We start from the raw sequence: 57,671 nt of genomic DNA on the forward strand, positions 1-57,671 counted from the left end.
GCTTCGTTAACCGCTCTATACATCTTTGCTCTCGGCCAGTGATTTCATACTCCAGTAATAAGCTTAATCGCTCTTCGAAGCTTTGCTCCATGTAGAGGTTTGGTTGCTCAATTTGTTTGTTAATGTATTCATGAGAAGTCCTTAGTGGTGATCGCGATGCATGAAAATATGCAATTTAATTGTCAAAAACGAATTAATGCAAATATTTATATCTTGTTGCGCTATAATATCTTGCGTTGAGTGATGGATTTGTTTTGGAAATTACTCAATAAAATATTACTGAAGTATATGTAAAGGGAAGTCATGCCTATATCTGTTTTTGTCCTGATTTGTTTAATAGGCACGTTACACCATTATATTGGTTACAAACTGATTCTAACAAAAAAAGCGCTAGACAAGGTTGAACCGAAATACCTTTTTGGAAAGTACTGTACAAAAAGGGTCTTGAAGAATCTATGGCATTTTTCTACGGCATGCTGGTTTGGGTTCGCGGCATTAATTTTTATGCTTTCAATCGGCACTACGCCCACAAAAGATGCGTTAATAATGATAGTAACCGTTATTTTTTCGGTAAGTGGTTGGCTCTCTTCCACTTTTAGATGCGCAAAGACGATTTACTGCCTTACTTTTATATTTGTTGCGGGTTTTAGTGCTGCGCATATTTAATCTTAGTGGTTTAAAAGTGCAGCCAGAATCGTTGCTGTTCCCGATTCTGGCTGAATATCTGGTTGGAAGTTACACTATTTTGAAAGTTCCTTTCATGATCGCAAAATGGCCTGGGAATGAGCAAAAGAATTGGTAATTTCCATCTTTACTTAGGCCCTTTGTCGAGAAAGTAATGGAAGTTGATTCGCCTCCGCCAATGACTTTGGTAAATGCAAAAACTCTGTCATCATCAGGTTTTACATAGCTATTCTTTACGCCAGCACGCATGCCATCAGATGCAACAGCTTTCACATTTTGCTTCTCTGTTAACACCCAGTTATGGCCCATCGCAGATGATGGGAGTTTTCCTGTATGAATGAGAGTGAGTTTAACTTGTTCGCATTTACTTGGAACTGACATCGTTTTCTTGGAAAACTGCATCATGTCATTAGATTCTATGGATAATTCACACTCATTGGCACTACTATGGAAAGCCGAAAAAGCCAGTGCTGCAACCGCGAATTTAGCCAAGTTGTTCATTGATGTTACTCCTTGAATAGAAATTATTATCATTATCTTGCAAACTGATTCATTAGTAAATTCCTTTATTCGGTATTTTGGGGGGTTCTGGATGACTATTTGTAATGTTTTCAAGGAACGAAGCGAGGTTTGAATGGTGTATGCGCACCGATTAACAAGCTAATATTAGGCCAATAATAAGTCGCACCTAGTTAGGGTCGTGAACTGTTTGACCTAAAGAGTGTTACTCCCTCCAAAAAACTTGCCTTTCAGCTACCACGTAAAAATTTTAAGGAGACTGTTATTTCTCCGAATGTTGTCAGTTTGTAATTGTAAATTTCATTTAGCCAATAGTTTTAACATATCTCGAGTGGTTAGGGTGATTGTTAAACTTTTTGTTATTTTCGATGCTCTTTTTTGCCTGAAATGACATTTTTATTTAATTCTTTCGACAATAAATTTTAATAAAAGGTTGCAAAGTTAAAATTTAACAGATAGTTTGTTTGTGAAAAAGGTACAGGCTAACAGCAAGTAGGAAAATCATCGCAGTGGATGCGACAACAATAAAAACTATCCACTAAGGAATTAACATGAAAAATACATTCAAGCTAACTTCGTTAGCGCTCGCTTTATCTGCACTTACGTCAACAGCCGGGCAAGCTCAAGAAACCAAACAGTATATTTTAAAACAAAGTGATTTAAGTATTTTTGCGCCTGAAACGAGTCGTTTTTCCAGAGCGAATATTGCACTAGACTTTGGTGCAGAGCCAGCTGCGGAAATACTCTCTAATGACGGTTCTGGTACTGTTGTAACAATGGATTTAACATCTGAACAGGTAGCTAAATTGAAAGCATCTGGCCAGTACAAGTATATCGAAGAGGATTATGAATACGTGCCATTCAATGCTACTTCGACAGATGAGGTCTCACCATATGGTTTAGCAGAAGTGCAAGCAACATTATTACAAGATACAAATGCTGACTTATTTAAAGTATGTGTTATTGATTCTGGTTATGACCTAGGACACCCAGACTTACCTCAAAATGCAACTGGTTTTACAGATCTACCAGGCGGTCTTACTTGGTATCAAGATGGCTCAGGCCATGGTACTCATGTAGCAGGAACAATCGTAGCACGCAAAAATTCCGAAGGTGTCGTTGGTGTTTTACCAAATGATAAAGTGGGCATCCACAATGTGCGTGTATTCGACAACGAGGGTAGACAAGGTTTAACATCACGTATTGCCCATGCAGTAGACAACTGTGTCGAAAATGGCGCTAAAGTCATTAACATGAGTTTGGGTGGCGGCAGCCCGAGTCAATATTTCCAAGAGCGATTACAAGCTGCATATGATAAAGGTGTACTACTTATTGCGGCTGCTGGTAATGACGGCAATGCAACAATGAGCTACCCAGCGAGTTATGACACGGTTGTTTCTGTAGCGAATATTGATGAAAACCGTGTTAAGAACCCTTCTTCCCAGTATAACGTACAAGTAGAAATCGCGGCTCCGGGTACTAACATACTATCAACTGTTCCAAGAGGTACAGGTGTATTAGCAGGTGTGACTGCTGGTGGCGTGTTTGCTCAAGGTGCAGGTATGACTAACTCAGTCGAAGGTAAGGTCAGTGCACAGCTTGTTGACTGTGGTCAGGGCCTTACAAACTGTGCAGCAAGACAAAGTATCTGTCTAATTGAACGTGGTGGTGCATCTTTCAAAGATAAAGCGGCGAATTGCCAAGCGAGTGATGGCGTTGCTGCTATTATATATAACAATGCGCCAGGAACATTTGGCGGAACACTGGGTGATGGTGTACACGGTGTGACCATCCCAGTTATCTCTTTGTCTCAGGAGCAAGGCACAGTACTCCAAAGTTCGGTGGGCTCAACGGTTGATTTGCAGCTAGAATCTATTTTAGATTACAGCGAAAAATCAGGTACTTCGATGGCAAGCCCCCATGTAGCCGGTGTAGCTGTTTTGGTGTGGAGTCAACATCCAAGCTGTTCTAACGTCGACATTCGAAATGCACTAAACGCAACTGCCATCGATTTAGGCACGGTTGGTCGCGATGATGAGTATGGATTCGGTTTGGTGCAAGCAAAGGCTGCATCTGACTATATTGCGACAAACGGCTGTGGTGGAGTACAAGATAACACGGCACCTGTTGCGAACTTTACTTTTAGCTGTAATGACCTAGCTTGTACTTTCGACGCAACTTCTAGCCGTGATGCAGATGGCCAAATTATAGGCTATGACTGGAATATCGATGGTTTTGGCGCAACTGGTTCAAAAGTGTCTCATACTTTTGCAAATGCAGGCAGCTATCAAGTTTCAGTGACTGTAACGGATGACTTTGGTGCAACACACAGTGTTGCTAAATCTGTGATTGTTACAGGTGGTGGCAATCAAACCGCTTGTATCGGTTTAGACGCTTGGTCTTCAGCAAAAATCTATATTGCTGGTACGGAGGTCGCGTACAACGGTCGTAAATATCGCAGTAACTGGTGGAACAGAGCAGCAAACCCTGAGCAAAATTCAAATGTCGGTAACGATTGGAAAGCCTGGACAGATTTAGGGCAGTGTAACTAATTCCTTATTGTATGATTGAGAAGTAGAGTTAAAGGCGACACGGGTGTGTCGCCTTTTTTATTCTTAAACTAGGTATGTATCGTGGGTTACCTAAATGTCTATTGCGCCGCTTTCTCAGTTTTAATGTTATTAAGTTTGGAGAAGGCAGGTAACAGTGCTCCGTCAAAGGGCACTGTTTCAATTGCCATAGCTACTATAGTTAGAAGCGATATTTTAAATTCGCAGTCACGGTGCGACGTTGTCCATAGAAGCAGTCGCCGCGCACTAGGCAGCTTGTAATGACGGTTTTATCAGTTAAGTTATCGACGTTTAAGCTTAGCTCATAGTCGCCAAAGTTATAACCGATCATCATATCGTAAAGAGTAAAGCTGTCAGTCGTCAGCGCCTTGTGATAATCAATACCACCAACACTTACAGAACGGCTACCATCAAAAGTCTTTCCTACATAACGAATACCAACACCAAATTTAAGCCCTTCAATGAGATTGTCAGCACGATAAGTTGTCCATATAGAAGCTAAGTGCTCTGGCGTAGCAGAAAGAGGAGCATCATCAGTCGCAATTGTGCCAATTGCACCTTGTGAAGCAGCCGCTCTAAGGGTTGGATCTTGAACAGCAAATGCGCCAGCCAAAATTGTTTCAGGCGATTGCGGTGTTGTGTCATTTTCGGTAGTCGTGTAAGCATATGATGCATACACATCAAATTGTTCCCACTCTAATTGAGCTTCTAACTCAAAACCTTCAACAGAAACTTCTCCATCTTGCAAATGCAAAGTAGGGGATACACGGCGAATATGGTTTTTGTCCGTGATATGGAACACACTTGCGGTAATTAAATGCTCAGTACCCATAGGCTGATATTTAACACCATATTCAAACTGCTCACCTTCTTTTGGCTCATACGCGCCACCTTGGGGTTTTAAGTCATAGAGCGGTTGGAAAGATTCTGAATAGCTTGCATAGGGGGAAAGACCATTGTCGAACAAATACAAAGCGCCAATTCGACCAGTTGTTGCGCTTTGGCTGTCGGATTTGCCCAATGTCTCTGTATCAACATTGTCGTGACGTAATGCGGTATTAACAACAAAGCCATCGTACTCAAATGTTGCTTGAATATATCCACCCAGCTGTGTGTCGACTTTTTCAGGTGTGTCGACAGTGACCGTTGTTGGTAATGCTTTAGCTTGACCATAAACTGGATTGTATAGATCTAGTTGGCTACTCACTGCACCACGTTGGGTATCAGCATCTGTTTTTGCATCTTGGTAGTCGATACCTGCAACTATGTTGATTTCTAGATCTCCAAAATCAACATATTGATGTATCTGAATATCGCTTAACAAGCTGGTCGCGTCACCGTCTGTCATGCTATAGATACGATTTATTGAGCGCTTGTCCTGCTGAAACCCAGGAGGCCAAGAAAAGATAGTTCTGTACTCCGACGCGCTATCACTATAACGAGTTGACCAACTAATATGTGTGTCATCAGAAATGCTGTGTTCTAAAATCGTAGTTAACGCAAATTGCTTTGTGTCGTAACGATCCCAACCTGGTTCACTAACAAACCGCTCACTAGGGATCTGTCCATATTGTGCAGGTTTGATTGTACCTTCGTGTGGGAAGAACTGAGTCGAAGACCCTGACTCATTTTTTTGCATGTTGGCTAACACAGTGAAGCGCGTGTTGTCACTGATACCCCAGACAAAACTGGGCGCAAAAACAAGCGTATTATCATCTACAAAGTCTGTTTGTGTACCACTGTCTCGGTAGACACCAACAACGCGTGTTTGATATTCGTTACTATCGCCAAACGACGTATTGTAATCGCCAGCAACTTGCACTCGGTCGTAATTACCGACCTGAGCCCAAAGCTCGCCTTGGGTTTCTTCATGGGGGCGTTTTGATACAGAGTTAACAATACCACCAGTTGAACCTTGGCCATACAAAACAGAAGACGGGCCTTTCAAAATTTCAACACGTTCCAATGTATAAGGGTTAACTCGGGTATTGTTGTAGTGGCCGAACTGCATTTGCAAGCCATCTACGTATACAAGGGGGTCGACACCGCGGATTTTAGACCAATCTCCTCGCGTATCGACACCATAGGGGCCATTATATACACCAGCCACATAACCAATTGCATCTTGTAGTGTTTCCGCGCCAAGATCTGAAATACGCTGAGCGGTTAAAACTGAAACCGAAACAGGAGTCTTTGTTATTGGTACGTCTGATTTAGAAGCACTGGCACTAACGTAGGAGATTAGGCCTTTAGGGCTAACCTCAATTACTTCGAGTTCTTTATTGTTTACTTTGTCATTTGCGATAGCGGCGCCAGAAAGCGCGATGGCTAGAGCAGAAATAAGCGTTGGATATTTTTTGTTGAATGAGCGCATGTTATTCCCTATTTAGAATTATTGCGCAAATAATATTGAAAATGATAACGGTTATCAATAAAGTTTTATTGTGATTTTGTACATTAAACAGCCTGTTATAGTTTTTGAAATATACACTACATATCTTATATCTAAAGGTTTACATTTGTACCTATAAAGGTCACTACTGTCTTAGTATGCCCATATGTAAACAGGTTGTTTAAAGGATTAAAGCGCTTAAAAACAAAAATTTAAGTGTTTGTATTGAATCATTTTTGATAGCTATTCATTGGTATGTTTTTTGCGGTTAATAGAGGGAAATACAGGACCGTTGGTAGTGATTAAGCAGATCTCATTAGGATATAATCAAGATAAGTTATAAGAGGTAAATGTAAATTTGAACTGGCAAGCTCTCGTCGATAATAGACAAAGATTTTTTTGGGTACTACAAATTTCAGGGTGGATTGGCTACGCTCTGGTAAATTACATAGGTTCCAAAGTATTTGAAATGCGTGATATTTACGTGTTTGTGATAGTACTCAATGCTTATGCCGGTTGTTTAATGACGGTGCCACTAAGGTATTTGTATCGCCGCGTTTGGAATGCAAAACCTTGGCTCTTGATATTTGTTGTGTTTAGCGTGTCTTATGTAACGGGCACATTATGGTCTGTGGTTCAAAAATATAATCTCTGGGAGATATACCGACACGGTTATCGGCCAGATGAGTGGTTTTACTATCTACAGCAAGGTCTAGACTCTGTATATATAGTGCTTTGTTGGAGTGGCTTATATTTTGGAATTAAATACTATCAGTTACTACAAAGCGAGAGACAAAAAGCGCTAAAAGCCAATACCATGGCGCACGAAGCACAATTGAAAATGCTTCGCTATCAATTAAACCCTCACTTTTTGTTTAACACCTTAAATGCTATATCAACGTTGGTACTGGTTGAGGAAAATAAAGATGCCAATCAAATGGTATCCCGATTGAGTGATTTCTTGCGGTATACCCTAAATACAGATCCAATAAAAAAAGTTCCGCTAGAGCAGGAGCTTCATGCTTTAAAGCTCTATCTAGAAATAGAAAAAGTCCGCTTTGATGAGCGTTTGGCCATTGATTTAGATATTACAGAGCAAGCAAAGCAAGCATTGGTACCCAGCTTGATATTGCAGCCACTGATCGAAAACTCAATCAAATATGCCATTGCACATATGGATGAAGGTGGCAAGATAGAAATTAAAGCACAAGTATTTGCTAATGAGCTATTGTTAGAAGTTGGAGACAATGGCCCTGGCGCAGAATTAGACAATGGGCAGTTGAAAAGCGCAGGTGGTGTTGGCATTGCAAACACGCAAGATAGATTAAAAACGCTCTACGAGAATAATTTCTCGTTTGTGCTGTCAAATAATGCGCCTTCAGGATTGAAGGCTAATATACGAGTTCCGTTTGAAAAGGCCGAGAAGTGAAGTAATGAGCAAGATTAAAACGCTAATTGTTGATGACGAGCTGTTAGCCAGAAAAGGGTTGGCCGTCAGACTAAAAGATTTTGAAGAAATAGAAGTAGTTGAGCTTTGTAATGGTGGCCAAAAAGCCATTGAATTGTGCCAGCAGCAAGATATCGATTTGGTCTTTTTAGATATCCAAATGCCGGGCATGAATGGCTTTGAGGTTGCGAGAACCCTTAGCGAGAGTGTTAAACCCTTACCTGCAATAGTTTTTGTTACGGCTTTTGATCACTATGCAGTAAAGGCGTTTGAGATCCACGCTTTGGATTACATACTCAAACCAGTAGATGACAACAGACTAAAACAGGCGATAGAAAAAGTGCAGAGCTATCTAAAAACCCAACAAGATAATGCCCATAAGAAAAAGCTTGCTAGCTTTGTCGCAGGGATCACTGGCAACAACTGTGAAGAAATCCTGAAAAAACTAGCAACAGGCGATGTGATTGAAGATAAGAAATTTCCTGAATCGTTAGCTGTAAAAGAACAGGGGGAGATTATCAGAGTGTCTACTGCGACAATTCAATGGATTGATGCGGCAGGCGATTATATGTGTCTTCACTGCGCAGATGGTCAGACTCATATTTTAAGAAAAACGATGAAAGAGCTTGAACAGGAGCTAGATCCCAAGTTGTTTGTAAGAGTACATCGCTCTGCAATTGTAAATACGGGTCAAATCAGCAAACTTGTTACACAAAGTAGCGGTGAATACTTATTGGTATTAGATAATGGCCAAGAGTTAAAAGTAAGCCGCAGCTATCGTGATAAAGTAAAGTCTGCATTGTCGAGTTAATATCTGTACTTAGCTTATTAGTCTGGCTACAAAAAGCCCAACTTATTAAGTTGGGCTTTAAGAATTTATAGATTGATTAAGCCTCTACACGGTGACTATTTTCATTGTATTGGTTGCACCAATAGTTTCCATTAGATCGCCGTGTGTCAGAATAACTGTGTCGCCTTTTTCTAACGAGCCACCTTCGACTAGCGTATTTAATGCATCGCGAACAATTGTGTCGGCTGTACAGCTTGTTGAATCAAAATACACTGGATAAACACCGCGATAAAGCGCTGTTTGACCTAGTGTTGAGCTGTGTCGCGAAAGAGAGAAAATAGGTAATCCTGAGCTAATTCGAGACATAAGCTTAGACGTGTTACCAGACTCTGTCAGTGCAACGATTGCTTTAACTGAATCGAGGTGGTTAGCAGCGTACATCGCAGACAGTGCTAGCGTTTCTGAAGTATCAGAGAACATGCTGTCAAGTCTATGCTTAGAGATATGCGTCTCAGGCTGTGATTCTGCACCTAAACATACACGTGCCATCGTTGCTACCGTTTCTTCAGGGTAATCACCTGCGGCTGTTTCTGCTGAAAGCATTACTGCATCTGTGCCATCAAGTACTGCGTTAGCGACGTCCATAACCTCTGCGCGTGTAGGCATTGGGTTATCGATCATCGATTCCATCATTTGTGTTGCTGTGATTACAGTTCTGTTCAAAGAGCGTGCACGGTTAATGATTTGCTTTTGTTTACCTACGAGTGCGGCATCACCAATTTCAACACCCAGATCTCCACGAGCCACCATTACAGCGTCCGACGCTAAAACAATGTCGTCAATCGCTTCGATTGTATCGACAGCTTCTGCACGTTCTATTTTTGCCAAAAGCTGAGCGTTCGAACCGGCTTTCTCTGCAAGGCTACGTACATAACGCATATCATCGCCACTACGAGGGAATGACACTGCGATGTAGTCAACACCAATTTCAGTTGCAGTAATTAGGTCTTTCTTATCTTTATCTGTGAAAGCAGGCGCTGTTAGGCCACCACCTAAACGGTTGATCCCTTTATTGTTTGACAGTATGCCGCCAACGGTAACTGTACAATTTACTTTTTGATCAACTACATTATCGACAGTTAACTGGATAAGACCATCGTTCAACAAAAGTAGGTCACCAGTTTGTACATCTTGCGGCAGCTCTTTATAGTCTATACCTACTGACTCGACAGTACCTTCTTCCAAACCTAGTTCAGCATTAAGTGTGAACTTGGCGCCTACTTGCAAGTCGACTTTGCCCTGTGCAAATGTTGATACACGTATTTTTGGACCTTGAAGATCGGCTAGGATTGCAACGTGCTTATTTAATCTTTTAGCTATTTCTCGAACAGCCTCAGCTCTGTTTTTATGATCTTGCGCCACCCCGTGGGAAAAGTTTAGTCGTACTACATTAGCACCGGCGCGTATGATTTTTTCTAAATTATTATCTCTATCTGTAGCTGGTCCCAATGTGGCAACTATTTTTGTGCGTCTAAGCATCAGATTCTCCTGTAGGCTGTACTTGCTAACATCATTCTTGAAAAGTAGGTTGAAAAGTAATCATTTACAGCTTGTTTGACTAAATAATGTCAGATAATCACGCTTTTCTGTAAAGTTTTGCCGTTTAACCCTTTTTCATACACAAATTAAATTATATGATCTGTATGACGTGATTATGACACCGGTGTCAGGTGTCGTCAATCTTAGAGTGAGATAAGATCTCTTTTAACACTCTGACTTATAATGCGATCAGCCAGTGTGTAAGGCAAAAAATTTGCTTGTGTTGAAGCGTGTTATGACTGAATTAGTACTAAACTTTAACAGCTTAGTATATAGAGTGGCCAGAGCAGCACATTACATGCTACTCAGGTATAATGTACTCGACATCGTGAAAACGAATTAAAGTGTGGTTGTTACCGAGGAGGAAACTTAATGCAAGTTGCATTAGTTGGTTTAGGTGTGATGGGCAAAAACCTCGCGCTTAATTTAATTGAGAAAGGTATGACGTTAGTCGCCTATGATAAAAATCCAGACGCTGGTGCAGAGTTAATTAGCTGCGCACAATCGTTAGGTGTAGAAGAGCGTCTCCATATCGTATCGGATCTCGGTGATATGGTGAAAAGGCTTGAGTCTCCTCGTTCGGTTTTATTGTTAGTACCAGCTGGTGAGCTGGTTGATACCGTATGTACTGAATTGATTGAAGCCGGCGTATCAAAGGGTGATATCATTGTTGATTGCGGTAACAGTAACTACAAAGATGGCATAGCTCGTAAACTTAAATATCAAAATAAATTTGAGTTTGCGACAATGGGTATTTCTGGCGGGGCAGAAGGTGCACGTCACGGCCCAGCAATGATGGCCAGTGGATCAGAAGGTGGCTGGGAGCGTTTAGTACCTTGGTTTGAAAAAGTAGCTGCAAGTTACAATGAAGAATCTTGCTTTGCGCGTGTAGGTCAATCGGCAAGCGGACATTTCGTAAAAATGGTGCACAATGGCATCGAATATGCTTTGATGCAACTAATAGCAGAAATTTACCACTTGCTAAGAATTGGCACTGGCAGAACTCCTAATGAAGTGGCTGAAATTTTTGAGTCATGGTCTGAGGGAGAGTTAAATAGTTATTTACTGTCTATTTCTCGCCATATCCTTAGCCTTGAAGACAGTAGCCAAACTCCACTAGTTGACTTAATTGATAATAAAGTTGGCGCAAAAGGCACCGGTCTTTGGACGGCTCAAAACGCATTGGAGTTAGGTATTGCGGTTCCATCTCTTGTTGCAGCGGTACAAGCCCGTCATTTAACAAACACAATTAGTACGTTAGCGGCTAAAGAAATGACGTATCAAGCAAAAGAAACAAATAAGGTTGATATTGACTTGGAAGAGCTTAAGTCAGCATTTTACTTTGCGAGTCTTCTTTGCTACCGACAGGGTCTGGCACTGATTAAAGGCGCATCTCGCTCACATCAGTGGAAAGTGGATCTTGCTAAAACGCTACAAACGTGGAGAGCAGGTTGTATCATTCGTGCTGATTATTTAGATGATATTGCAAAGGGTGTTGATTTTATTGATACGCTAACAAATGAAGCGAATGCACTTAGAAGCATTACGGGACAAGCGATTCAAACAGGTCTTGCGTTTCCTGTACTGGCATCGACTCAGACTTATATTGCAACCCTAAGTACACCGAGTAATGGTCATTTAGTACAAGCACAGCGTGACTATTTTGGTGAACATGGTATTAAGACACACAGTGGTGAAACATCTCACCTTACTGATTTAGTCGACCTGCCTGAAAAGGTGAGATAGACCGCGAAATCAAAAAAGGCCACTTCAGTCTGTCTCTAGATCACAAGTCTGACTCAAGAGACTTTGCTAAATCGTAGCCCTCAAGGATGGCTTGTAATTTGAGCCATCCTTTTAACTGATGCTCGCCCTGTGCGTTTTGTATTTTTCCAGCCTCCCAATTTGGCTAGTTCTTGATAAGCCCATTTCATATCTGGAGCGCTATCTGGCAGCTTTGTTTTTATCCTTTTTAACCATAGTAATTTCCATCCTTTAACAAGATAATACCTCTTCACAACTTCGATTCTCTGGAAAGTCATTTGTGAACTTCAGTTGTCATATTCGTGTCGCTATAAAACCATTAATGGTTACCAGTCGTTCCATGTTGTCTTGGCTTTGTAATCGTAACCCTTCTATGTCTGTACCCTCACTTTTCCAGGCCTTGCGGTACTGTTCAACTCACCAACGATATTCATAGTACCTAATAATATCGAGTACTTCTTCTTTGCTCGTGACAGGGTCGCTAGTGAGTAAATACCAGTTTAAGCCTCTATCGGGATTATTCCGTTCTGCACACCCTACGTAATTTAACGTCACTGGGGCGAAGGTGATATCCAATGTGGCTGTGCGCGATTTTCGGTCTCCTTTTTGCGCTATTTCAATACATTTCGTTCCTGCGCTTTTAAATTCGCTGGCAAATGGATAGAGTTTATCTTCTCCCTCTTCAATATGACGACTTTGCATCGACCGTACGATGAATCGTTGCTGCTCATGTAGCTTGTATTGAAGGTATTTCCATATCAGCGGCGGGTTGTATGATGTTCACAAGGGGTTTTCCAGGTTCGTTAGCGAGTGTCGAAGCTAACTTTACCAAACGTGCTGTTCTTCGTAGATCTCCTAACTCACTTTTTGCAAATTGTTGCTCTGCCCACTTGGTATGTTGGTCAATGATTATCTTCTTCGGTGTATGGTTTGAAGATCTGATCACACTAAGGAAGTTTAGTTCAAAAACATCCCCGCTAATTTCTTAGCGAGGATTTGTGTATAAGAGACAGGCATAATACAGCCTTTTTTAATGCATTATTGCCCGTCATTTTAGGGCATATAAACCTGATAGGGTGCTAGCGTGTAAGTTCACCTCTCAAGTCATCTTGCATTAAGTGACGAATGGTCTCTAATTCAAGTTCTTGACTGAACAAGTAATGCAATTTAGTAAGGCAGGCTTCCAAAGTCATATCGTATCCACTTATTACACCACAATTTAGCAGAGCATTACCTGTGGCATATCCGCCCATATTGACTTGACCTTGAATGCATTGCGTTAAGTTGACAATCACAACTCCACGCTCTGATGCAGACTTCAAAGCATTAAGTATTGTTTCTTGCTGGGGGGCATTCCCAACGCCAAAACTTAATAAAATGAGCGCCTTTACATCGCAAGATAAGATGTTTTCAACCATAGTAGCACTTATCCCTGGATAAAGGTGCAGCACCGCAATGGGTTGTGAATGAATTGACGTTACATCGAGATCTTGGTCAACGTAAGGGCTTAATTTACCTTCTTTTAGTTGAATATTAATGCCAACTTGAGCAAGAGGTGCCAGGTTTGGTGATGCAAATGCATCAAAACCATCCGCATGCGCCTTTAGCGCTCTGTTACCTCGAAACAATTTGTTGTTGAAAAATAAACTCACTTCAGCAATCGGGTAGTTAGCGGCGAGGTACATTGCATTAAGTAAATTAACCTGACCATCCGACCTTAATTGAGATAAGGGTATTTGCGAGCCTGTCACGATCACCGGTTTAGTTAAATTTTCGAACATGAATGACAGAGCAGAGGCTGTATAAGCCATTGTATCTGTACCATGCAGTACAACAAAGCCCTCATAATCGTTGTATTTGGATTTGATATCTTCCGCAATTAATTGCCAATGCTTTGGCGACATGTCGGAAGAATCTATCAGTGGGCAGTATTCGTGAATATCGAATAAAGGCATTTCTTCACGGGTAAACTCAGCGTTATTCTTTACCGTTTCTGTTAGATATCCAGCAACTGGTACGTAGCCTCTGCTGGATTGCTTCATACCAATTGTGCCACCTGTATAGGCAATATAGATTTTTTTTCTTTTCATAAAAAAGCCCAGAAAAATTTCTGGGCTTAGTATATCAACTGCAGCACCACATTGCAGTTTATTCATTAACCTTATGCACCATTGTACTAATGTGAAACGTTACACATAGTACACACACTATAAATACTGTTGGGGTCATTATAAAGTTCAATCATTTTTGCACTTTTTTGGACTTGCTCTAACAGCTGGTTCACGCCTTGTTTTGTGATTACCTGAAGAGGGTCGGCTGATTGCACTTCGTTTTCAATGAAAGGTTGTACCAGCTCTGCACCAAAGATTTGTTGCATTAACAGCTCTTTTTCAGACAGGGTTTGCTCGACAGTGATCACATCATAATGCTCAAGGCTTGCTAAGTTGGCTGCGGCTTCGATAGCTTGCTGCTTGGTACCTAGTTTATCAATAAGGCCAAATTCTAACGCTTGTGGCGCCAACCAAACACGCCCTTGTGCGACTTCGTCAACCGCATCTTTGGTTAAGTTACGCGACTCAGAGATCATAGATAAGAATTTGTCATATGCATCTTCAATGCTCATTTGAATGATGTCTGCGTATTCTGGGTCCAGCCCTCGTGATACGGACGATGACTTAAGCTCTGTTGTTGCGACTCCATCAGAATACACACCCAGCTCTTTTAACGAGTTTTCAAAAGTGAAAATTGTGCCAAAAATACCAATAGAACCCGTAATCGTGCTTGGAGAAGCCCAAATTTCATTTGCTGAAGCCGCAATCCAGTAACCACCCGAGGCGGCAACTGAGCCCATTGAAGCCACAATCGGTTTGCCTGCTGCTTTAATGGCTAGCACCTCATTACGAATTTTTTCAGACGCAAACATACTCCCGCCACCAGAGTCGATACGTAGAACAACGGCTTTTACTTTGTTATCGAGGCGAGCTTTTCGTAATAGAGCTGCGGTAGAATCACCACCAATTACACCGGCTTTGCGTTTGCCATCAACAATATGGCCTTTAGCAACAACAACGGCTACTTTGTCAGAGATTGGGTTAGGGAGGTTATTAAACCCTGATATCGATGTGAGGTAATCACTATATTTGACTTGTCTGTAGGCATTGCTTTTGTCTTGCTTTCCAACAATCTCAACCAATTTACTATTGAACTGTTGATCAGTTTCAAGCTTATCAACCCAACCATACTTAAGTGCAAATTGCCCAGAGTCACCAGAAACCGTAGCCATTTTATCACCAAGCTGAGCAAGCGTTTCATCAAAGTTTTGCATATCAAATGGCCTTTTAGCTGAGACATCTTCTTTGTATTGTGTCCACAAACTATTTAACCACAGTTTATTAGCTTCTTTTGCTGCCTCTGACATGTCATTTCTGATAAATGGTTCTACAGCTGATTTATATGTACCGACACGAAAGATATGCTGTGTAACCTTCAATTTGTCCAAAGCATCCTTAAAATACATTGGGTATGTACCAAAGCCACTTAGGCTGACAGCGCCATACGGGTGCATAGAGACTTCATTTGCTGAAGCAGCCAAATAATATTGGGTTTGAGTAAAGTATGGGCTGTGTGCATAAACAGGTTTACCTGTTTCTTTGAATGCCTCTAGTGCATCAGTAATATCACGAAGTTTATCAAGATGTCCGTGATGGAGATGTCTAAGGTCGAGTGTAATGGCAAGAATGCGTGCGTCTTGTGCCGCAGCATTGATTACTCTCACTACATCATCTACCAAGATTTCGGTGGGCATATCTTTTGAGCCCATAGCATCGTTTAGCGCAGCATCTAGCGGGTCAACATAGGTCAGCTGTTCAACTAAAACACCTGATAAGTTCAACCTAAGTACGCTTTCTTGTGGCACTAGGATCTCTTCGTCAGACGACATTATTGCTGCAACAAAGACGACAATAAGCGCTACAAAGACCAAGTTTACTATCAGCCTGCGCGAAAAGTTCAGCGCGTGCCAGATACCTTTAAATAGTTTTGCGATCAACTTCAATGTGATTCCTCTAAATATAGTACCTAAATACTCTCATTTAATATCATAACTTAGTTGTGAGCTGAGTGTTACACCTAAAACGTAACGAAGTATTAATTTCCGTACATATTTGAATATTTGACTAAAGATTCAAAATTTTCATTATTTTTGAATAAATAATTTGTCCTTTTTACTTGCCAAAATCTTGAAAACGGTTAATGTTCACAGGTAAGACCAGTTACATTGGGGCGAGCAATGTTAGAACAAAAACTACAACTTAAAAATTCTGAGCTACGTAACCGCTTGGTCATGGGATCAATGCATACAGGGTTGGAAGAGGGTTGGCACAACCGAAAAAGACTTCGTGCTTTTTATGAGGAGCGAGCTAAAGGTGGTGTCGGGCTGATTATTACGGGCGGGTATAGCCCTAACTTACGCGGTAAGCTAACCCCGATTTCGTCTTCTTTCAACAGTCGCTACGATGTCATTAAACATCGAGCATACACAGATGTTGTGCACCAACACGATGGAAAAATCTGTTTGCAACTGTTGCATGCTGGCAGATATGCATATCATCCTTTTAATGTTGGACCAAGTCCAATTAAAGCACCGATAAACCCTTACACACCAAAATCTATGTCATTGAGCATGATCAAAAACACCATAAAAGACTTTGCTAAGTCGGCTTACATGGCTGAAAAAGCTGGGTACGATGGGGTAGAGATCATGGGGTCCGAAGGTTATTTAATTAATGAGTTTGTGGCACCACATACTAATCAGCGTGAAGATGAATACGGTGGGTCCCTAGAAAACCGCATGCGCTTGGCTATCAACATTGTTAAGGCCGTTCGGGCAAGAGTTTCAGATAAATTTATTATCGTATTCAGGCTTTCTGTGATGGATCTTGTACCCAATGGTTCCACATCTGATGAAGTCATAATACAAGCCAGAGCACTAGAAGCCGCCGGCGTTGATATATTAAATACGGGCATCGGTTGGCATGAGGCAAGAGTTCCAACCATCGCGAGCATGGTGCCTCCCGGCGCTTTTAGGGAGGCATCAAAGCGCTTAAAAGATGTCGTAGACATACCTGTTGTGGCGGTAAATAGGATCAATACACCAGACCTTGCGAATAATATTTTAGACAAGGGGGAGGCTGACCTTATCTCTATGGCGAGGCCGCTTTTGGCAGATCCAGAGTTTTTTAATAAGTACGCACAAAATAAATCTGAGCAAATCAACGTTTGTATAGGCTGTAACCAAGGGTGTTTGGACCATGTTTTCAAAGGCAAGAGAGCGACATGTTTGGTCAACCCTCAGGCAGGTTTTGAACTAGATTACCCGCTTGAAAAAACCAAAGTATCCAAAAATGTGCTAGTGGTGGGCGCTGGACCTGCTGGTTTATCAGCAAGCTGTTATTTGGCGCAAAAAGGTCACAACGTGACACTAATTGACAAAAATACACACGCGGGTGGTCAGTTCAATCTCGCTATGCGCATACCTGGTAAAGAAGACTTCAAGTTAGCACTGAAGTACTTTTTAAATGAAGTAGAGAGACTGGGTGTGAATATGGAGCTTGGGCGTGAATACAGCGCACAAATTGGACAACAATATGATGAAGTTGTTTTTGCTACAGGTGTAAGCCCCCGTTTATCAAAAATTGAGTGCCGCGATGGAAAGCGCGTATTGACCTATGATGAAGTCATCCGAAAGGAAGCTGAATTAGGTGATAAAATTGCTATTCTAGGTGCTGGTGGTATTGGTTTTGATATGGTGGCGTTTCTCACAGAACCTGCAAATCAAAGTATTGCGGATTTTAAGAGTCAATGGGGTATCGAGCAACAAGTTGCACCGTCGACAGAAAAACGCAAGCTGTATATGTTAAAACGCAGTGCTGGTCGGTTTGGCTCAGGTCTAGGCAAAACGACAGGCTGGATTCATCGAGCCGTTGCAAAGCACCACCAAGTGGAACAAATAGCTGGTTGCGAATATATTTCTTTTTCTAATAAAGGCTTAGTAGTACGTATTGATGGACAAGAGCAAACATTAGACGTTGATACGGTGATTGCATGTATCGGACAAACATCAAACGAAAGCGACTTTAATAGAGAGCAACTACCAGAAAAACATCATGTTATAGGTGGTGCATTGCTGGCCAGTGCAATTGATGCCAAGAGAGCGATATTTGAAGCACTCCAAGTAGCTAGAAAGATCTAAATTAAACTAGATATTAAATCGGCCATTAGTGGCCGATTTTTTTATGCTGCAATAAAACTTAATGTGGTTCGGTCTACACTGTATGAATATCCAAAAAAGTGTAGATGTCCCTATGATTAAAAATATCCAATCTATTTATCAAACTAGCATAGAAAAAACTGAAATAATGAGTGGCCTTGCTCCTTTATTGCTTAGGCTAATCATTGCGCCAGTTATGATTATTGCTGGCTATAACAAACTCAACCTTAGTAAAGAAAACGCCGGCTTTTTCGAAAGCTTTTTGGCAGATGAAAATGTTGTTGCTTGGTTTGGCAATGCAGATTGGGGACTTGGCTTACCCTTTCCTGATTTACTCGCTTTTTTGGCGGGATGGACGGAGTTTTTGGGTGGCTGGTTGATATTGTTAGGCTTGTTAACAAGGTTAGTGTCAATCCCGCTTATGGTCACCATGTTTGTTGCGGCCACTCAGGTGCATTGGCACAACGGCTGGTTTTCAGTTGCCCCAGCAAACCCAGATACCAGCGCCGCACAAGTATTTGCGTGGTTAGGTAGTGATACAGCGCAAAAAAGCCTAGAAAACAGCCTAGAAGTGGCTGAGCGTTTAGAGCGTATAAAGTCCATTGTGAGTACCCATGGCTTTCCTGAGTATCTATATGAAAAGGGCAACATCGTTGTTTTAAATAATGGCATTGAGTTTGCCGCCATCTATTTTGCTATGTTCCTAAGTCTATTTTTTACTGGGGGTGGGCGATTATTCAGCATAGATTACTGGCTATCGCGCAAGTTAGGCAGCAATGACTGAAAAATATAAGGGAAAGGACTAAACTTTCCCTTTTAGATCACGTTAGAATAGCCAGTGTTTGTTTATTAGTAAGGAATTTCAAATGGATGCAATAGAGCTATTGCTGACTCGGCAATCGGATAGCAAATTGTCCTTTCCTGGTCCTAGCGAGTCTCAATTAGAGAACATTAAAAAAGCGGCGCTGAAAGTGCCTGATCATGGCGGGCTTGCGCCTTGGAAGTTTATTGTTGTAAATGAAGACGCCCGAGATAAGCTCGGAGAGATTTACTACAAAGCCGCTGTTGAAGAGAATCAGGATGATCGCACCATTTCGCGAGCCAAAGAACTACCTCATCGAGCTCCTATGATGATCATTGCCGTTTCTCCGTATCAAGAACATCCAAAAGTGCCACGTATCGAGCAAATTGAAAGTGCAGGGTGTGCTTGTTTTGCGATGCAGCAAGCGGCATTCGCTCAGCATCTTTCTGGTGTTTGGAGAACGGGTTTCTTTGCTCAAAGTGCGACGGTTAAAAGAGAATTAGGACTTAACGAGAAAGATGAAATTGTGGGTTACTTGTATCTAGGGACTCCAACTGTGCAGTGCACAAAACCAGTGCGCCACGAACCGTCATCATTTTTCACTGAGCTATAAACGAGAGGCTTCTATGGCACTACATGTTGTTGAACATCCATTATTGCAACACAAGATTGGTCTTTTACGTGAGCATGGCATATCGACTAAAAAGTTTCGTGAGCTAGTTTCTGAAGTTGGCAACCTACTTACCTATGAGGCGACTAGAGAGTTGCCTACAGATACAAAGACGATAAAAAGTTGGACGGGCGAAGATTTAGACGTACAAGAAATTAAGGGTAAAAAGATTACGCTTGTGCCTATTTTACGTGCTGGACTCGGTATGCTTGATGGTGTGATGCAATTGCTTCCCGCTGCTAAAATCAGTGTGGTTGGATTACAGCGCAATGAGAAAACATTAGAGCCTGTGTCGTACTTTGAAAAATTAGTGGGTAATTTGGAATCGAGGCGAGCGTTGGTTATTGATCCGATGCTGGCAACGGGCGGTTCATTGATTGCTACGATTGACTTGCTTAAAAAGTCAGGTTGCAAAAGTATCACTGCTATCGTGTTAGTTGCGGCGCCCGAAGGTGTGGAAGCCGTTGAAAAAGCGCACCCTGACGTTGATGTTTACACCGCTGCACTTGACAGTCACTTGAATGAGCACGGTTACATTGTGCCTGGTTTAGGTGATGCTGGTGACAAAATTTTTGGTACGCAAGTGTAGCCATTTAACACAAATTTTTTAAATAAGTTACGCGCTACTATTGTGGATTCTAATAGGCTGAAATGAATTTTCAGCCTATTTTTTAAATTATTTACTCAGGAAGTTGTTGCACGAGTCGATTTTGAAGTGGTCTTTTTGAACACCCACCAGCTTGCCCAGAAAAAGCCACTTAACCCAATCGCGGTATATATTGCGGGATTTGGATTTTCCAATGTGCTTACAGAGCCTGCATACGCGGCAATTATTGCATAGGGAATAGTACTCATTAGCCAACACGTTAAAAATGTTTTAAACGGCATTTTTGTCATACCAGCCATACACGCTGAGACTTCAGGTAATATAGGGGATGCGCGAGATAGTAAGATAACAACAGGTCCTCTGATGTTAAAGCTTGATACAGCCAACGCTTTTTCTGATTCAGTTTTTATCAATTTGTCTATAAGCACATGACCGTAAATGTGACTTATCCAGTACCCTCCCAATCCAGCTAGCAACATACCTATTATCGCGCTTAGAGCGCCCATAGTGGGGCCAAGAAAATAACCTGCAAGTATGATAATTGTCAGCGTTGGTACTGCGACGAATAGATCCAGTAGCAGTAGCGCAATAACTATAACCGTGACGACATAAGAGTTAAGAGATTGTGCATACGTCAGCCAGCTTTCTATGGCGTCCAGACTGAGTAGGCCACTTGCTTTCAAGGCTACGAAGGTACATGCAAAAAAGAATATGAGAACAAACATTAGCTTTAAAATTGGCTTCATTGTGACCTCTGGCTTATGGATATCGAATGGTGATGTCGATTGAGTTAGTAAGTGTTGCTAGGCTGAGTTTTGCATCTTTAAATTTAGGTGCACCCCGCCAACTAATAGTGACGCCATTAGAGAAACCAAGGCCTTCTGATGGGATTATGCCAGTCCAGTTTTTAGATGTTTTTCCAGAGTTATCTTCATCGTGCAAAACTTTGATAGCAAACTCAGAATTCGGTACAGAAAAACTGACTTTATGTATTGTTAAATCTGGGGGTAAATATAGCGTTTTTATTGCTTTTTCATGGTTAGTGGGAAATCCGTCTTGTCCGAATAACATCACCATTATCTGTCCAGTTCTTGATGCATCTACACCGTTAATATTTACTTCAATAGTTTTTGCGTACGACATTTGTGACACTATTAATAGCGCTCCAAATACAACCGAATGGAGAAATGTACTTTTCATAATTAAGACCTTTTCAAGAGTTTTCTGGCAAGTGGCGGGGTTAAAGTAGTCAAAATCCTCAGTAGCTTAACCTTACCAATGTTATTGATTGGGACTTGTTTTTCTAAGCCTTTTATAATCTCAGCTGCGGCTTGTTCTGAACTGAGTTTGGAAGCACCGCGTTCTTGCGTCATTGGTGTGTCGACTAATGGCAAAAAAGCTTGAAGCACACTGATATTTGTATGCTCTAATTGGTAGTTCAGGCTTTGCGAAAATATATCCATTGCCGCTTTTGAGGCACAGTAAACCGCAGAACTTTTTTTGGGCACTAGTGCCAGTCCCGAGTTAATGTTCAAAATAATGGCTTGTTCATTGGCATTCTTCAGGTTTGGTAGGAGTAGGTAAGGCAGTGAGCAAATAGCATTAAAGTTAACGTTGATTTCTTGTGCTATCGTTTCGTATTTAAAGTTTGTATCTGTGAATGTCTGAGTATTCTGTACTGCGGCGTTATTGATTAATACATCAACGACAGGAAATCTCAGCTGAATTTTTTGAACTAAATCCTTGTATTGAGTTGAGTCTGAAAGGTCGGCAGAAAAAACATGTATGTTTTGGTGAGCGTTGTCTAATTCGGTTAACCTAACTGTGTGGCGGGCAATTACGATTACTGTGTTATTCTCACACATTAAAGCCACTAATTGACGACCAACGCCAGAAGTGCCTCCTGTAATTATGATTACTTTATTTCTAAGGTTCAAAGGTGCGTCTCCGTTTTAAGCTTTGTGCTAATTTAGCGCTTAGTAAAGTGGAGTAGCATTAACCTATGTTAAAAACTCATAATTTTAATCAGTCTGGGTTTGAGAGGTGACACTTTTAAATTTAACCCCAAGTGGGTTGGCCCCAAGAGGGGTTGGTTAGTCTTAATTTTCTGATAGTACGTATTTAACATAAAAAATACAGTAGATAAAAAATGGAATTACAAAATTTAATTACAGAGCAGGGCGTACGGTATCACTTTGAAAAGGGTGCGCGAGTATTTAAGCAAGGTGATGACTGTGAGTATATTTACCTCGTTGAGCATGGCTTGTTAAAAGCCTTTTATGTTACAGCTAACGGCAAAGAAACCATCAAGTCATTTATCAAACAACATTCAATCATTGGTAGTTTAAACGCAGCGCTTTGCCTTGCACCTTGTACGTTTAGCTTGGAGGCATTAGATACAAGTGTTTTAATTCGCTTCCCTTTTAGTCAGCTGCTTGATGAAAGTAAAAGATCAATTACTATTTCACAAGAAGTTGTGCAAATACTGTTGGGCTTAGCACTTAAAAAAGAGCGCAGGGAATTTGAATTGCTGACCTTGTCCGCGACAGAGCGATTTAACAATTTAAGACGCACCGACCCCGAACTAGTTAAAAAGCTAACTCAAAATGACATTGCCAAATATCTGGGCATCACTCCGGTTGCATTAAGCAGGATTAAGCATCAATGATGAACTAAACCGTGCGAAATGGCATATCGCGTAAGTTTGGTGCATTAATTCGTACATTTACCCCATTCATTTTACTGACCTTTTTTTATATTTGACCCATAGCGACGCAGTTTTGAAATCGCGGTTAAACGCAGCTGTTCAAGTCGGTCGCTATTTGCTGTGGTTGACTCGCACACAATTTACCTAAGTAGTGGCGCATCAAACCTCAAGCAATGGTTTTTAGGCATTTACATAATAAAAGGCGTTTGCATGATAGTTTTTCTGGGGGGAACGTGTAACCAGTCTACTTGGCGTAACAAGCTAATTCCTAACTTGGCGGTGGACTATTTTAATCCAGTAGTAGAGCACTGGGACGAGCAGTGTTACGAGAGAGAGCTTATCGCGCGTGAAACCGCTGATTTTTGTCTATTTGTAATTACCCCAAAAATAGAAGGGTTGTTTGCGCTCGCCGAAGTTGTCGACACATCATACAAACGCACTGACCGAACAATTTATTGTTACTTAGAAGAAGATGGTGATGAGAGCTTTACCACCCAACAATTGACGGTGTTGGAGGACATTGGCGATTTAGTTGAAAGAAATGGGGCTGTATGGCTTAAGTCCCTAGACGAAATTGCCGACTTTTTTCGCCAAGCAGCACAAATTAGACCTCCTGAGACGGAAAACGATATTTACGATGTATTTATCTCTTACGGCCGAAGGCACAGTAAAGAGTTCGCAGTCCAGCTCCGACAGTCGCTTATTGATCAGGGTTACAAAGTGTGGCTGGATACTGAAAATATTGCTATCGCAGTTGAATTCCAACAAAAAATAGATGAGGGGATCCGTTACTCCCATAATTTTTGTTTTATTTTGTCGCCACACTCTGTTAATTCCGAGTATTGCCAACGTGAAATTCAAACAGCACTCAAACTTAATAAACGCATCATACCAATCCATCATATGGATATGGGCGCAAGTGAAAGTGATATTCCTGAAAAGTTACAAAAACTAAACTGGATGATGTTTCATTGTCATCGAACTTATACCCAAACACTTTCTATGTTGGTCAATGTACTAAACCAACACACAGAATTACTACATCCTCACTGTGAGTTGCTCTTATATGCAGATAAATGGGTAAGTTCTCTCAAAGGGCATGAAGACTTACTTTATGGTAAAGCGATGCTCAATGCTTGCTGTTGGCTAGCTCAAATTAGGCGTACTAAAGATTTAGAAGTGTATCCACTCGTTGAGCATACCAGCTTTATTAATGCGTCTCGGCTATATCATCAGGATGACATGTCCGATATTTGCTTGGTGCATCACTCTCGAGATCAAGCGCGAGTAAACGAACTATGTCACTACCTAATTCAGCAGGGATACGTGACTGTTACAGAAATCTTAGACGACGTAAAAAGTAGCTCATTAGATCAGCTTTTATACAGGCGGTTAGGCACTGCGACATTTATCGTTGTGCTGGCCAGTGATGGTGCAAATTACACCTCAGCATGGAAATATGTGCGAGAGTATGTGCGTAACAACGACAAAGTGAGCTTCACTTTGCTTGAAAACCTCTCTCCTGAAAAAGGGTCTGATTTAGGCCAGATTGTTCGTTTTGATGACAAATCATGCGCGCAGGCACTATGTGAACTGCTTTTGTATTACCTTGAGCAAGATAAAGAATACCTAACATTACGAAACCGATTATTTTGCAGAGCGGTTCAGTGGGACGAAAGAAAGAGTAACGGTATTTTATTAACTAATAATGAACTTGTCGATTATCAGCAGTTTCTTGCCATTGCTCAGGCCCGGTCTACGTACGGCGCCCCTAAAATCCTTATCGATTTCGTTGAACATAGTGCTCAAGCTCTGGAAAAGCGTGTCGACAACTGCGTAGACCTATTTATTTGTGCAGATACAGAAGACAGCCATTTTGCATTACGGCTCAAACGCCGCCTGACTGAGTTAGAGAAAACTGTTCATTTCACTGAGGATGACTTCTGCGAAGAAGCTGACATCCAATACAAAGAAATGATTGCTTCTTCTTGTAGAGTTATCGTTGTTTTACCACGCCATTTATCTGCATACGTTAATAAGTTATTGAGCATTGCCAATGAGTTGGGTAAACCGGTTACCTTTATTAAGCTAAAGCGTTTTAGGGATGCGAGTTATCACGAGCTTTATATAGAGCATGTTCAATCAGCGTTTGAAGCCGACGAGCTTTTAGAAGTGTCGCTCACGCATTTGCTTGCAAAAATTAGCGGAAACACTGAGTACCTAGAGTCTTATCGATACTGGTCGCAAAAGTTCCATTTTTGGAATGAGCAAAAATGTACAGATGAATTTTTACTGGGCAATACAGAGTCAATATTGGCAAGCGCTTGGTTAGAGGGTGCGCTGACACACGTCAATGAACCAAAACCAAACAAAAATTTAATTTATTTTATAAACCAGAGTAAAACCTTTGTTGAACATGCGAAGAGAAATGAGCGAAAAAATAAAAACCGACTAAAAATATTTTCTGTATTGTCTTTATTTCTATGTTGTATCTCTTTATTTCTTGGCCTGAATGCGATTAGAGATGGTCGTATTGCAAAGCAGCAAACACTTGCCATTCAACTTAAAAATGCGGCGCTAGAAAAGAAAACGGAGGAAGCCAATTTATTGGCCGAACAAGCGGAAATAGCACGCCTAAAAGCTCAGGAAAAAACGCTATTAGCGCAGGCTAAAACCGAACTTGCCAATACGCAGAAGCGAAGAGCAGAGCGAGAGAAAGACAATGCACAAAAGCAAAAAAACCTCGCGCTTGCATTAAAGCGCCAAGCAGAAGAAGCGCAACAGGCGGCACTTTTACACCAAAATGAGGCGCAAACACAAGCTGCTAAGGCGCTGCGATTAAAGCAAATTGCTGAAATTGAAGCGTTGATATATCAAGCTCAAATTCAAAATGAAGGTAAGGAGAGAGTTTCGCTTGCACTCGAAGCGTATCGTCAATTGCTCAGCTTGGATGCTGATGTGAGAAACAACACACTCTATAACCTGCTGTATCAAGAAATTAAGCCACAACTTATTTCAATTAAGGCCCACTCTGCACCAGTCGATCACCTCACTTACTCACAATCAGACAGTACTTTGTTTAGTGTTGATAGAGGTCAGCGTTTGGTTGCGCATCAATTTTATAATCAGTGGCAAGTGACAAAACTGTTTGAATATCAGGTCGATTTCAAAGTTGCCCAAGTAAAGTCAGAAAATGGTAGAACATTGCTCCTAAGTGATAGCAATAAAATCTATGAGTTAATCAAACATGGTGAAAAATGGACATTAGTTTCCAATACCACAAATATTTCCGTTCAAAAAATTCTACGTATAGAAAAGTTTAAGGTTTGGGTTCAAAGCGGTAGCGACTTAGTTGGCATTGATCAGACAAACACTGATAAAGAGCGACATTCCTTCACCAAAGCAATTTCGTTATTCGCAAGTAGCGATATGAATTATATCTTCGCCCAAACACAGGAGGATTTGTCCCTTTGGCTGAAAAGTGACGGAGCTTACAAAGAGGTTTGGCGCGAACCACATGAAGCTCCTATTTCGCATGCCCAGTTTGTTACCAATCGATTGGTAATTGTCGACTCTAAAAGTGTGTTCAGCAGCTTTATCTTGGGGCGCAATGAGGTGTCTCTTGTTAGGCGAGGTAAAGCACATGAGCACCCAATTTCAGAAGCATTTTATGTTCCCACAATGCAGCAAATGATAAGTACTGGGGTCGGTGGCACCGTTAAGTTTTGGCCTTTCGGTGCACACATTTCTAATCGAGCACCAATAGAAGTAAAGCATTCTAACTGGGTGTACAGTGCCACTCATGTTGAAAGTGGCGATGGGGCCTTTATTTATTTGGGGACAGATAGTGGTCTGATTGTCCCTTTACCATTAAGTATTAGACATTTAGTTACACGCGCAGAAAAGAAAATACAACAAGGAGCAAATGAGTTATGAAGTATTGGGTCATATTTCTCATCCTCTGGGTAAGCTCAAGTCAAGCTAAGGTCATTGGCAAGGTCACTAATGCAATAAGTGATGATTGGTTAAATGAGGTTAAAGTTATCAATGTGCGCAATGGAGTCGTGGCATTCACCAATGAATATGGGTCGTTTGTGATAGATGCTAGCGCTGGCGATAAGCTCACATTTTCATTGCGAGGTTTCGACAGCGAAACGCTCACCGCGCCCAATAACAAACTAGTATACGCCTCTCTAGAGCCTTATGAATTTCAAGATACAGGTTCACTCAATAGCATGCTCTCTACAGGTGGCAAACAAGCTCAGACGCTGGCGAGCACACCAGCAAGTGCAATTGTTATTACTCAGGCAGAAATCACCAAATTCGGGTATCAAACCCTAAATGAGGTACTAAATCATATCTCTGGCTTGTATCTAATCGAAGAGCATAGTTGGACAGGCTCTGGGGCGAACGTTGGGGTACGTGGCTATATGAGTAGTGGAGTCAATAATGGGCTTCTAATTATGATTAACGGTGTGGCCCAATACGAAGATTATTGGGGCCAATTTCCCTTAACCCGAATTGATATACCAGTACTTGCAATTACACGGATTGAAGTGGTGCGTGGACCGATGTCTGTTACATATGGTAATCAAGCTCTCTTGGGAACCATAAATATTATTACGCGCGCTGATTCAAGTGAATCAAACGACGCTAGCTATGATCGGATTGGGTTTTCATTCAACAATGAAAACGACAAAAGGTTCGCCGCCAAGCTCTCATATGAGGGAAATACAAATCATACTCTATCATTTGGCGCAAGCTTGGAGTCGGGAAAGTTTGATACGAAAGGCCTAAGTACTGGGACCGAGTTTTCTTCAAATTATGGTGATTCATTATCAGGGCAATCATTTTTTTTGGGGTTGTCTTCTAACTACAGAAAAAACCTGGTGCTCAACGCGAATCTATCCCAAGCAAAAAAAGGGGTGCTAGCAGATTTAAGGTTTGCTACAGAGCATTTGGGGACGTTAACTGGACGGCAATATGCAGATATTAACGGATCTAACTTCAGCATGAGTTATAGACACCCTTGGAGGGATGGCGCTGGGCAAACCAAAATGACTTTTGGGTATTTTTCCCACAACTCGATGCAAGACTACTCCGCAGGTGGCGTTACCTATGGCTTTGCTAGCTATCGTTCAAAAGCGCTGCAGTTTGAATGGGAGTTAGCTATCAATGGTTACAAGCTGTATCAAATGCCGATGAATTTAAGGTTTGGTGGGCAAAGCCGCAGGGCATTAGATTTGCATACAACGTTTGATATTGGAACAGATAACCCAAACGTAGCAGATAGATACATTGCACTCGATCATGATGATGCGCTGGATACCCACTCGCTATTTTTTCAGTTAGATTTTCGCTTTGACGACAAGTGGTTAATAGATCTTGGTGTGAGGGCCGAGCGTGTCTCGGGCTACCAAATGATTTTTGGCTGTAAAAGCTTGATAGCGATTTGTAACGCTTCAACAGGCGCAACTGAACCTTTATCATTGTATGAGCGAAAAGCTGACGTTGCAGCACTTGCAACTGAATACACGCCAAGAGTCGCGCTGATTTATCAAACCAACCCTGACTCTGTTTTCAAAGTTATTTATGGCGTGGGGGCGAGAAACCCGTCGTTTGGTCAGAATGCCGATGGAATGGAGTCAAAGTCGTCCAGTACATTTACACGAGAGCAGGTGAAATCATTTGAGCTGATATATTTGAACCAGTTTAACGACGACTCTATAGATTTAACAGTCAATTCTCAGTTTAGTCTTTACTACAGCAAACTAAACAATTTAATCGTGCGTCATGGGTTCGAGAGCTTTGCGCGCACAGGGGCCAGTAAGGGAGTTGAGTTATCTACTGAAGTGACCTGGCGAAGGTTGTTTGCCAGAGCGGGTTTCAACTACTATCGTGCCGAAGACTATCAAATGGATTTTCGAGTACCAGCGTCCCCTCATCAATTAGCACAATTGAAAATTGGAAAAACACTTACAGATGAACTTGGTTTCGGTGTATCTATCAGGCTAATAGATCGGATGTACAACAGCTTTTCTGAGTGCTCCCAAAAAGGTGGCTGTAAGTACATCAACCCTCTGCGTCCGTACACGCGAAAAGTGTGGCTGGTGGATATGAGCTTCACTAAATCTAAACTTTTTGGCATGCCAGTATCTACGCAGTTTGGTGTTAAGAATTTATTTAACACCGATCACCGTTACCCGGTTTCTTCAAATAATGCTTGGTTAGAGCAAGGGTTTCCTGCCGAGCCCAGACAAGTATTCATGTCATTTAAATATCAGCTTTAAGGAGTATGGGCAATGTTTATAAACTTAGCGGAACGTTTGAGATATCGAGCTATTGAATTCCCAACTGAGCTTGCGGTTATGGATGAAAGCCAATCGTTTAGTAATAAAGAGCTGTGGCAAAGTGTCAGTAATAGGGCTGCATGGTTTGTAGAAAAAGGCATCAATGCTCAGGATAAGGTAGCAGTTTGTCAGCCTCGTGACATAGATTTGGTAGTGACGGTGCTCGCTTTGGTAAGTATTCGGGCTATATTCGTACCATTGGATAGGCAATTGACACATAGTGCCATCAGTCAGAGATTGAAAAAAGCGCAATGCAAAGTATTTATTAGTAACAAAGCGCCAAAATTTAGACTGGTTGGTAATACAGCGATTGATTTAAGCAAAGAGCAAACAATGGCTAAAGCTCTAGCTAAAAGTGAGCCATTTCGTTTTGGTGATTTGGTTTATGTTCTATTTACTTCTGGTTCCACCGGGTCACCCAAAGGAGTGATGGTTAAATATGATTCAATGTACCGGCACCTTGCATGGAAAAATACGGTTTACCCTGTAAAAAGCAATAGTATTGAATTGCTCAAAGCGCCGTTAAGTTTTGATGTATCTATCAGGGAGTTATTCGGGTTTTTATTTTCTAAAAATGCGCTGTTCGTTCTACCTGATGGTCATGAGAAAAGGCCAGATATTCTGTGTAAGAAAATTAATCAACTCAAACTAAAAGAAATCAGCGTTGTCCCGAGTTTTTTATCTGCATTTCTGACCTATATAGAGAATTTTGTACATATTGAACAGCTATCGTCCCTCAACCGGGTCCTTGTTGGTGGAGAAGTATTATCCAGCAGTCTACTTCATGCTTTTATACGTGTATTTGGTAGAGATAAGGTATCGCTAATAAACCTATATGGCCCGACTGAGGCGACTATAGAGGTAACACATTTTGACTGTCTATCACAGGCCATACCTAAAGCAATGTCAGTACCAATAGGTAAGCCCATTTATAGAGACACACTGTTTGTACTTGATGATACGGGGGTTCCGGTAAGAGATGGAGAGATTGGGGAGCTATATATTACCGGTGTTCAAGTCGCATTGGGATACATTGGCCTGGATGAGGAAACAAACAACGCATTTAAAACTAATTGGCTTTCTAGTAGGCGTACCTATAAAACCGGTGACCTTGTGAGGCGATTGGATGACGGCAATTTGGTATTTTGTGGCAGGATTGACCATCAAGTAAAAGTGAATGGCAAGATTGTCAATTTAGAGCAACTTACAAGGTTGCTAGAACCACGGCTCTGCGCCTCAGATGTCAGAGTGATAGCATATACAAATCGTGACGCGCATACTTCCATACACATGTTCGTTTTAGTTGACGCAATTAATCAAGGTAAAGTAACCCCCAGAGATGTCCAACAACATATATTACAAAAAGTAGGTTTCAAAATTGCTCTAAGCCACATATTCGCAGTTATTAAGTGGCCCAGTGCTCCAAACGGTAAGTGTGATTTAGAAGCAATTGCTAAATATACAGTACCTTGGCCAACATCATTTAGTGCTCAAAGTGGAACCAGTTATAAAGTGACAGGTATCGTTGAGCAATTTGAATCAGTAGTTAACGCAGCACCTAATAGAACCGCACTCATTTTTGCGAGCGAAAAAATATCTTACGCAGCTTTAAATACACAAATTAATCGCATTGCCCACTGTCTGCGTTATGAGCACAATGTCGGACATGATGATATCGTCGCGATTTGTGCATCCCCCAGTATTACCTATATTGCAGCAATTTTAGGGGTACTAAAAGCGGGTGGTGCATTTTTGTCGCTTAAGACTGGCGATAAGCTACAAGCAAAAGACGCTTATACGCAGCTCGCTGACTGCTCTGCGGTATTGTTACTTACAGATAAAGAGCACGAAAATAGTTTAATTTATCCAAGGCTTTGTATTGAAAGCCTCACTACCGACAATTACTTAGCTGACCAAAATTTACCATGTTTGAGGACACCAAAAAGCTTGGCTTATATTTGTTATACGTCAGGGTCCAGCAGCAAAGCGAAAGGTGTATTGATTGAAGATTATGGGTTGCACCATCGTTTATATCACAAACAATTACGAGACCCGATCCGCCCAACACAAGGGTACTTGCAGCTAACAACACCGCAATTTGATGGCGCAATGTGGGAGTTATTTGGCTGGGTTTATTCAAGCAGTTTTCTTGTGATTATTCCTGAAAATGAGCGCGCTAATCCCGACAAGGTTATCCGCTATATTAGTGAACATAATATCGGTGAAATATTAATGGTATCCAGTCAGTTACATGCGTTTTTGACCTACGTTCGCAATTATAATTACGAAAATCAGCTAAGTGTGCTGACTCGAATACGTGTTGGTGGAGAGCAAGTTCACAGAGATACGATAGAGCTTTTTAAGCAAGCAAATGTAAAAAATAAGATTTGCCTTATTAATAACTATGGGCCAACTGAAGCAACAATTGATGTATCTCAAAGTTACATTCATACGCTTGCAACTAATGATGTTATCACTGTCGGTCGAGCTCACGATGGAGTTGAGTTGTTTGTGCTAAATGAACAGCACAAAGAAGTCTCAAAAGGGGAGATTGGACAGCTTGCCATCGGAGGAATTGGTTTAATGAGAGGTTACGTTAAAAACAGCGGCATAATCCAAAAAGCATCTTGTATACACCCTTACAACTTGCAAAACCAGCTGTACTTAACAGGGGACTTGGCTTATCAAACTGACTCTGGGGAGTATGTGATTGAAGGAAGGGTTGATGATCAAATTAAGGTGCACGGACAGCGTGTCGATTTATCGGAATTAAACAAGGTGTTTGCGGGTATATTGCCTTTCGATATGTTTAAGGTGTTGACCACAAACTCTCACTTGGGCTCGCATATTATAGTATTTGTTTTAAATCGCGCTGTGAATAATAGCGCAGCTTTAAACATTGAAGAAATTAAAAAGCTTGTAAAGTTTAACTTACCTAACTACATGATACCCAGAGCATACTATTGTATCGAAGACTTCCCCAAATTAGAAAGTGGTAAAATTAATCGCTCAGCATTATTAGACATGCATTCATCACGTAATTGTGAAGATGAACACAATCATATTGAAATTAACCTTTTTGAGGTTGTTAGGCGAGTTTTTAATTTATCAAGCGTACCCTGTGCAGATCAGACGCTTGAAGATTTAGGAGCGGATTCGGTGAGTATTATTTTACTAGCCGCTGAACTAAAGTCACATTTGGGTTGGCAAATAGAGCTAGAATTGCTAACCCCAGAGAGAACGTTAGAAAGTATTAGTAAATTGCATTTTAGTGATGTGAGTCGTGCTCGGTATATAAAATATAATCCTAGTCAAAGCCCGCTGTTATTTTGCTTCCCACCAGCGTCAGGTCTGGGGTTTTGTTACCAAAATCTCGCAAAAGCCCAGCCTAACATCTCGATAACAGCATTTCATTTTATGGAGTCATGTAGAGATATCATTAATACATATTGTGATGATGTGACTCAACTAGCGCAAGGTGACATTCACTTGGTAGGTTTTTCTGGAGGAGGAAATCTTGCGATGCAAGTTGCGCAAGTTTTAAACATGAGAGGTGTTGAAGTCAAAAGTATAACTCTGATCGATGCATACATTCATACTCAGCAATTTGCACGTTTACCAAGCAAGATCCGCAATATGCGAGATTTGCTAAAAGACCAAGTATGTAGGGAGTTAAAAAATTCGGGGCTGCCAATGGATGTGTTGGAAAATAGAGTCTGTGCTTATTATCAGCATCATTGGCAAAGTCAGATTACTGGACAAAAAGTTGACAGCCCGATCCTGCAGATCAGTACGGCACAACAAGCTTTGTTAAAGGAAATAAATGATACGCCTGAACTTGGCTTGCTGATGCATGACAAGTGGTCAGATTGGACTGAGCAAACTTGTCTCCAAAAGTATGTAGATGCGAGTCACTATGAATTGATGAATGAGCCTTACATCGAGACTATAGGTCAATTCATAGAAAAATTCATCGGCACTGAAATTAAGGAATAACACGATGAACATTGAAGTTTATGCGAACAAACAAAGCGCAGTTATTGAAAATTTATTAATGGGAGCTGAAAAGTTTCATTGCGTATTTATTGACGAAAACTCTGAGCTAGAAGCAGATTTTTATTTGTTTATCTTGTTGCAAGAAGATCTGGCAAATAGACATATTCCGACAACCTTGCCAAGGCTGGTGGACTATTCCAATAAGTATCCTGAAAAAACCCTATTCTGCTTTGCACAGGACCAAGGTGTTGAACTGATAACCGATCATCAACTCAAGTCGATTAACGCAGTGGGAAAGCTGGTTGAAGACAATGGTGCGAGGTGGCTTACAGAGTTGCCGAGCATCCTAGATGTACTTTTGGATTACGACGGTTCCCCTCTATGTTGAGAGTAGAATTGGTAACTGGGTTCGACCACTTATATGATGGTGGGACTGTCGATGCGCGTTCGCTCCATGCTCAAGCTGTAAAGCTCACAGAGCAAGAGGAGATAGGTTACCTGGACGCTTTGGCCAGCTCCTTACCAGCCTCTAAACAACTGTGTATTTCATCAGTCGATTCATTGTTCAAGCGCTATGAAGCGGGGTTTGGCCCAGTTAAAGACTTTCTATTAGGGCTTAAACTTATCTCTAATCAAAATGGTATGATTATTAAAGTCAGAGTAAATATATTTGTTTTTGCGTTTCTTGCCCATGCTAAAAATCTAGATTTGATTTTTCATACAGAAATAGAAGCAATGCATAAATCTCGCTTTTTGAGTTGGCAAAATGCTGTTCATAACTTGGTTTTGTTCGAATCCAAAGGAAGGAAAATCACGTGTGAGCATAAGATGCTCGTCGCGCCATATTTAAAGCTGCGGAAAATTCTCGAGCGTGATTCCACTCGTAACGAGCTTGCGTTGTTAGCCTTGCTCACGTTCTCTTGCCCAATGCAGGAAAAGGAAATTTTAAAAGTGCTAGGGGGATCTGATTCGGGCCTTAAAGCATTGCTCTTTACTTTGCTAGATACCGGTGTTGTAACCATGTCTTGTGGGTTAGTAACAATTGAGCAAGTATATATTCCAATCGCAGTGTTTTTTGTTCGTGCAAAGCTTGGCGTCGATCTAATTCAACTGTCGCAGCGGTGGGTGTAATGGCTGAGTTGATCCAATATTTTCAAAATATCTATGTTGTGGTGTACCTGATTCTCTTAGTGGTGAGTCAAATTGCGGTTCTCGCATTGTTTACACTGTTTAAAACGCGACGCAAAGCTAGACGAGCTAAAGTAGGGTTGTCGGAGCATAGGTTATTGTCTCACGCCAATGAGTTAGAGCAGCATCGACAGTTTACTAAATTGCAGGCATGGGTGTTTATTTGTCAGTTCTTTGGCTTGCCAATTATTCTCTGTGTGTTCGCTTATTTTGTGAGTAAAGAATCAAGCGATATCATAGACAGTTTAACTATCTCATTTCTATTGATGTTTTTTTGGTTAACGTTTGTTGGAACTGATGCGCTTAAATCTCTGTTATCAGGGTTTGCTTTTAAAGTACTGACTGGTTTCAACAAAACAATTCAAGTAGGTGATGTGATGCAAATTGCTGATTGCAAGGGAGAGCTTATTAGTTTGGATAGCTTTCATACGCAGTTAAAGCAAGCTAATGGCTATGTTGTTACTTTTCCAACCGCAGAGATGTGGCATAGGCGCTTTGCCTGCGCCACCGCAGGATCTGCAAGTTCGCCATGTGAAATTCCATTCTTCTTGGCGAGTAATATTGGCGCGGATAAACTGCAACATTTTGAACGCCGTCTGTGGAATGAGCTACAAAACTCTCGGTATGTTGATTTGAGCAAACCGATTAAGATTCACTTTATGCAAAACAAGGACTGTATTGAAGTCAATGCGTTAGTGTATGTTGCACTGGCTCGAAATGAGTCGGTGTTCAAAAGCGAATTGTACCGAGCTGTGTTATTGATGTGCGCATTAGAAAAAATCAGCCTTTCAAGTTGTGATCTTGAGTAATCATTTTGAATGGATATTTGTTGGCTTAAGGTAACGCAATTGAAAACTTTAAACTAAGCAACCTTTACTAATTAGGCTATCTTTAAACTGTCGTAGTCCACAGCTTCAGGGTTTGCATTTTGGGGCGTTTTATAGAAGTATTATTATTTGCGGCTACTACAAAAAAAGGTGACAATAAAACAGGGTGGCACATAGCTACTGAGATTCATTTCACGTTTAATTAATGTAGAGAGTTAAATATGAGCTCAAACAATATCAGCATAGTAAATTTAATTTTTGCGATTTTCCTGCCGCCAATTGGCGCTTTTTTGCAAGTGGGCTTTAGTGCACACTTCTTTATTAATATTGTGTTGACATTACTTGGTGGGTTGCCTGGTATGATCCATGCGATTTGGTTGGTTGTGACAAATAAAACTGGCGACTAGATAATGCTTAACCTCATACGTGAACGTTAGCTTTGTACTTGTATACCGTATTGAGCGGAGCTCTTATCGCATTTTTCAAAAGAGCCAACAGTTACAAATTAATTGTACAGCGCAGTAAGAGTCAACTCGCTTAAAGTTTAAAGCGAGATCACTCTTCAGTCAGGTGAAAACTGTCTTTATTGACTGTTTCAAGCATGTTGATAACTTTGTCTATCGCAGCTGTCGAGTCACTGGCCAAGTCTCTTAAGCGGATAGTGTTATTATCCATTTATAAAGACGCATCTGACTGTTGCACCATGGCTTGAGCTATATTGTCTACAGCAGTATTTGCGTCATGTCCAAGTTCCATGCCTGTTTCAGCTGCTCTGATACTTCTCTGACTTCATTTCTTGTTTCATCAATAATGTATTGCCGTTTCAAACCTTATCTACAGTTGCACTTGGGGTTGTTGTATTCATTCGCACAAAACATCCTATACAGGCTACATACTATTCTCAAATTCGCCTAACCTATTTAGAGTCAAAAGCTACACACACTGTGCAACCACGCTCATCATTGTTGTGCAGAGAGAATGCCCAATTGAAACGCTGGCAGAAGTCTTCGACAATGAGCAAACCTAACCCATGTCCTTGCGGATCTTGATGCCCGTCGTAACCACATCCGCTGTCGATAACCTTTAATTTTGAGTCAGTCATGCAAATTTCAATATTGCCTTCTTCGGTTGCAGCAATGGCATTTCTGATTAAGTTGTTTAGTACTATGGCTATAACAGGTGGGCTGGCTTGAACGGTAGGCATACTTTCTATTGTGCATTTTAAATCGAGTTGTTTTTGCTGCGCTAGAGGTAAGTTTGATGAAATGATACTGTCCAACTCTTCTGCGCTTATACGCCTAAAGGGTTCATTATGTTTTTCTCGTTCATAACGCACCAGCGACAAAAGGGCATCGGTCATGGTTGACATCTGTTTGCTGGCTTCTTGAACTCTGGTCATTTGTCGCGAGATAAAGCTATCTTCACTTGCTCTAAGAAGTAGTTTTGAAGCCCCCTTGATGACCGTCAAAGGTGTTCTAAGCTCGTGGCTTGCGTAACGTGCGAAAGATTGCTCACGTTTAATCAGGTCATTCACGTGTGTTCTATAACCGTTTAGTCCAGAGGCTAGAGTTTGAAATTCGTTGGCGGCATCTTTAGGTAGTGTAAAGGAAGCGCTGGGATCATTCTTATCGAGTTGGGCCTTAAGCGCATTGACTGGCTCAATCAAGCGCTGTGACAACTTCATTAGTAACTTAGCAAAAATAAAAACAAGCACCACAACAAAGGCAAGGTTGATGGCAATCACAGTGATAAATTCATTGTAGCTTATCTCCACTTCGTCAACATAAGTAAGCAAAATAATGGGCTTTTCAATGCCGCTATGAGTAAAGGTACTCAAGTAAACCATTTGGGAACCATCCTCAATATGTATTTCATCTAAGAAATGACTTTTACCTATTAAGTAGGGCTGGTAGGTTTTAGGCACGAGCGAGATATCATTATATGCGGTTGTAAGCAGATCCAACTGCACTACATTGATATCAGGATTGGAATGAAAGTAGTGAATGGCTTCTTTTTTATCAATCAGTATTCTTCTTTCTCCCATTCTATCTTCTGCCCAGCGCAAGGTTAGGGTAATTAGTGCAAAACAAAATAATCCGATCACAGCTGAAACAGCGGCAAAAAATAGAGCAAGACGACCAGTCATGCTGCGGGTGTTTCCAAGGTATAGTCGTATCATGAAGCGTGCTCCAAACGAAAACCAACCTTAGGGACTGTAATTAAGATAGGGGTTTCGAATGGTTTATCTAATTGGGTTCTTAGCTGGTAAATGTGGCTGCGTAGTACGTCATTGTTTGCTTCATTCTCGCTCCATAATTGAAACGCGATCTCTTCTTTTGTAAGTACTTCGGGGGATTTTTTTAAAAGCAACTCCAAGATTGTGTAAGTTGTAGGGTTAAGTGGAAGTAAGCGGCCTTGCCTGTATGCTTGGCGCGTTTTTTGGTCGATGGATACATCTCCAAAACTGAGTTTTTGGCTCGTAAACTCGGCATTACTACGGCGAATTAAAGCATGCATACGTGCCTCTAGAATGTCTAAGTCAAATGGCTTTGTGAGGTAGTCGTCTGCGCCATGTTCAAAGCCTTGTAAAATATCATCTCGACCATCCAATGCAGTGATCATTAATATAGGGGTGGTGTTGCCAGACTCTCTTAGTTTGTTGCAAATGGATAAGCCACTCATGCGTGGCAGCATGAGGTCTAATAGAATGACGTCAAAAGTGTGCTCACTTGCGAGCTTCAGGCCCAGCTCTCCATTGTCTGCATAATCGATTTCCATTCCTAGTGAATCAAAATAGTCAAACAAAATGCCTGCAATCTCGCGATTGTCTTCCACTATCAGCAGTCTTTTCAAACTAACACTCCAACAAAAACATCAATCTATATTATGCATATCTAGTGTGAAAAAAATGTCGACGACAACTCTTTCACTGCCTCTGCTATAGGCTAAGTCCGTCTTTTAATGAAACGGATAATTGCGTATGTCTTTTTCTAATGCACCAATAACAAACATTAGTGCACTAAACGAACGCCGAGATATTGGACCTACTTTATCAATCGTTGTTCCATTTTATAACGAATCAGAAGTGCTCGCTGAATTTCACCAACGGCTTAGCTGGGTACTTACCCAAATCAACGGGACAACAGAAATCATTTATGTCGATGATGGGAGTGTTGACGGTAGCTTAGAGATTGTCAAAAAATTTAGTGCAGCAAACTGTACGATAAAATGCATCGAGCTAAGTCGTAATTTTGGCAAGGAAAGTGCGATGAGTGCAGGGCTCAATCATGCAAAAGGCCAAGCGGTCATCATGATAGATGCTGATCTTCAGGACCCACCGGAGCTTATTCCTAAAATGTTATGTAAGTGGCGTGCAGGGATTGATGTGGTAAATATGAAACGCACCAGTCGCCGGGGGGAGTCTTGGTTGAAGCGATTCTCTGCTGGATGCTTTTACAAATTACTGAATAAGATGACACCGTTAAATGTGCCCGAAAACGTCGGTGATTTTCGTCTAATGAGTTCAAAAGTCGTGCAGCACATTAATGCGCTACCTGAGCGCACTCGCTACATGAAAGGGATCTTTGCGTGGCCCGGATTTAATCACACAACCGTAGAATTTGAACGCGATGCTCGCTATTTAGGGCAAACAAAGTGGAATTATTTAAAGCTTATTGGCCTCGCTATGGACGGCATCACATCCTTCTCTATTCGGCCTCTTAGACTAGCGACTATACTAGGCGCATTGATTGCTAGTTCAGCCTTTGTTTACGGCCTAGTCATAATTACCAAGACACTAGCCTTTGGTGAAGTTGTATCCGGTTACCCGTCAACCATGGTCGTGCAGCTGGCTCTTGGCGGTGTGCAGCTACTGTCTATCGGTTTATTGGGAGAATATATCGGGCGAATTTTTGTTGAGGTCAAACAACGGCCACTCTATCTCGTGGCGCATGTGCACCACTGTAATCAAACGCAAAATAGCACTGAGGTGCCGTCGCTAAGGGAGAAAGCATAGATGACGGTAAGACAAATCCACCTTTGGCTACTTTTAGCTTTTGCACTCCTTCTTAGGCTTATTTCTTTGGCGACTTATCCGTTAATGGATACGACAGAAGCCCGCTATGGCGAAATGGCTCGTCTTATGGTCGAAACCGGAAATTGGCTGACTCCACAATTTGACTATGATGTTCCATTTTGGGGTAAACCACCGCTGTTCACTTGGATGAGTGCTACTGGGATCAAGCTATTTGGGCTAAATGAATTTGCAGTGCGCGTTCCTCATTGGTTTGCTGGGGTGTTGACTATTTGCTTCATTGGATTGCTTGCACGAAAAACCAATAACAACCCTGTTGTTGCCGCGGTTGTGGTAGCTACATGTGGTATTTTTACCATTGCATCGGGCGCGGTGATGACTGACATGGCCCTGACCTTAGCATTAACTATGGCCATGGTGGGGTTTTACTTATGTTGGTTACAAAAAGATGAGCATGCTCAAAAATGGGGCTATGTAGGATTTTTTGGATTGGCGTGTGGCTTATTGGCAAAGGGGCCGGTAGCTTTAGTCATAATGACAATTGCGGTAGTACCTTGGCTTATGCTTCAACACGGCGTTTTGGGGGCATTCAAACAGCTATGGAGTAGGTTTCCTGTGTTGTCTGGCAGTGGGCTTATGCTAATGGTTGCGTTGCCTTGGTATGTGTTGGCAGAAATCGCAACACCAGGTTTTTTAGATTATTTTATTGTCGGTGAACACTTTAACCGATTTGTAATAAGCGGTTGGGAGGGCGATTTATACGGCAATGCACATGATAGACCACGCGGGACTATTTGGTTGTTTTGGTTACAGTCTGCTTTACCGTGGTCAGTAGTGCTTCCAGTGTTAATTTGGAAAAAGTGTAGTTACAAGCGCGAAATTGAAAAGGGTTACACAGGCCTATTTAGCTTCTTGGTCTTTTGGTTATTATCCCCGCTGCTACTGTTTACTTTATCAGGAAATATATTACCTGCTTACGTACTACCGGGAGTGCCGGCAATTGGTGTCCTGACAGCCATGTTGGTCACGCAAAAAGACTTTAAATGGTTGTGGGGCGCTTCGGCCTTTATTCCTGTCATGTTGATGGTCGTTTTGTTAGTTCTAAATTTGGGTAAAGCTGACAGCCTCAGCGACCGAGTAATCTTCGAGCAGGCATCTCTTGAACTTCCTGTTTTCTATGTTGGCAAGAGACCGTTTTCAGGTCAATTTTATAGCCGAGGGCAAGCAAAGTTACTAAAAGACACACGTGTTCTTACTACGATGAGTCAATACCATATTATTGGCAGGCTTGAACAGGTCACTGCGCTCGTAGAGCAGCATTTATTGAGTTGTACGGTTGTGTTTGAATCGAAATCGGGTCGCTCATTATTCACTTGTTCTAATACTCGTGGTTAGTTATGCAGAAGGTGATTAAATTTGCTCTTGTAGGGACTGTTGGGTTTGCTGTGGATGTATCAATGTTCACCTTTTTTAGCTTCGGTTTGTCGCTGCATTTAGAATGGGCTAGGGTACTTGCTTTTTTTGTGGCTGCGTTTACAACTTGGCTCGGAAATCGACACTTTACATTTTGCTCGGCAAGCTCTAATCGAGCGTTCTCTGAATGCACAAAAAGCTTAATTACTGCCAGCATTGCAGGAACAATGAATATCACCGTATTCAAGGTGGTGACTGAATATTCAAACGAACTGTTGTTTATCTATTTTGCCTTAGGTTGTGGGGTACTGGTAGGGGTGTTTTTAAATTACATTTTAAGCGCATTATGGGTCTTCAAAACTAAGCACGCTTGAATAATAACCTGCTGTTTTACTTCATAACCGAGTTAAGTAAGTCGCACTAGCGCCGTGCAATGTCGCTGTTTTGATAGATGGCATTGACTAGCTTGGTGAAGAAAATAAAAACACTAGAAATAAAAATGCTGCCACTAAGGACAGCATTTTGGGTCTCTATAAAAGAAAGGAACTGTTTAGAAGTAAGCTCTAATTCCAAGCTTTAAGTTACGCCCAGGGAGAGGCGCCTGATCTTTGATAAATGAGCTGTGTACAAAGCCCAATTCATCAGTCAAGTTTTCTAGATTCATGTAGCCAACCATGTCGATACCTTTTACTGCAAAGTCGTAGCTTAGGCTTGCATCTACCAATGTGTAGCCTTTAGTTACTGTCTCATAAGAGGTGACTTTGTCTTGCTCTTCGTAGCGCGTAATTGTCATATCCGCTTTAAATGGACCGTTTTCATAAGCGTAATTAATACCAAGCTTGTTACTTGGAATACGCGGTAGGTTTTGTCCATTTTCAAGTTTAGCGCGTAAGTGATCGCCAAATACCTTTATACGTGTTAAATCATTAATTTGATAGTGAACATCAAATTCCAATCCGTAAAGTTTTGCATCTTTACTCACATATTGGTAAACGTCGCGTGCGTCTTCGTGCTTGTGGTCAGCAACTTCTAAACCATGCTCAGACGTAAAGAAGTAATTCGTCTTTTCTTGATAGTAGAAGTTAGAAATATCGTTATGGAATACGTTAACTGTATAGCCAAAGTCACCGATGAAACGACGGAAGCTAATATCTAAGTTAGTCGATGTCTCTTTTTCAATATCTGTTGGGTCAAAGTGGATCTCAGTGCCTTCAATTTCATAGCCAAGACCTAACTCATAAGTGCTTGTTGCTATGTGTAAGCCATTAGAGAGCAACTCTGCTGTTAAAGGTGCACGCTCTGAACGAGAAAGACTGATAGCAACATTTTCACCAGTTGCGTAGTTATAAACACCACCAATTGAGGCACTCACATTTGTCATTTCAAGCGTGTAGTCAGAGATCTGCGTCGTTTTAACCATTGCCTCTTCGTGAGCATGGTCATGATCATGGTCGTCTTCACCATGTTCGTCGTGGTCATCATCGTGACCTACGTGTGTTTCAGTAATACGGCTTGATAGTTCGAAATCTTCAACGCGCGCACCTAACTCTAGTGTGAAATCACCAAACTCTCTTTCTTCTAATATATAGAATGCATGTGTTGTGGTATTTGTCGCTGGCGTGAAAGCTTCGGCGCCTTGTGCTTCATAATCGCTGTCAGAGTAGTGGTAACCAAAGATACCGTGCCAGCCACCAATGCGGTGTTCAAAATTAGTTCGAAGTTCAGTTGTTTCGTTTTTGAACAATGTGCCAACTGCGCCGCCTTCGATTTCTGCATGCTCGTAATCTGTATAACCTGCACGGACCTGAATAGACTCTAACCAGTTGTTATGAAGTGCATAGTTAAATAACGCTTGCCATCGGTCTTGCTTAACGCGCGCAAACACGTTGTGGTTTTCACCTTCGTGATCGTGTGCGCCATCTTCACCATGGTCTTCATCGTGGTCATGACCGTGTTCGTCTTCGTGTCCATGGTCATCGTGACCGTGATCGTGGCTGTGTGCAGGGATACCGTAATCAGTTTCAATGCGACCGTAAGAAATACCAGCTGTGATATGATCTGAAACGTAACTTGTACCTATATTGAACACTTCAGAGTCGATAAATGTATTATCTACTTTCTCTGCGTATTCAGCTGTGTGCTCTTCTTCACCTTCGTGTTCTTCGCCTTCATGAGCGTGATCATGGTCATCATGTCCATGTTCATCTTCGTGATGTTCGTCATGGTCACTAGGTAATTTAAAGCTTGGTGTTTCGTAGTCGTCGCCTTGACGTTTTACACCATCAAAGTGGAAGTTGAAGCCTTCATGGCCCGTTTCAAACAATACAGCGTACGTATTTGTGTTCGAATTAGTATCGTGGCTGTAATTAACAGCTCCTTGAGGCGCTTCGATAACATCTGTTGGAATACGGTTATCAACAACGTTTACTACACCGCCAATCGCACCTGAACCATAAAGCAGAGTTGCAGGACCGCGAAGAATCTCGATTTGCTCTGCGCCAAGCGCATCATTTGTATTAGCATGGTCGGGACCAACACGTGAAGCGTCACTGCTGTCTAAGCCGTTTTGTGTAATTTTAACGCGAGGACCGTCTAATCCGCGGATGATTGGACTTGAAGACACAGGACCAAAGTAGCTCGCATTAACACCCGGTAAGCCTTTAAGTGTCTCACCTAAAGTTGGCTTAGCTGAGCTTTTCAGTTTATCACCACTTACAACCGTAACTGGTGAAGCCATTTCCATGTTGCTTTTGTGCAGAGCAGATGCGTATACAACAATACTCTCAACAGAACTCGCTGTTAGCGTAACAGTAACAAAAGGAGAGTCTGGATTAACGTCTAAGCGTTGATCAATAAAGTTGTTTTTTGAAACATGTAACTGAGATGCTGCGTCAACCGCGATTGTGAAGTTACCTTCAGCATCTGTTTTAATTGTTTGTGATTTACCGTGCAAGTGAACATCTGCATTGCTAACTGGTAGGTTGTTGTTGTCTACAACTTTACCTTTTAACTCGCCAGCATATGCTGACGTTGACAGCATTACTGCGCTGACACTCAGTGAGATCAAAGATTGTTTATACATGTTACTACTTTCTTGATTATGATAGTGATTGTGAACTTGTAATAATATAACACCTCATTTTTTTAAAAACAATGATGTTATACTATAACCTTATGTTTGAATTATATTTGACTGTTCCTATATTTAAGCTACAGCGCCTTAATAATATGAACCTAGTATGACTGGACCATTTGTTTTCAAAGTGAGGTTGAAAATAGCTGATTTGTTTCATCAAGCAAATCACCTTGAGACCTTTACGACAGCATTACAAAAAGCAGAAACGCTTGAGCATTTTGTGTTAAAGCTTATTGGTTACTGCGCCTTGTCTTATAGCGACAAAGTACGTTGGTTGAACAATCGAGAAAAGTCTAGTCCTGATGTATGGCATGAAGATGACAGTGGAGTGATCGAAAATGCGCTGTTTGTCGGACCAGCAGAGCTAGGTGACATTCAAAAATATGGAAAAATCTACGGCAAAACCATTATTTTTTTGGTCCATGATGAGGAATGGTTTAATGCCTTGGAGCCTCGCCTAATTGCGTTGCCAAACATTCGTATATTTTCAGTAAATCAAACATGGGTTGACGATTTGGTTGCGGCTTTGACACGCAGTCTGCACTGGGATGTGGTGATAGAAGACGGTGCTATAGCAATTAGCAATGGCACCGATTACTTTCAAACAGAAGTTCAAAGGTTAAGTTAGCTTAATCACGATATCGGTTATCGGCTTCGAACAGCACAGTAGCACCTCACCATCTCGCACAAACGCCAAGGGCTCTTGGTTGTAGACTGTTTCGCCTTGTACTAACTTTGCTCGACACGCTCCACAATAACCTTCTCGGCATTGGTAAGGTACATTGATGTTGTTTTGTTCAAGAGTACATAGAAGTGAAGGTGATTGAGCCGCAAATTTCAGCGGCTCATCGTGGTCTGCGATTGTTATTGTCGGTTGTGGCCTTTCTTCCATTACAGGTCGAAATCACCAAAGTCTGACGCACTTACTTCTGAATCAATTTGACCAACTAGGTATGAGCTGATTTCAGCTTCTTGCGGAGCAACCTGAACATTGTCAGAAACCAACCAAGCGTTAATCCATGGAATAGGATTACTTTTACTTTCGAATTGAGTAGGTAAACCAACAGCGGCCATACGTACATTTGTGATGTACTCTACGTATTGGCACAAAATATCTTTGTTAAGGCCAATCATAGAACCGTCTTTGAATAGGTATTCTGCCCATTCTTTTTCTTGCTCCGCAGCTTCTACGAACATTTGAATCGCTTCTTCTTCACATTGCGCAGCAACTATAGACATCTCAGGGTCGTCTTTGCCTTCTTGCATGATATTCAGCATGTGCTGAGTGCCAGAAAGGTGAAGAGCTTCATCTCGTGCGATTAGCTTGATGATTTTTGCGTTACCTTCCATCAGCTCGCGCTCTGCAAAAGCAAATGAGCATGCAAAACTCACGTAGAAACGAATCGCTTCTAAAATGTTTACTGACATAATGCATAGGTAAAGCAGCTTTTTCAGTTCAAACAGGCTAATGTGAACCGTCTCGCCGTTAATCTCATGTTTGCCTTCGCCATACATGTTGTAAATAGATACTTTCTCGATTAACTCATCATAATATTTAGTTACAGAGTCGGCGCGTTCACTGATTTTCTCGTTCTCAACGATGTCATCGAAAATAAGTTCTGGCTGTTTAGTTACATTACGAATGATATGCGTGTATGAACGGCTGTGTATTGTTTCACTGAATGCCCACGTTTCAATCCAAGTTTCTAGCTCAGGGATTGATACGATAGGAAGTAATGCAACATTAGGTGAACGACCTTGAACACTATCTAGCAGTGTTTGATATTTCAAGTTGCTAAGGAAAATATGCTTCTCATGTTCAGGTAGCGCCTGAAAATCTAACCTGTCTTTACTTACATCGACTTCTTCAGGACGCCAAAAGAAAGATAACTGTTTTTCAATTAGCTTCTCAAATATTGGGTATTTCTGCTGATCATAGCGAGATACATTAACAGATTGGCCAAAAAACATTGGCTCTTTTAGTTGATCATTATGTTTTCTGTTAAACGTAGAATACGACATAAATAATACTCGATACCAAAAAATAGCGGAGTCTAAACGACTGAACCGCTGGAAAGTTTACAATTTATCATGACACAAAGTGCTAAAACAGAGCTTTATAACCCCTCTACAGGGACAACGAAATTTGCTCCGTTACACTTGATGTCATTAAACCCAGAGCGTGTGTTTCAGTATACGAATGTATCACAGAATTCGATTCCACACCGCAAATAAATTTTTTAGAATTACGTGCTAACCGTCTTGACAAACTCCTCTAAATATCAAAGTTCCCAGTTCTGCTTATCATGAGGGAATGTTATTTTAAGCTATAATTACAACAGGTTAGTCAAGCTTGCGTTAGTTTCTAAAGACCTTGTCTTTGAGCTGAAAATATAACTAAACGCAGCGATATGCTTTATGCGATTTGAATTTTTTGATGTAGATTTAAACAGCTTAGCCAAAGTTTTCAAGTAATCGACTATTTGACCGAAAAACAAAAAACTTTATGCACTTTGTCTTTTATCATTCAAGCCAAAGGAAATGAAAATATGGTAAATCGGCGTACTCAATCTGTAGACAAAATTGTGTTCTTCAACGAAAGGGTTAAGCTTGAACAACTTTGGTGAAAAAGCCAATAAGTTTGAATTGGGTAGCGAGCAAATGCACAAGAACCGATGCATATATGGAGTAGCAAATTCGCAGGTAAACCATATTGGCCAAAGGATAAGACCTATCCATGTAATAAGAATGCGGAGCCTTTAGTTTTACTGGCACAAATTAATTTTGAGGAGGTGCCAGCTTTGGAGGGCTATCCAACTCAAGGGATCTTGCAGTTCTTTGTTGAGGATGACGATGAAATGTTCGGGATGGGTTATGATGTCGGAGTAGATGAGGCCATTGAACAGGCTTATGGTTATCGCGTTATTTACCATAAAGAGATCGTTAAAGACGTGTCATTTCTAGAAAAGGGGCTACCTTGTGCAGCTTTAGATTCGGACTTTCCAATTGCGAATGAATACTCATTGCAGTTTGAATCGCCGACTGACTATCGATTTGAGAAGATCTGCGGTGACGTCTTTGAAATGGATGAATCAGTAGGTGAGTATCTTTACGATAATTTTGAGAGCATGGGCTCAAAAATTGGTGGATATGCGCACTTTATACAAGAGGATCCTAGGGGGTATGAAAAGCCAGGCGAGAATTGGGTCTTGTTATTTCAGCTAGATAGTGAGGATGATGAAGGTGTAGAGGTTATGTGGGGAGATTGTGGTGTCGCGAACTTCTTCGTCGAGCCAAAAGCTTTACAAAAACTGGACTTCTCTAGAGTTTGGTACACTTGGGATTGCAGTTGAACAGAAAAAATTGGTTGGGTCAGAAGCTGTGACCCAACCTTGTTGTATAGCTAACGTTAACTTCCTCCGCCTGTTACGGGTTGAACAGTAACGCTAACTTCAACCCCTTCATTTTGATTGCTATAAACTATCATTTTGATGGTTTGTAGGTCACTGTTTAAGAATATTCTAATGGATGGCCCACTGTCATCACTACCGTAGTTAATTTGCACTCTGGGCTCTTCAGTAATATTTCGTCTGTCAAATATTGCGACTATATCACTCGGCGCAAAACTGACACCTGAGTCAAAGTCAACTGTACCATTTTTGTCAATTATCACAGTGCCTCTGCTATGACCATCACCTGTTACTGTATATGTACCTCCAAGCGCTGATACAAGCTCTAGGTTAGGTATTTCACCGCCACTAGCTTGCTCTACAAATTGACCCAGTAAACCACCGCCAATAGCAAACAAATTCACTTCATGGAGTTTACCATCTAGCACAGCCACCGAATATTTGAATCCGTTTGCTTCGTCACTATAGTTATATTCGTCACCCATTTTATCGAATCCATCTATGGTAATTTCATCTCCATTTGATGCGTCGGGAGCTACATTAATAAATAGCTTGCCAGAGCCAGAGAAGGTAAACATTACTTTTTGACCGTCGGTATATGATGAACCACTTTCGGTTAAGTTAAAGGTCAGCGTGAATATCTTGCCGCTTAACGCATCGGGTAACATATCGTCATTTGAAGAGTCATCATCAGATGAATCATCATCTGTAAATCCAGGTGTCCATGTATAGGTTAGGTCCGCCGTAACGGTGACACCAGAAGTGGAGAATGAGTACTTGACACTTACCACTACTTTCTCGCTACTGGCACTGACTAATTCAAACTCAAGATTAGTGACCGTAATGCCTTGTGACTCAACCTGTGTTTTTATCTGTTGCTCAATGGCATTAATATCTTCAGGGTTTGGAGCGGGTACATTATTCACCGAAATAGCGGGAAGTTCAGTCGTGATACCAGCAGTGGTAGTAGTACCTGTGATCGTTAAAGTGGCACTGGTATCATCATTACCTTGATCATCGTCATCATCGGGTAAAAAACCATCAGGGATGAAATCAAAGTTCAAATCATCTAAATTCAGCCCGTCTAGAATTTCCTCTAAACCTTCCAACGTCTTCTTAATTTCGTTAAGAAGAAACGTGCTATTGATGTCACTTGCTAAATCGGCTACTCCAAAGCTGTTTGCGTATTTGGTAATTTGAGCTGACAAGTCGCTAATAAATGAGTCTGCATTGTAAATAGGGCTCTGGAAGGCTTTGTCACCTACTTTGCCATCAAGCGCATTATCTAAAAAGTCTGCTTTGAGACTGTTTAATATTGCCAGAGCTGGGTTATCTTGAGATGCGCCTAGCTTTGCCAGCGCTGCGAGCGTGACCGCATATATACCACCTTGGTCATTATTTACGGACCCTTCAACATTTTCGGAGATGAGTTGTGGCGCTTGTAAGATACTTTCTAGGGCTGGGGCCAACGCTTTTCGAATTTGCTCATTGACAGCATTCACGGCACTTGCATCAGTGACATTAGCCGACAAAATCGAGTTTGCAGCAATTTCTGTGAGCGTGGTTACGCCAACTTGGCTTTGCAGATTAGATACAATGGCACGAAGTTTAGTATCTGAGGGTAAAGGTAAGAACGTTGCCTTTGCTTCGTCAAAATACTCAGATCCACTGGTTGGGACAACCTCTACCACAAACGGACCTGTTGTTCCTGCTGGAACTGTAATGGTGGCACTTCCGGTGTCGCCAGTGCTGCCAGTAGCACCTGCTACCGGTTGATTATTGCTAAGCGTAAGTATTTGAATATTTGCATTTTTGATCAACCCCAAAGAAGGGGTTACTGTGATTTGTGTATCTTGCTGCGTTGGAACAGGGTCATCATCGTCATTGTCTAAACAGCCAGGCAATGACAAAAGCGCTAAACCCAACACAAGATATTGTAATGGTTTATTGAATTTCATAGCACATGCCTACAAGGTTAACTTAAACTGTTTTGCTATTACATCCAAACAACCCGCTCAATCCTTGTGATTTATTTGATAATACGTTTTCAAAAGCGCTGTGCTAGCATTCGACACATATCTTAAGTTCTTCCGACCATGTTGAAAATGCAGGAGCGAATAGCATAGTAGAATGTAGACTAAATTTGAGGTATTTGTAGGTTAAATTGACCAAAGTGATTATATTTGAAAATGTATTTTAATGATAAAAACCCGACAAAACGAGTTTGTATCCGAGCGAATTAAAGTGTGTCAATGCGGTCTACGACAACATCTCTATCCGATAATTTGCATTTATTTTGTGATATCACAAGTTTATCTATGTACCTGCCCGAAAGCAACTTGGTGCCATCGGTGGCCATTTTGTCTTTCATGAACAAGATGAAGTTTGAGGTAGCACTTAATTGGCCCTCAGAAGACATATAAACTTCGCTTGAAGTTAACAAATGGACAGACTTGTTTTTTGCTCTTGCGGATTCAAATCTATCAGCAAGCTCTTGGCTTCCGTTTAATTGTATACCGAGCCGCTCAACTCTGAATGCGGCGTCAGCCGTAAACAGATCCACATACTGTGCAGTCGTTCCCTTGTCTCTTACCTCTGTATATTTATAGAGTGTATCCTCACATAGTTTTTTGGTATTTTCGTTTATAGTTGAGGTGGCGCTACAACCGGCCAAGAGTACTAGAGGCAGCAGTAAGTATTTCATTGTGGATCCTTGATATGTAAATGGCTTCCAGAATTGGCTTATTTTTGAGTGTGTTTGTTTTTCTTTTTGTTAAGTATAAATCTAGATGCAAGTGCGTAGACAATGTAAACCAAAATCAAAGAGTTCCCAAGCACTAAGATATCTTTGTCATCTGTAGACAGCCACAAAAACGCGAGTGCCGCGATTGCGATAGTCAAGTGGGTTACTAAAGGATTCGTTTTACTCTTTTTGTTCATTACAGACCTACATTAAGTTTGGATTAGCCATTATAAAGTGAATCTCTACCTTTAACCAGAACAACCACACAACCAACCGTAATTCAGTTGTAATTCTATTATACGTATAACTTAAGACTAGAGATTAGCTGGGCATTGATATCGAAATATTCTAAAAACATTGACCTAGAATAAATGCGTAAAAGGTTGGTACGTTAGAATTTTAGCAATTCGTAGGGAAACATATTTAACAGTTTATAGTGAAAGCCAAAATAAAAAACTCGATGAAAAAAGCCTTTCGAGTTGATTTGAAGAAGCTGATATTAGCTTTAGCAACATGCGGTGTATTATTGACATCTGTCAATACGCTTTTCGCAAGCTATCAGGTACATCGAAATGCTTTCATTAAGGATACTCTACATGCCAATCAGGTATATGCAGCTAAGCTTGCGCAGGTGACTGAATTGTTTTTACAGTCCGTAAATAGTCAGTTAAATGTCAGTGCATATCAAATATCAAAGCGGCTCGATGACCTGCCTGAGGTTAATCGAGAGTTGGAGCGATTGTTAAACCAAACAAACAGTTTTGATTCCTTGATGGTCGTAAACCCTCAGGGGCAAATAGTGGCCGTTAAACCTGACCTTAATGTTCTCGGAAAATCAATTTCTTTCGCGCAGCTTCAGAAAGTCAAACAGCAAAAGCCCATCGTTTTAGATCCGCGTATGTCCCCAGCAGGTAACTTGATGGTGAGTCCGACTTACCCGATCACATCTTCCGAAGGTGAGTACATGGGATTCGTCGCTGGCGGCATTTACTTGCAGGGTAAGACCATTCTAAATCGGCTATTAGGCAGGCACCATCATGAAGACGGCTCATATTTGTATGTTGTTGATGGGCAGTCACAAATACTCTATCACGCTGACGAAAACAGAATTGGAGAACGAGTTTACGGTAATGAAGTTGTCGAAAAGGTCTTAAAAGGGCACACAGGTGCATCCGAGATAGTAAATAGTGCAGGTATTCAGATGATAGCAGGCTTTGCGCCGATCCCAATGACAGGTTGGGGAGTAGTTAGTCAACGACCTATATCATCAATACTGAATGAATTAGGAGCTACACATAGAGTGGTCATATACTCGAGCATCCCTCTTACTTTACTAATATTGGCATTAACACTGGTTGCGGGTGTACAAATCGCTAAGCCGCTTACGCTGTTAGCTAAGCAGCTTGCAACTTTTAATAGTAAACAAACGGATGCGACGCGCATTTTTGCTTGGTACTTCGAGGCCGCACATCTCAAACATACACTGTTACAAAGTAATCGTTCAGTCAGGCGCGTCATCAAAGCGCTTGATACTGATCGCAAAACAGACAAGCTTACTTCTTTGCACAATCGTTTATCTCTTGAGCATTGGTTAGGAAGTGCTATTCGTGGTGAACTCGGCTTATCTGTGTTGGCGATAGATATTGATCATTTTAAAAGCATCAATGATATATACGGACATAGCGCCGGAGATAGCGTTTTGAAAGAGTTAGCGGCATTGATGATGTGTAATGCAAGGTCGGATGATTTTATCTGTCGGGCCGGTGGGGAGGAGTTTCTTATGTTCTTGCCAAAAATAGTCTTGAATGAAGCGATGTGCATTGCGGAAAGGCTTAGAAAACAAGTATTTGAGTATACTATGCCCCAAGGTATAAAAATTACGGTATCTATAGGTGTATCTCATTGGCAACGTGGCACCACAACGATAGAGCAGACAATAGAGCTTGCCGACAAAGCACTGTACCGAGCAAAACAGACAGGTAGAAACAGAAGCTGTTGCATAGACAGTGTTTAATCGTATTTTTTGCGCGATAAAACGCATTTCATTTACAATCTTTTAGCTTAAGCAATGATCTTTGTCGTAAATGTGGGTAATATGCGCGCCAAACTACAATATTATTAATTTGGAGCAGTAAATGGGACAACAGTTGAAAGTGCCACACACGCTCGTGCTATTACTTGGCATGATGGTGGTTGCGCTACTTGCTACTTGGGTAGTGCCGCAAGGATTTTTTGAGACAAGTGTTACAGACAGCGGCCGCAAAATGGTTGTTGCTGGCACTTATCAGTTAGTCGAACACAAAGAGTACCTTACCCCTTGGGACTTACTAACTTCCATTCCCAAAGCTTTTGCTCAAGCTCAAGATGTAATCTTCTTTGTTCTTATTGTAGGTGGTGTGCTGAGTATTGCGCGTGCAACTGGTACAGTTGATGCGCTTATTGGTAGAATGCTAGAGAAGCATGGTACTAAGCCGCAGCGACTTATTTTTATGGTTGTATTTTGCTTTGCGTTGGCATCAAGCACCATAGGCACAGCGGGTGAGTATATTCCATTTGTTTTGATACTCGTGGCGTTATGTAAGGCGATGAAGCTAGATGCAATGACGGCTGTTGGTATGATTGTGGCAGGTTATGGCATTGGATATGGTGTTTCAGCATTTAACCCTTTTACAGTCCTAATAGCGCAGCAAATCGCAGATATCCCAGTTTATTCAGGTATTGAGCTTCGCTTAGCAATATTCATCCCATTTGTGCTTATTGGCTTTCATCATGTGTGGAGCTACGCTAAAAAGGTTGCACAAGACCCAAGCAAATCAATGATGATTGGTGTCCCTTGTCCACTAGAGGGTCAAGCAAAACCAAATTATCCAAAATTGAACAAGCGCCATCAGACTATTTTGTTCAGTTTTATCGTAACGCTATGTATCGCAGTTTGGGGTATCGCGACAAAAGGTTGGTACCTGTATGAATTAGGTGGATTGTTTGTCGCTTGGGGTGTCGTAATTGCAATTTTAGGTAAATTGTCAGCAGACGAAACAGCTGAACGCTTTATTGAAGGTGTATCTGAGTTAGTTACAACTGCTGTGCTGATTGGTGTCGCCAGAGGTATCGCTTTAATCCTTGAAGATGGCCAAATTCTGCATACATTGGTGTATGGGATGTCTTCACCGTTATCACTCGTAGCTGCCGAAATTTCAGCGGTAGGCATGCTAGTGATTCAAACCTTCTTAAATACATTCATTCCTTCAGGCTCTGGTCAAGCATACGTGACAATGCCTTTAATGGTACCTGTTGGTGATTTAGTAGGTGTACCTCGTCAAGTAGCAGTACTTGCTTATCAGTTTGGTGATGGCTTCTCAAATATGATCATCCCGACTAACGCAGTATTAATGGGTATTTTAGGTATGGCTGGTGTACCTTATACGCATTGGTTCCGTTTCTGTTTACCTTTAATCGGTAAATTACTGTTGGCTGCATCTATTGTTTTGGTACTCGCAGTTAGTTTCGGTTATGGGTTAGATGTACAACCTATTATTGAATAAATAGAAACTGTATATTTATAAAAAAGCCGTCGTTTAGACGGCTTTTTTATTTAAAACATAATCATAGCGATCCGCTTTCCGCTGTGCAATTAGTGATTATAATACAACAAAAGTACAGGTGCATGCTCTTTGGGCGTAGCTTATTTCATCTATATATTTGCTATTACTTATTGATATTTTATTGATCTACCTTCATATTTATATTCGGCAATAAAACTAATATTGAAATTTATATTATTTTCCGTTCATAGTAATAACTATAATTATTAAAAGATTGTTAAACGATGAAGCTATCATTCAGTACTTTTTACAATTTACCAAGTAGCGAAGCTCGTTACGAATTGGCGCTGAACTTGATATACGAAAAGTTTCAGCCAGCTCATTGTTTAATAGGTAAGTTTATTGACTCAGATACGAGAGTTAAGACGGTCGCGTACGCAGTAGATGGCGTAAAGTCGAATTACATCATTTACGACTTAGAAGGTACGCCATGTAAAGACGCCAAAGATAGCCTGAGTGTATGTTCTATCAGCTGTAACCTACAACAAATGTATGCTGAAGACGAAATTCTCAAAATTTTTGATATTGATGGATACTTAGGCGTTACTCTCAGAGCTTTAGATCATACCCCTATAGGCATCATGGTTTGTCTTTTTGATGAGCAAATTGAGATTTCGAGCGACGATAAGCATTGGTTTAGAGAACTCAGTTTATTAGTTGGGGCAGAGTTAAATCATAATTTGGAACTTGCAGCGCAGGAAATTTTGGTGAAGCAATTGGCCAAAGGTGAGCGGATTGCAAGGCTCAGTTCTTGGTCTTGGAATATTAGTAGAAATACGCATATTTTTAGCCAAGAGATGAGAGCACTAATAAGCTACCCCAGCGAAGAATTATTCTTTGAGCAATTTTGTGATTGCTTGATCGAGAAAGATCAAAAGGCGTTGCGTGTAATCATGCAAAAATTGCGCACAGGCCAGGTCGATCAGGTAGACATTAATGTCTCTCACCAAGAAAGAAATCAGTTTAAAGGCCTTTTTCGCGTAATAGGACATGTGGAGCGTTCAGAAGAACAAGAAGATGAACGCGTATTTAGCGCAACCATACAGGATATCACGTATATCTATTCACTTAATAGGCAACTTGAGCTCACCAATGTTGTTTTTGAGCACGCGACTGAAGCCATTATGATCACAGATCACTTAAATCGTGTTGTGATGGTCAATCGTGCATTTGAGCGTTTAACTGGTTACTCAGACTCGGAGCTACTAGGTCGAAACCCATCAGTTTTGTCCTCAGGAAAACATGATGCTGAATTCTATGCAAAAATGTGGGCAACACTCTCGTCTCAAAACACGTGGAAAGGCGAGATATATAATCGTCGCAAGAATGGTCAAATTTTTCCCGAAGAGCTGACCTTAAATATCGTACGCGACGATGATGGTGAAGTAATCAACTATGTGGCGATATTCAGAGATATAACTGAATGGAAACGAAATGAAGCGCAGCTGACGTTTTATGCTAATCACGAGCCGTTAACAGCACTACTTAATAGACGCTGCTTTATGGATATTGTTGAAGAAAAGATTTCCGCTAGCCGAAGTCGTTCCCACCCTTGTTCATTACTGTTTATAGGTCTAGATCATTTCAAAGAAGTCAATGATATATATAGTCCCGAAATAGGCGATAAGGTGCTTATTTCAGTTGCCAAACGATTGAAAAATGGGTTAAGAAAACTCGATACAATCTCTCGTTATGGTGGCGATGAATTTGCAATCCTGTTGGATAACACCAATGTAGAGAGTGCGCTACATATAGCGAATAAGCTTAGTGATAAACTGAAGCAACCCTATGTGTTTAACGAATTAACGATTGAGTTGAGCGCTAGCACGGGCATTGCACAATTGGATTATAGGCAGCGAGTAACCGCTGCAAAGTTCATCCGAAACGCGGCTCATGCACTTGAAAGTGCAAAGAAAAACAATCGTGGTAATGTCTCTTTACACAATCAAGAAATTCAAAATGCGCACCTAAATAAAATTGCACTAAGAGACAAACTACGAGCAGCGATTAAGCAAAAATTACTCAAAGTTTACTATCAGCCAATCGTAGATCAAAACAGTGGCCGGATTGTAAAGTTTGAAGCGCTAGTTAGGTGGTTCGATGATCAGCAAGGAATGATTTCTCCTGGCGCATTTATACCTATTGCAGAAGAGTTTGGCTTTATTCATCAGATAGGGCAGTTTGTGTTGGAGCGCGCGTGTCATGACTTGAGGCATATGCATGACCTCGGCTATACCGATGTGAGCGTGTCTGTAAATCGGTCAGTTAATGAGTTTAAAGTGAGTAATAATCAGTTTGACTTGATATCGACTGCGATTGAACAAGCTGGCATTCCTTACCAAAGCGTGACCGTGGAAGTGACGGAGTCTATGGCGACAAACCGCTATACTTGGGCGCTACTTAAAACCTTACGAGATAAAGGTGTTGAAATAGCGCTTGACGACTTTTGTACAGGTTATTCATCACTCAGCCACATAATTGATAATCAAGTAGACTACCTTAAAATAGATAAATCATTTGTAGATAGTTTAATGCAGGATAAGAGCAAGCAAATTATGATTTCTTGCTTGGTCAACATGGCTGTTCAACTAGGTATTAAAGTCATCGCAGAAGGCGTAGAGTCACAAGTGCAGCTGAAGATGTTAGCCGAGTTGGGGTGTGACCATATACAAGGTTACTATTACAGCCCCGCCAGACCTTTGAATGTCTGTATCAATTTACTTGAAGAGTTCAATGCGCAGGAACAGGAAAAACGCGTCAGCTTTGCAGCGGTAAAACAGACTCACGTATAGTAATACAAGACACAAGTCACCAAATAAGCGGCTTGTGTCTTGATTAAAATCAAAGCGATCAGAGTCGTTGATTCTTGAATCGAATAATGGATATCAGCGTGAATTTAAGTAAGTGACTATTCCCATGCAGCAATATCAAAAGCTTTTCTTGCTTCTACCAATGTGCAATCAGTTTGCGCTATCAACTTTTGAAGTGTTATAGCTGGACTGAGCCTCACAATTGAAACTAGTTCTTCCATCTTTGGTTTGGGTTTATAAGTGCTTAACTTTTCAATCACCCATTGCCAGCTAGGCTCATCCTTCATATGAGCATGCTGAATAATGACCTCAAATTGTTGCCAATTACCTTGTAAGCGCCAATTCCGAGAGCGGCCTTTTCGGCTTAACTTCGCTCCTGATGACTTTATTAACGCTTTTAATTCATCTGTTTGCTCAACTCGACGAACAAAACTATTTAATTGAATATCAAACATACTTAGGATAGTGGGAAACGGAACAACTATTGTAACAAAGTTATTTATCTTGTGCTTTGAGTGGTTAGAAGTGTTCGTTAGACAAAGCTAGTACAATTATTGCCGTGCGATGAAAAATAAAACAACTATCGAGTGGTACCATGTGCAAGTGAAACTGCAATGGTTGAATGACCACGATTAATATGATGTCTGACGGATACAAACATTTATAAGCCCTATATAACTTTACAATTAAGGTAGCGTCTCTATGATTGAATTAACAGCGTCTAATTTAGGTCGTATTGAGAGAAGTATTCTCGTCGAAATGACTGACCTTAACATCCTTTGAGCGAACTTATCATTGATATACATTTTGACAAAACTTCACTTTCGATTTATTAAAAGTACGACAAAGTGTATCGAGCTATATCATCTTGCTTTGCTTGACCAAGTATTACAGCCCTCCACAGGGACGTTGGTATGACGACGAGAGGTGATAGGTTCTATGCACAAGAAATATTTATGTTTATTTGTTCTATTTCTGGCTTCTGGCTTCTGGCTGTTCATTCAGCAGGGTGTTCTTTCCGAAAGATGAAAGGCTTGACGAGTCAATAGAGGGAATTGTGGAAACAGCCAAGTTAACTTCCTCTGACGGAAAAATTATCAATCACTTTTTATTTAAACTATCTCAAAAACCCAAAGCAACTATTTTTGTGTTTCAAGGCAGCGGATAAAACGTCGTAAATTGGTACAAAGTTATTAAGCCGCTTATTGAGAACGGCTATCAGATTCTTATGATGGAATATCGATGCTTTGGCGAATCTGATTGGGAGGCAAGTCATTCGTTAGTCGCCCAAGATGCAAGCCGCGCTTTGATCTATCTGTCTGATAGGCGAGACGTAAAAGATTT

At 41.2% G+C, this 57,671-nt stretch carries 43 protein-coding genes and 1 pseudogene (1 of these 44 running past the window's edge); 25 read left to right on the forward strand and 19 right to left on the reverse strand.

Annotated elements, in window-relative coordinates; translation table 11 throughout:
- Positions 1-735 precede the first annotated feature (735 nt).
- A complete protein-coding gene (azu, locus tag N482_RS19110) occupies positions 736-1,185 on the reverse strand; it encodes an azurin (RefSeq protein WP_155730653.1) in 450 nt (149 codons plus the stop codon).
- Positions 1,186-1,754: 569 nt separating this feature from the next.
- Here azu and N482_RS19115 point away from each other — a divergent pair.
- Positions 1,755-3,755: a S8 family serine peptidase gene (locus N482_RS19115; RefSeq protein ID WP_063378577.1), complete on the forward strand. Its 2,001-nt coding sequence runs from the start codon at positions 1,755-1,757 to the stop codon at positions 3,753-3,755.
- Positions 3,756-3,954: 199 nt separating this feature from the next.
- On the opposite strand, the gene N482_RS19120 is transcribed toward N482_RS19115, so the two are convergent.
- Positions 3,955-6,147: a TonB-dependent siderophore receptor gene (locus tag N482_RS19120; protein WP_063378578.1), complete on the reverse strand. Its 2,193-nt coding sequence runs from the start codon at positions 6,145-6,147 to the stop codon at positions 3,955-3,957.
- 376 nt (positions 6,148-6,523) lie between these two features.
- Here N482_RS19120 and N482_RS19125 point away from each other — a divergent pair, with 376 nt between their 5' ends.
- Together N482_RS19125 and N482_RS19130 are read left to right on the forward strand one after the other, a co-directional pair.
- On the forward strand, positions 6,524-7,594 hold the full coding sequence (locus N482_RS19125; protein ID WP_063378579.1) for a sensor histidine kinase: 1,071 nt from the start codon (positions 6,524-6,526) through the stop codon (positions 7,592-7,594).
- Positions 7,595-7,598: 4 nt separating this feature from the next.
- A complete protein-coding gene (locus N482_RS19130) occupies positions 7,599-8,423 on the forward strand; it encodes a LytR/AlgR family response regulator transcription factor (protein WP_063378580.1) in 825 nt (274 codons plus the stop codon).
- An 84-nt stretch (positions 8,424-8,507) separates the two neighbouring features.
- Here N482_RS19130 and pyk read toward each other — a convergent pair whose 3' ends face one another.
- Entirely contained in the window at positions 8,508-9,941 is a 1,434-nt protein-coding gene (pyk, locus tag N482_RS19135) for a pyruvate kinase (protein WP_063378581.1), read from the reverse strand.
- Between the two features lie 432 nt (positions 9,942-10,373).
- Between pyk and gndA the strand changes: the two genes are divergently transcribed.
- Positions 10,374-11,747: an NADP-dependent phosphogluconate dehydrogenase gene (gene gndA / locus N482_RS19140; RefSeq protein ID WP_063378582.1), complete on the forward strand. Its 1,374-nt coding sequence runs from the start codon at positions 10,374-10,376 to the stop codon at positions 11,745-11,747.
- Positions 11,748-11,787: 40 nt separating this feature from the next.
- Here gndA and N482_RS19145 read toward each other — a convergent pair.
- From N482_RS19145 to sppA, 4 genes and pseudogenes are all read right to left on the reverse strand, one after another.
- Positions 11,788-12,524 (reverse strand): annotated as a pseudogene (locus tag N482_RS19145) (IS4 family transposase); the annotation flags it as partial.
- A complete protein-coding gene (locus tag N482_RS26160) occupies positions 12,493-12,711 on the reverse strand; it encodes a transposase DNA-binding-containing protein (protein ID WP_063876413.1) in 219 nt (72 codons plus the stop codon). The pseudogene N482_RS19145 and the gene N482_RS26160, both read right to left, overlap by 32 nt.
- Before the next feature lie 133 nt (positions 12,712-12,844).
- The gene (ansA, locus tag N482_RS19150) at positions 12,845-13,855 is read right to left on the reverse strand and encodes an asparaginase (RefSeq protein WP_063378626.1); all 1,011 of its coding nucleotides are present in this window, start codon (positions 13,853-13,855) and stop codon (positions 12,845-12,847) included.
- 86 nt (positions 13,856-13,941) lie between these two features.
- A complete protein-coding gene (sppA, locus tag N482_RS19155; RefSeq protein WP_063378627.1) occupies positions 13,942-15,813 on the reverse strand; it encodes a signal peptide peptidase SppA in 1,872 nt (623 codons plus the stop codon).
- A gap of 240 nt (positions 15,814-16,053) precedes the next feature.
- Between sppA and N482_RS19160 the strand changes: the two genes are divergently transcribed.
- The 4 genes from N482_RS19160 to upp all read left to right on the forward strand — a co-directional run bounded on the left by N482_RS19160 (position 16,054) and on the right by upp (position 20,094).
- The gene (locus tag N482_RS19160; protein WP_063378583.1) at positions 16,054-18,015 is read left to right on the forward strand and encodes an FAD-dependent oxidoreductase; all 1,962 of its coding nucleotides are present in this window, start codon (positions 16,054-16,056) and stop codon (positions 18,013-18,015) included.
- 112 nt (positions 18,016-18,127) lie between these two features.
- A complete protein-coding gene (locus tag N482_RS19165) occupies positions 18,128-18,817 on the forward strand; it encodes a DoxX family protein (RefSeq protein WP_063378628.1) in 690 nt (229 codons plus the stop codon).
- Positions 18,818-18,899: 82 nt separating this feature from the next.
- The gene (locus N482_RS19170) at positions 18,900-19,448 is read left to right on the forward strand and encodes an NAD(P)H nitroreductase (protein ID WP_063378584.1); all 549 of its coding nucleotides are present in this window, start codon (positions 18,900-18,902) and stop codon (positions 19,446-19,448) included.
- 13 nt (positions 19,449-19,461) lie between these two features.
- On the forward strand, positions 19,462-20,094 hold the full coding sequence (gene upp, locus N482_RS19175) for a uracil phosphoribosyltransferase (RefSeq protein ID WP_063378585.1): 633 nt from the start codon (positions 19,462-19,464) through the stop codon (positions 20,092-20,094).
- 95 nt (positions 20,095-20,189) lie between these two features.
- On the opposite strand, the gene N482_RS24515 is transcribed toward upp, so the two are convergent.
- Genes N482_RS24515 through N482_RS19190 form a run of 3 tightly spaced genes read right to left on the reverse strand, consistent with a single transcriptional unit; the run spans position 20,190 to position 22,049 of the window.
- A complete protein-coding gene (locus N482_RS24515) occupies positions 20,190-20,858 on the reverse strand; it encodes a TVP38/TMEM64 family protein (RefSeq protein ID WP_081228094.1) in 669 nt (222 codons plus the stop codon).
- 13 nt (positions 20,859-20,871) lie between these two features.
- Complete coding sequence (locus N482_RS19185; protein WP_063378586.1) at positions 20,872-21,312, reverse strand: DUF2141 domain-containing protein; 441 nt, start codon at positions 21,310-21,312, stop codon at positions 20,872-20,874.
- A gap of 2 nt (positions 21,313-21,314) precedes the next feature.
- On the reverse strand, positions 21,315-22,049 hold the full coding sequence (locus N482_RS19190) for an SDR family oxidoreductase (protein WP_063378587.1): 735 nt from the start codon (positions 22,047-22,049) through the stop codon (positions 21,315-21,317).
- 212 nt (positions 22,050-22,261) lie between these two features.
- On the opposite strand from N482_RS19190, the gene N482_RS19195 reads away from it, so the two are divergent.
- From N482_RS19195 to N482_RS19230, 8 genes are all read left to right on the forward strand, one after another.
- Entirely contained in the window at positions 22,262-22,780 is a 519-nt protein-coding gene (locus tag N482_RS19195; RefSeq protein WP_063378588.1) for a Crp/Fnr family transcriptional regulator, read from the forward strand.
- 249 nt (positions 22,781-23,029) lie between these two features.
- Complete coding sequence (locus N482_RS25305) at positions 23,030-26,755, forward strand: TIR domain-containing protein (RefSeq protein ID WP_063378589.1); 3,726 nt, start codon at positions 23,030-23,032, stop codon at positions 26,753-26,755.
- Positions 26,752-29,109 carry a TonB-dependent receptor plug domain-containing protein gene (locus N482_RS19205; RefSeq protein ID WP_063378590.1) on the forward strand — a complete coding sequence of 786 codons (2,358 nt, stop codon included), beginning with the start codon at positions 26,752-26,754 and terminating at the stop codon, positions 29,107-29,109. The genes N482_RS25305 and N482_RS19205 overlap by 4 nt, the downstream gene beginning before the upstream one ends.
- 12 nt (positions 29,110-29,121) lie before the next feature.
- Positions 29,122-33,165, forward strand: a complete 4,044-nt coding sequence (locus N482_RS19210) for a non-ribosomal peptide synthetase (RefSeq protein ID WP_063378591.1) — start codon at positions 29,122-29,124, stop codon at positions 33,163-33,165.
- A gap of 4 nt (positions 33,166-33,169) precedes the next feature.
- The gene (locus N482_RS19215) at positions 33,170-33,553 is read left to right on the forward strand and encodes a hypothetical protein (RefSeq protein WP_063378592.1); all 384 of its coding nucleotides are present in this window, start codon (positions 33,170-33,172) and stop codon (positions 33,551-33,553) included.
- The gene (locus tag N482_RS19220; RefSeq protein ID WP_063378593.1) at positions 33,547-34,296 is read left to right on the forward strand and encodes a hypothetical protein; all 750 of its coding nucleotides are present in this window, start codon (positions 33,547-33,549) and stop codon (positions 34,294-34,296) included. The genes N482_RS19215 and N482_RS19220 overlap by 7 nt, the downstream gene beginning before the upstream one ends.
- The gene (locus tag N482_RS19225; RefSeq protein WP_063378594.1) at positions 34,296-35,162 is read left to right on the forward strand and encodes a mechanosensitive ion channel domain-containing protein; all 867 of its coding nucleotides are present in this window, start codon (positions 34,296-34,298) and stop codon (positions 35,160-35,162) included. Before N482_RS19220 ends, N482_RS19225 begins: the two co-directional genes overlap by 1 nt.
- A 239-nt stretch (positions 35,163-35,401) precedes the next feature.
- Positions 35,402-35,587, forward strand: coding sequence for a YqaE/Pmp3 family membrane protein (locus N482_RS19230; protein ID WP_063373621.1), 186 nt, complete (start codon positions 35,402-35,404; stop codon positions 35,585-35,587).
- A 509-nt stretch (positions 35,588-36,096) separates the two neighbouring features.
- Here N482_RS19230 and N482_RS19235 read toward each other — a convergent pair.
- Both N482_RS19235 and N482_RS19240 read right to left on the reverse strand, forming a co-directional pair.
- Positions 36,097-37,359: a sensor histidine kinase gene (locus tag N482_RS19235; RefSeq protein WP_063378595.1), complete on the reverse strand. Its 1,263-nt coding sequence runs from the start codon at positions 37,357-37,359 to the stop codon at positions 36,097-36,099.
- Positions 37,356-38,033 carry a response regulator transcription factor gene (locus N482_RS19240; RefSeq protein ID WP_063378596.1) on the reverse strand — a complete coding sequence of 226 codons (678 nt, stop codon included), beginning with the start codon at positions 38,031-38,033 and terminating at the stop codon, positions 37,356-37,358. The genes N482_RS19235 and N482_RS19240 overlap by 4 nt, the downstream gene beginning before the upstream one ends.
- A 127-nt stretch (positions 38,034-38,160) precedes the next feature.
- On the opposite strand from N482_RS19240, the gene N482_RS19245 reads away from it, so the two are divergent.
- Genes N482_RS19245 through N482_RS19255 form a run of 3 tightly spaced genes read left to right on the forward strand, consistent with a single transcriptional unit; the run spans position 38,161 to position 41,000 of the window.
- Positions 38,161-39,195 (forward strand): glycosyltransferase family 2 protein, encoded by a 1,035-nt coding sequence (locus N482_RS19245; RefSeq protein ID WP_081228096.1) that lies wholly within the window; start codon positions 38,161-38,163, stop codon positions 39,193-39,195.
- Positions 39,196-40,608: an ArnT family glycosyltransferase gene (locus tag N482_RS19250; protein WP_063378597.1), complete on the forward strand. Its 1,413-nt coding sequence runs from the start codon at positions 39,196-39,198 to the stop codon at positions 40,606-40,608. It begins immediately after the preceding gene.
- Between the two features lie 2 nt (positions 40,609-40,610).
- Positions 40,611-41,000: a GtrA family protein gene (locus N482_RS19255; RefSeq protein WP_063378598.1), complete on the forward strand. Its 390-nt coding sequence runs from the start codon at positions 40,611-40,613 to the stop codon at positions 40,998-41,000.
- Between the two features lie 176 nt (positions 41,001-41,176).
- Here N482_RS19255 and N482_RS19260 read toward each other — a convergent pair whose 3' ends face one another.
- Positions 41,177-43,708, reverse strand: coding sequence for a TonB-dependent receptor (locus tag N482_RS19260; protein ID WP_063378599.1), 2,532 nt, complete (start codon positions 43,706-43,708; stop codon positions 41,177-41,179).
- Positions 43,709-43,865: 157 nt separating this feature from the next.
- On the opposite strand from N482_RS19260, the gene N482_RS19265 reads away from it, so the two are divergent.
- Positions 43,866-44,390 carry a YaeQ family protein gene (locus N482_RS19265; RefSeq protein ID WP_063378600.1) on the forward strand — a complete coding sequence of 175 codons (525 nt, stop codon included), beginning with the start codon at positions 43,866-43,868 and terminating at the stop codon, positions 44,388-44,390.
- On the opposite strand, the gene yfaE is transcribed toward N482_RS19265, so the two are convergent.
- Positions 44,382-44,654 (reverse strand): class I ribonucleotide reductase maintenance protein YfaE, encoded by a 273-nt coding sequence (gene yfaE, locus N482_RS19270; protein WP_063378601.1) that lies wholly within the window; start codon positions 44,652-44,654, stop codon positions 44,382-44,384. The genes N482_RS19265 and yfaE overlap by 9 nt on opposite strands.
- Positions 44,654-45,784, reverse strand: a complete 1,131-nt coding sequence (gene nrdB, locus N482_RS19275; RefSeq protein WP_063378602.1) for a class Ia ribonucleoside-diphosphate reductase subunit beta — start codon at positions 45,782-45,784, stop codon at positions 44,654-44,656. The genes yfaE and nrdB overlap by 1 nt, the downstream gene beginning before the upstream one ends.
- A gap of 653 nt (positions 45,785-46,437) precedes the next feature.
- On the opposite strand from nrdB, the gene N482_RS19280 reads away from it, so the two are divergent.
- Positions 46,438-47,115 (forward strand): YwqG family protein, encoded by a 678-nt coding sequence (locus N482_RS19280; protein WP_063378603.1) that lies wholly within the window; start codon positions 46,438-46,440, stop codon positions 47,113-47,115.
- Positions 47,116-47,171: 56 nt separating this feature from the next.
- Here the strand turns inward: N482_RS19280 and N482_RS19285 are convergent, their stop codons facing one another.
- The 3 genes from N482_RS19285 to N482_RS25310 all read right to left on the reverse strand — a co-directional run bounded on the left by N482_RS19285 (position 47,172) and on the right by N482_RS25310 (position 50,112).
- Positions 47,172-49,130, reverse strand: a complete 1,959-nt coding sequence (locus tag N482_RS19285) for a hypothetical protein (protein WP_063378604.1) — start codon at positions 49,128-49,130, stop codon at positions 47,172-47,174.
- Between the two features lie 281 nt (positions 49,131-49,411).
- Positions 49,412-49,876 (reverse strand): nuclear transport factor 2 family protein, encoded by a 465-nt coding sequence (locus N482_RS19290; RefSeq protein ID WP_063378605.1) that lies wholly within the window; start codon positions 49,874-49,876, stop codon positions 49,412-49,414.
- Between the two features lie 38 nt (positions 49,877-49,914).
- Complete coding sequence (locus N482_RS25310) at positions 49,915-50,112, reverse strand: hypothetical protein (protein WP_063378606.1); 198 nt, start codon at positions 50,110-50,112, stop codon at positions 49,915-49,917.
- A gap of 263 nt (positions 50,113-50,375) precedes the next feature.
- On the opposite strand from N482_RS25310, the gene N482_RS19300 reads away from it, so the two are divergent.
- The 3 genes from N482_RS19300 to N482_RS19310 all read left to right on the forward strand — a co-directional run bounded on the left by N482_RS19300 (position 50,376) and on the right by N482_RS19310 (position 56,309).
- Positions 50,376-51,929, forward strand: a complete 1,554-nt coding sequence (locus N482_RS19300; RefSeq protein WP_063378631.1) for a sensor domain-containing diguanylate cyclase — start codon at positions 50,376-50,378, stop codon at positions 51,927-51,929.
- A gap of 121 nt (positions 51,930-52,050) precedes the next feature.
- Entirely contained in the window at positions 52,051-53,457 is a 1,407-nt protein-coding gene (locus N482_RS19305) for a YfcC family protein (protein WP_063378607.1), read from the forward strand.
- A 284-nt stretch (positions 53,458-53,741) separates the two neighbouring features.
- Positions 53,742-56,309: a putative bifunctional diguanylate cyclase/phosphodiesterase gene (locus N482_RS19310; protein WP_063378608.1), complete on the forward strand. Its 2,568-nt coding sequence runs from the start codon at positions 53,742-53,744 to the stop codon at positions 56,307-56,309.
- A 116-nt stretch (positions 56,310-56,425) separates the two neighbouring features.
- Here N482_RS19310 and N482_RS19315 read toward each other — a convergent pair whose 3' ends face one another.
- The gene (locus N482_RS19315) at positions 56,426-56,782 is read right to left on the reverse strand and encodes a ribosome recycling factor family protein (protein ID WP_063378609.1); all 357 of its coding nucleotides are present in this window, start codon (positions 56,780-56,782) and stop codon (positions 56,426-56,428) included.
- A 773-nt stretch (positions 56,783-57,555) separates the two neighbouring features.
- Between N482_RS19315 and N482_RS25005 the strand changes: the two genes are divergently transcribed.
- Positions 57,556-57,671, forward strand: the 5' portion of a protein-coding gene (locus N482_RS25005; RefSeq protein WP_155730654.1) for a hypothetical protein. It continues 37 nt past the right edge of the window; the window shows 116 of its 153 coding nt (coding positions 1-116); the start codon lies at positions 57,556-57,558; its stop codon lies beyond the right edge, outside the window.

The organism is Pseudoalteromonas luteoviolacea NCIMB 1942 (genome assembly GCF_001625595.1).
GTDB classification, from domain to species: domain Bacteria; phylum Pseudomonadota; class Gammaproteobacteria; order Enterobacterales; family Alteromonadaceae; genus Pseudoalteromonas; species Pseudoalteromonas luteoviolacea_A.

Excerpts from the sequence above, each read along its gene's own strand:
- N482_RS25310 (WP_063378606.1), bottom strand. The coding sequence starts at position 50,112 with ATGAACAAAAAGAGTAAAACGAATCCTTTAGTAACCCACTTGACTATC.
- N482_RS19300 (WP_063378631.1), top strand. The coding sequence starts at position 50,376 with ATGAAAAAAGCCTTTCGAGTTGATTTGAAGAAGCTGATATTAGCTTTA.
- N482_RS19255 (WP_063378598.1), top strand. The coding sequence starts at position 40,611 with ATGCAGAAGGTGATTAAATTTGCTCTTGTAGGGACTGTTGGGTTTGCT.
- nrdB (WP_063378602.1), bottom strand. The coding sequence starts at position 45,784 with ATGTCGTATTCTACGTTTAACAGAAAACATAATGATCAACTAAAAGAG.
- azu (WP_155730653.1), bottom strand. The coding sequence starts at position 1,185 with ATGAACAACTTGGCTAAATTCGCGGTTGCAGCACTGGCTTTTTCGGCT.
- N482_RS19235 (WP_063378595.1), bottom strand. The coding sequence starts at position 37,359 with ATGATACGACTATACCTTGGAAACACCCGCAGCATGACTGGTCGTCTT.
- yfaE (WP_063378601.1), bottom strand. The coding sequence starts at position 44,654 with ATGGAAGAAAGGCCACAACCGACAATAACAATCGCAGACCACGATGAG.
- N482_RS19185 (WP_063378586.1), bottom strand. The coding sequence starts at position 21,312 with ATGAAAAGTACATTTCTCCATTCGGTTGTATTTGGAGCGCTATTAATA.
- N482_RS19225 (WP_063378594.1), top strand. The coding sequence starts at position 34,296 with ATGGCTGAGTTGATCCAATATTTTCAAAATATCTATGTTGTGGTGTAC.
- gndA (WP_063378582.1), top strand. The coding sequence starts at position 10,374 with ATGCAAGTTGCATTAGTTGGTTTAGGTGTGATGGGCAAAAACCTCGCG.
- N482_RS19245 (WP_081228096.1), top strand. The coding sequence starts at position 38,161 with ATGTCTTTTTCTAATGCACCAATAACAAACATTAGTGCACTAAACGAA.
- N482_RS19305 (WP_063378607.1), top strand. The coding sequence starts at position 52,051 with ATGGGACAACAGTTGAAAGTGCCACACACGCTCGTGCTATTACTTGGC.
- N482_RS19315 (WP_063378609.1), bottom strand. The coding sequence starts at position 56,782 with ATGTTTGATATTCAATTAAATAGTTTTGTTCGTCGAGTTGAGCAAACA.
- N482_RS19310 (WP_063378608.1), top strand. The coding sequence starts at position 53,742 with ATGAAGCTATCATTCAGTACTTTTTACAATTTACCAAGTAGCGAAGCT.
- N482_RS19260 (WP_063378599.1), bottom strand. The coding sequence starts at position 43,708 with ATGTATAAACAATCTTTGATCTCACTGAGTGTCAGCGCAGTAATGCTG.
- N482_RS19285 (WP_063378604.1), bottom strand. The coding sequence starts at position 49,130 with ATGAAATTCAATAAACCATTACAATATCTTGTGTTGGGTTTAGCGCTT.
- ansA (WP_063378626.1), bottom strand. The coding sequence starts at position 13,855 with ATGAAAAGAAAAAAAATCTATATTGCCTATACAGGTGGCACAATTGGT.
- N482_RS19170 (WP_063378584.1), top strand. The coding sequence starts at position 18,900 with ATGGATGCAATAGAGCTATTGCTGACTCGGCAATCGGATAGCAAATTG.
- N482_RS19120 (WP_063378578.1), bottom strand. The coding sequence starts at position 6,147 with ATGCGCTCATTCAACAAAAAATATCCAACGCTTATTTCTGCTCTAGCC.
- N482_RS19220 (WP_063378593.1), top strand. The coding sequence starts at position 33,547 with ATGTTGAGAGTAGAATTGGTAACTGGGTTCGACCACTTATATGATGGT.
- N482_RS19210 (WP_063378591.1), top strand. The coding sequence starts at position 29,122 with ATGTTTATAAACTTAGCGGAACGTTTGAGATATCGAGCTATTGAATTC.
- N482_RS19160 (WP_063378583.1), top strand. The coding sequence starts at position 16,054 with ATGTTAGAACAAAAACTACAACTTAAAAATTCTGAGCTACGTAACCGC.
- upp (WP_063378585.1), top strand. The coding sequence starts at position 19,462 with ATGGCACTACATGTTGTTGAACATCCATTATTGCAACACAAGATTGGT.
- pyk (WP_063378581.1), bottom strand. The coding sequence starts at position 9,941 with ATGCTTAGACGCACAAAAATAGTTGCCACATTGGGACCAGCTACAGAT.
- N482_RS19130 (WP_063378580.1), top strand. The coding sequence starts at position 7,599 with ATGAGCAAGATTAAAACGCTAATTGTTGATGACGAGCTGTTAGCCAGA.
- N482_RS19165 (WP_063378628.1), top strand. The coding sequence starts at position 18,128 with ATGATTAAAAATATCCAATCTATTTATCAAACTAGCATAGAAAAAACT.
- N482_RS19205 (WP_063378590.1), top strand. The coding sequence starts at position 26,752 with ATGAAGTATTGGGTCATATTTCTCATCCTCTGGGTAAGCTCAAGTCAA.
- N482_RS19280 (WP_063378603.1), top strand. The coding sequence starts at position 46,438 with ATGCATATATGGAGTAGCAAATTCGCAGGTAAACCATATTGGCCAAAG.
- N482_RS19195 (WP_063378588.1), top strand. The coding sequence starts at position 22,262 with ATGGAATTACAAAATTTAATTACAGAGCAGGGCGTACGGTATCACTTT.
- N482_RS25305 (WP_063378589.1), top strand. The coding sequence starts at position 23,030 with ATGATAGTTTTTCTGGGGGGAACGTGTAACCAGTCTACTTGGCGTAAC.
- N482_RS19215 (WP_063378592.1), top strand. The coding sequence starts at position 33,170 with ATGAACATTGAAGTTTATGCGAACAAACAAAGCGCAGTTATTGAAAAT.
- N482_RS24515 (WP_081228094.1), bottom strand. The coding sequence starts at position 20,858 with ATGAAGCCAATTTTAAAGCTAATGTTTGTTCTCATATTCTTTTTTGCA.
- N482_RS19115 (WP_063378577.1), top strand. The coding sequence starts at position 1,755 with ATGAAAAATACATTCAAGCTAACTTCGTTAGCGCTCGCTTTATCTGCA.
- N482_RS19290 (WP_063378605.1), bottom strand. The coding sequence starts at position 49,876 with ATGAAATACTTACTGCTGCCTCTAGTACTCTTGGCCGGTTGTAGCGCC.
- N482_RS19230 (WP_063373621.1), top strand. The coding sequence starts at position 35,402 with ATGAGCTCAAACAATATCAGCATAGTAAATTTAATTTTTGCGATTTTC.
- N482_RS19265 (WP_063378600.1), top strand. The coding sequence starts at position 43,866 with ATGACTGGACCATTTGTTTTCAAAGTGAGGTTGAAAATAGCTGATTTG.
- N482_RS19250 (WP_063378597.1), top strand. The coding sequence starts at position 39,196 with ATGACGGTAAGACAAATCCACCTTTGGCTACTTTTAGCTTTTGCACTC.